This is a genomic window from Pseudomonas sp. DP-17, assembly GCF_022380625.1.
GTDB classification, from domain to species: Bacteria; Pseudomonadota; Gammaproteobacteria; order Pseudomonadales; family Pseudomonadaceae; genus Pseudomonas; species Pseudomonas nitroreducens_A.
The window spans coordinates 333,442-390,611 of the sequence record NZ_JAKSXG010000003.1; the positions used below are offsets into that span (position 1 = coordinate 333,442).

At 64.1% G+C, this 57,170-nt stretch carries 52 protein-coding genes (2 of these 52 only partly in view); 34 read left to right on the plus strand and 18 right to left on the minus strand.

Annotation, left to right across the window (positions count from 1 at the left end):
• The 5 genes in view from cysG to ftsK are tightly spaced (at most 46 nt apart) and all read right to left on the minus strand, a layout consistent with a single transcriptional unit that may run on beyond the window.
• Window positions 1-911, minus strand: partial view of a siroheme synthase CysG gene (gene cysG / locus MJ122_RS08920; RefSeq protein ID WP_239743808.1) — the 5' portion only. The gene continues 475 nt to the left of window position 1, outside the view; 911 of the gene's 1,386 nt are visible here — the first part of the coding sequence; its start codon is at window positions 909-911; its stop codon lies beyond the left edge, outside the window.
• 1 nt (window position 912) lies between these two features.
• Window positions 913-2,193, minus strand: a complete 1,281-nt coding sequence (serS, locus tag MJ122_RS08925) for a serine--tRNA ligase (RefSeq protein ID WP_239743809.1) — start codon at window positions 2,191-2,193, stop codon at window positions 913-915.
• Window positions 2,194-2,239: 46 nt separating this feature from the next.
• Window positions 2,240-3,565, minus strand: a complete 1,326-nt coding sequence (locus tag MJ122_RS08930) for a replication-associated recombination protein A (RefSeq protein ID WP_239743811.1) — start codon at window positions 3,563-3,565, stop codon at window positions 2,240-2,242.
• Window positions 3,566-3,601: 36 nt separating this feature from the next.
• Entirely contained in the window at window positions 3,602-4,225 is a 624-nt protein-coding gene (gene lolA, locus MJ122_RS08935; RefSeq protein ID WP_239743813.1) for an outer membrane lipoprotein chaperone LolA, read from the minus strand.
• A 19-nt stretch (window positions 4,226-4,244) separates the two neighbouring features.
• Complete coding sequence (gene ftsK, locus MJ122_RS08940; protein WP_017517089.1) at window positions 4,245-6,656, minus strand: DNA translocase FtsK; 2,412 nt, start codon at window positions 6,654-6,656, stop codon at window positions 4,245-4,247.
• A gap of 221 nt (window positions 6,657-6,877) precedes the next feature.
• On the opposite strand from ftsK, the gene trxB reads away from it, so the two are divergent.
• The 4 genes from trxB to infA all read left to right on the plus strand — a co-directional run bounded on the left by trxB (window position 6,878) and on the right by infA (window position 9,631).
• Entirely contained in the window at window positions 6,878-7,828 is a 951-nt protein-coding gene (gene trxB / locus MJ122_RS08945; RefSeq protein ID WP_088421506.1) for a thioredoxin-disulfide reductase, read from the plus strand.
• A 36-nt stretch (window positions 7,829-7,864) separates the two neighbouring features.
• A complete protein-coding gene (gene aat / locus MJ122_RS08950; protein WP_088421505.1) occupies window positions 7,865-8,569 on the plus strand; it encodes a leucyl/phenylalanyl-tRNA--protein transferase in 705 nt (234 codons plus the stop codon).
• A gap of 31 nt (window positions 8,570-8,600) precedes the next feature.
• Complete coding sequence (locus MJ122_RS08955) at window positions 8,601-9,308, plus strand: arginyltransferase (protein WP_026078806.1); 708 nt, start codon at window positions 8,601-8,603, stop codon at window positions 9,306-9,308.
• Between the two features lie 104 nt (window positions 9,309-9,412).
• On the plus strand, window positions 9,413-9,631 hold the full coding sequence (gene infA, locus MJ122_RS08960) for a translation initiation factor IF-1 (protein WP_002553999.1): 219 nt from the start codon (window positions 9,413-9,415) through the stop codon (window positions 9,629-9,631).
• 84 nt (window positions 9,632-9,715) lie between these two features.
• Here infA and clpA read toward each other — a convergent pair whose 3' ends face one another.
• Window positions 9,716-11,989: an ATP-dependent Clp protease ATP-binding subunit ClpA gene (gene clpA / locus MJ122_RS08965; RefSeq protein ID WP_088421504.1), complete on the minus strand. Its 2,274-nt coding sequence runs from the start codon at window positions 11,987-11,989 to the stop codon at window positions 9,716-9,718.
• 28 nt (window positions 11,990-12,017) lie between these two features.
• A complete protein-coding gene (clpS, locus tag MJ122_RS08970; RefSeq protein ID WP_026078807.1) occupies window positions 12,018-12,380 on the minus strand; it encodes an ATP-dependent Clp protease adapter ClpS in 363 nt (120 codons plus the stop codon).
• Between the two features lie 229 nt (window positions 12,381-12,609).
• Between clpS and cspD the strand changes: the two genes are divergently transcribed.
• Window positions 12,610-12,885 carry a cold shock domain-containing protein CspD gene (gene cspD / locus MJ122_RS08975; RefSeq protein WP_017517095.1) on the plus strand — a complete coding sequence of 92 codons (276 nt, stop codon included), beginning with the start codon at window positions 12,610-12,612 and terminating at the stop codon, window positions 12,883-12,885.
• A gap of 73 nt (window positions 12,886-12,958) precedes the next feature.
• Here the strand turns inward: cspD and icd are convergent, their stop codons facing one another.
• Window positions 12,959-14,212: an NADP-dependent isocitrate dehydrogenase gene (icd, locus tag MJ122_RS08980; RefSeq protein WP_088421503.1), complete on the minus strand. Its 1,254-nt coding sequence runs from the start codon at window positions 14,210-14,212 to the stop codon at window positions 12,959-12,961.
• A 358-nt stretch (window positions 14,213-14,570) separates the two neighbouring features.
• Between icd and MJ122_RS08985 the strand changes: the two genes are divergently transcribed.
• The 24 genes from MJ122_RS08985 (at window position 14,571) to nuoN (ending at window position 41,865) form a co-directional block, all read left to right on the plus strand.
• Window positions 14,571-16,793 carry an NADP-dependent isocitrate dehydrogenase gene (locus MJ122_RS08985; RefSeq protein WP_088421502.1) on the plus strand — a complete coding sequence of 741 codons (2,223 nt, stop codon included), beginning with the start codon at window positions 14,571-14,573 and terminating at the stop codon, window positions 16,791-16,793.
• Window positions 16,794-16,896: 103 nt separating this feature from the next.
• Complete coding sequence (locus MJ122_RS08990; RefSeq protein ID WP_239743815.1) at window positions 16,897-17,340, plus strand: NUDIX hydrolase; 444 nt, start codon at window positions 16,897-16,899, stop codon at window positions 17,338-17,340.
• Between the two features lie 83 nt (window positions 17,341-17,423).
• Window positions 17,424-18,551 carry a tRNA 2-thiouridine(34) synthase MnmA gene (gene mnmA, locus MJ122_RS08995; protein ID WP_088421500.1) on the plus strand — a complete coding sequence of 376 codons (1,128 nt, stop codon included), beginning with the start codon at window positions 17,424-17,426 and terminating at the stop codon, window positions 18,549-18,551.
• Window positions 18,548-19,168: a high frequency lysogenization protein HflD gene (hflD, locus tag MJ122_RS09000; protein ID WP_239743817.1), complete on the plus strand. Its 621-nt coding sequence runs from the start codon at window positions 18,548-18,550 to the stop codon at window positions 19,166-19,168. Before mnmA ends, hflD begins: the two co-directional genes overlap by 4 nt.
• A gap of 95 nt (window positions 19,169-19,263) precedes the next feature.
• Window positions 19,264-20,634 carry an adenylosuccinate lyase gene (purB, locus tag MJ122_RS09005; protein WP_239743819.1) on the plus strand — a complete coding sequence of 457 codons (1,371 nt, stop codon included), beginning with the start codon at window positions 19,264-19,266 and terminating at the stop codon, window positions 20,632-20,634.
• 60 nt (window positions 20,635-20,694) lie between these two features.
• Entirely contained in the window at window positions 20,695-21,870 is a 1,176-nt protein-coding gene (locus MJ122_RS09010) for a cupin domain-containing protein (protein WP_239743821.1), read from the plus strand.
• Window positions 21,863-22,291 (plus strand): GNAT family N-acetyltransferase, encoded by a 429-nt coding sequence (locus MJ122_RS09015; protein WP_017517103.1) that lies wholly within the window; start codon window positions 21,863-21,865, stop codon window positions 22,289-22,291. Before MJ122_RS09010 ends, MJ122_RS09015 begins: the two co-directional genes overlap by 8 nt.
• Before the next feature lie 22 nt (window positions 22,292-22,313).
• A complete protein-coding gene (locus MJ122_RS09020; RefSeq protein WP_239743823.1) occupies window positions 22,314-22,940 on the plus strand; it encodes a histone acetyltransferase HPA2 in 627 nt (208 codons plus the stop codon).
• 20 nt (window positions 22,941-22,960) lie between these two features.
• Window positions 22,961-23,752: a secretin N-terminal domain-containing protein gene (locus tag MJ122_RS09025; protein ID WP_239743915.1), complete on the plus strand. Its 792-nt coding sequence runs from the start codon at window positions 22,961-22,963 to the stop codon at window positions 23,750-23,752.
• A gap of 510 nt (window positions 23,753-24,262) precedes the next feature.
• Complete coding sequence (locus tag MJ122_RS09030) at window positions 24,263-25,858, plus strand: isocitrate lyase (protein WP_239743826.1); 1,596 nt, start codon at window positions 24,263-24,265, stop codon at window positions 25,856-25,858.
• Between the two features lie 177 nt (window positions 25,859-26,035).
• Window positions 26,036-26,428 carry a DUF4442 domain-containing protein gene (locus MJ122_RS09035; protein WP_239743828.1) on the plus strand — a complete coding sequence of 131 codons (393 nt, stop codon included), beginning with the start codon at window positions 26,036-26,038 and terminating at the stop codon, window positions 26,426-26,428.
• A 549-nt stretch (window positions 26,429-26,977) separates the two neighbouring features.
• Window positions 26,978-27,391, plus strand: a complete 414-nt coding sequence (locus MJ122_RS09040; RefSeq protein ID WP_017517108.1) for an NADH-quinone oxidoreductase subunit A — start codon at window positions 26,978-26,980, stop codon at window positions 27,389-27,391.
• A 10-nt stretch (window positions 27,392-27,401) separates the two neighbouring features.
• The gene (locus MJ122_RS09045; protein WP_017517109.1) at window positions 27,402-28,079 is read left to right on the plus strand and encodes an NADH-quinone oxidoreductase subunit B; all 678 of its coding nucleotides are present in this window, start codon (window positions 27,402-27,404) and stop codon (window positions 28,077-28,079) included.
• Between the two features lie 59 nt (window positions 28,080-28,138).
• Complete coding sequence (gene nuoC, locus MJ122_RS09050) at window positions 28,139-29,920, plus strand: NADH-quinone oxidoreductase subunit C/D (protein ID WP_088421493.1); 1,782 nt, start codon at window positions 28,139-28,141, stop codon at window positions 29,918-29,920.
• Complete coding sequence (nuoE, locus tag MJ122_RS09055; RefSeq protein WP_239743917.1) at window positions 29,917-30,417, plus strand: NADH-quinone oxidoreductase subunit NuoE; 501 nt, start codon at window positions 29,917-29,919, stop codon at window positions 30,415-30,417. The genes nuoC and nuoE overlap by 4 nt, the downstream gene beginning before the upstream one ends.
• Window positions 30,414-31,763 (plus strand): NADH-quinone oxidoreductase subunit NuoF, encoded by a 1,350-nt coding sequence (gene nuoF / locus MJ122_RS09060; protein WP_239743830.1) that lies wholly within the window; start codon window positions 30,414-30,416, stop codon window positions 31,761-31,763. Before nuoE ends, nuoF begins: the two co-directional genes overlap by 4 nt.
• 128 nt (window positions 31,764-31,891) lie before the next feature.
• Window positions 31,892-34,606: an NADH-quinone oxidoreductase subunit NuoG gene (gene nuoG, locus MJ122_RS09065; protein WP_239743832.1), complete on the plus strand. Its 2,715-nt coding sequence runs from the start codon at window positions 31,892-31,894 to the stop codon at window positions 34,604-34,606.
• An 11-nt stretch (window positions 34,607-34,617) separates the two neighbouring features.
• The gene (gene nuoH / locus MJ122_RS09070; RefSeq protein WP_088421580.1) at window positions 34,618-35,607 is read left to right on the plus strand and encodes an NADH-quinone oxidoreductase subunit NuoH; all 990 of its coding nucleotides are present in this window, start codon (window positions 34,618-34,620) and stop codon (window positions 35,605-35,607) included.
• Window positions 35,608-35,618: 11 nt separating this feature from the next.
• Window positions 35,619-36,167 carry an NADH-quinone oxidoreductase subunit NuoI gene (nuoI, locus tag MJ122_RS09075; protein ID WP_015477483.1) on the plus strand — a complete coding sequence of 183 codons (549 nt, stop codon included), beginning with the start codon at window positions 35,619-35,621 and terminating at the stop codon, window positions 36,165-36,167.
• An 11-nt stretch (window positions 36,168-36,178) separates the two neighbouring features.
• Window positions 36,179-36,679, plus strand: coding sequence for an NADH-quinone oxidoreductase subunit J (gene nuoJ, locus MJ122_RS09080; protein WP_239743835.1), 501 nt, complete (start codon window positions 36,179-36,181; stop codon window positions 36,677-36,679).
• A gap of 4 nt (window positions 36,680-36,683) precedes the next feature.
• A complete protein-coding gene (nuoK, locus tag MJ122_RS09085) occupies window positions 36,684-36,992 on the plus strand; it encodes an NADH-quinone oxidoreductase subunit NuoK (RefSeq protein ID WP_017517116.1) in 309 nt (102 codons plus the stop codon).
• The gene (gene nuoL, locus MJ122_RS09090) at window positions 36,989-38,836 is read left to right on the plus strand and encodes an NADH-quinone oxidoreductase subunit L (protein ID WP_239743837.1); all 1,848 of its coding nucleotides are present in this window, start codon (window positions 36,989-36,991) and stop codon (window positions 38,834-38,836) included. Before nuoK ends, nuoL begins: the two co-directional genes overlap by 4 nt.
• 28 nt (window positions 38,837-38,864) lie before the next feature.
• A complete protein-coding gene (gene nuoM / locus MJ122_RS09095) occupies window positions 38,865-40,394 on the plus strand; it encodes an NADH-quinone oxidoreductase subunit M (protein ID WP_088421490.1) in 1,530 nt (509 codons plus the stop codon).
• A 7-nt stretch (window positions 40,395-40,401) separates the two neighbouring features.
• The gene (gene nuoN, locus MJ122_RS09100) at window positions 40,402-41,865 is read left to right on the plus strand and encodes an NADH-quinone oxidoreductase subunit NuoN (protein WP_239743839.1); all 1,464 of its coding nucleotides are present in this window, start codon (window positions 40,402-40,404) and stop codon (window positions 41,863-41,865) included.
• A gap of 167 nt (window positions 41,866-42,032) precedes the next feature.
• On the opposite strand, the gene MJ122_RS09105 is transcribed toward nuoN, so the two are convergent.
• Together MJ122_RS09105 and MJ122_RS09110 are read right to left on the minus strand one after the other, a co-directional pair.
• Window positions 42,033-43,100, minus strand: a complete 1,068-nt coding sequence (locus tag MJ122_RS09105) for an AI-2E family transporter (RefSeq protein ID WP_088421488.1) — start codon at window positions 43,098-43,100, stop codon at window positions 42,033-42,035.
• 92 nt (window positions 43,101-43,192) lie between these two features.
• The gene (locus tag MJ122_RS09110; protein WP_239743841.1) at window positions 43,193-44,512 is read right to left on the minus strand and encodes a Na+/H+ antiporter NhaC family protein; all 1,320 of its coding nucleotides are present in this window, start codon (window positions 44,510-44,512) and stop codon (window positions 43,193-43,195) included.
• 291 nt (window positions 44,513-44,803) lie between these two features.
• Here MJ122_RS09110 and MJ122_RS09115 point away from each other — a divergent pair, with 291 nt between their 5' ends.
• On the plus strand, window positions 44,804-46,948 hold the full coding sequence (locus MJ122_RS09115) for a methyl-accepting chemotaxis protein (protein ID WP_239743843.1): 2,145 nt from the start codon (window positions 44,804-44,806) through the stop codon (window positions 46,946-46,948).
• Window positions 46,949-47,020: 72 nt separating this feature from the next.
• Here MJ122_RS09115 and MJ122_RS09120 read toward each other — a convergent pair whose 3' ends face one another.
• The 4 genes from MJ122_RS09120 to MJ122_RS09135 are packed head-to-tail and all read right to left on the minus strand — an operon-like array spanning window position 47,021 to window position 49,633.
• A complete protein-coding gene (locus MJ122_RS09120; RefSeq protein ID WP_172419297.1) occupies window positions 47,021-48,340 on the minus strand; it encodes a sensor histidine kinase in 1,320 nt (439 codons plus the stop codon).
• Window positions 48,337-49,011, minus strand: coding sequence for a response regulator transcription factor (locus MJ122_RS09125; protein WP_017516512.1), 675 nt, complete (start codon window positions 49,009-49,011; stop codon window positions 48,337-48,339). Before MJ122_RS09125 ends, MJ122_RS09120 begins: the two co-directional genes overlap by 4 nt.
• Window positions 49,011-49,325: a PepSY domain-containing protein gene (locus tag MJ122_RS09130; RefSeq protein WP_239743845.1), complete on the minus strand. Its 315-nt coding sequence runs from the start codon at window positions 49,323-49,325 to the stop codon at window positions 49,011-49,013. Before MJ122_RS09130 ends, MJ122_RS09125 begins: the two co-directional genes overlap by 1 nt.
• Entirely contained in the window at window positions 49,325-49,633 is a 309-nt protein-coding gene (locus MJ122_RS09135; protein ID WP_017516514.1) for a PepSY domain-containing protein, read from the minus strand. The genes MJ122_RS09130 and MJ122_RS09135 overlap by 1 nt, the downstream gene beginning before the upstream one ends.
• 147 nt (window positions 49,634-49,780) lie before the next feature.
• Between MJ122_RS09135 and MJ122_RS09140 the strand changes: the two genes are divergently transcribed.
• Window positions 49,781-50,863, plus strand: coding sequence for a patatin-like phospholipase family protein (locus MJ122_RS09140; protein ID WP_239743848.1), 1,083 nt, complete (start codon window positions 49,781-49,783; stop codon window positions 50,861-50,863).
• Between the two features lie 32 nt (window positions 50,864-50,895).
• On the plus strand, window positions 50,896-51,276 hold the full coding sequence (locus MJ122_RS09145) for a DUF5329 domain-containing protein (RefSeq protein WP_239743850.1): 381 nt from the start codon (window positions 50,896-50,898) through the stop codon (window positions 51,274-51,276).
• Window positions 51,277-51,436: 160 nt separating this feature from the next.
• Here the strand turns inward: MJ122_RS09145 and MJ122_RS09150 are convergent, their stop codons facing one another.
• From MJ122_RS09150 to hmpA, 3 genes are read right to left on the minus strand one after another with little or no spacing between them, the layout of a single operon-like run.
• Window positions 51,437-52,627, minus strand: coding sequence for an NnrS family protein (locus tag MJ122_RS09150; protein WP_239743852.1), 1,191 nt, complete (start codon window positions 52,625-52,627; stop codon window positions 51,437-51,439).
• On the minus strand, window positions 52,614-52,871 hold the full coding sequence (locus MJ122_RS09155; RefSeq protein ID WP_081520504.1) for a transmembrane sensor/regulator PpyR: 258 nt from the start codon (window positions 52,869-52,871) through the stop codon (window positions 52,614-52,616). Before MJ122_RS09155 ends, MJ122_RS09150 begins: the two co-directional genes overlap by 14 nt.
• A 50-nt stretch (window positions 52,872-52,921) precedes the next feature.
• A complete protein-coding gene (hmpA, locus tag MJ122_RS09160) occupies window positions 52,922-54,103 on the minus strand; it encodes an NO-inducible flavohemoprotein (RefSeq protein ID WP_239743854.1) in 1,182 nt (393 codons plus the stop codon).
• Between the two features lie 171 nt (window positions 54,104-54,274).
• On the opposite strand from hmpA, the gene norR reads away from it, so the two are divergent.
• Together norR and queD are read left to right on the plus strand one after the other, a co-directional pair.
• Entirely contained in the window at window positions 54,275-55,834 is a 1,560-nt protein-coding gene (norR, locus tag MJ122_RS09165; protein ID WP_088421478.1) for a nitric oxide reductase transcriptional regulator NorR, read from the plus strand.
• A gap of 107 nt (window positions 55,835-55,941) precedes the next feature.
• Window positions 55,942-56,298, plus strand: a complete 357-nt coding sequence (gene queD, locus MJ122_RS09170) for a 6-carboxytetrahydropterin synthase QueD (protein WP_017516521.1) — start codon at window positions 55,942-55,944, stop codon at window positions 56,296-56,298.
• Between the two features lie 44 nt (window positions 56,299-56,342).
• On the opposite strand, the gene MJ122_RS09175 is transcribed toward queD, so the two are convergent.
• Window positions 56,343-57,170: the end of a DNA polymerase II gene (locus MJ122_RS09175; protein WP_239743856.1), read on the minus strand. Its footprint extends 1,533 nt past the window's final position; only the last 828 of its 2,361 coding nucleotides appear in the window; the start codon falls outside the window, past its right edge — the gene reads right to left on this strand; its stop codon occupies window positions 56,343-56,345.

The following is a 57,170-nucleotide window of genomic DNA, read 5'->3' on the forward strand; positions in this document are numbered from 1 at the left end:
GGATCGCCGCCCTTCAGCCGCAGCACGCGCTTGCCCTGCCGGGCCAGCTCGACCAGCTGGCGATTGATCTCGTCCTGCGGTACGGCGTGGTCCGCGCGACGCTTGCCGACGTAGAGCCTGTCTGCATCACGTCGACATAGCTCGAGGATCACCGGGGCAACGAGGCGATCGTAAAGCACCACATCGGCCTGCTGCATCAGGCGCAGGGCGCGGAAGGTCAGCAGATCAGGGTCGCCCGGACCGGCGCCGACCAGATAGACCTCTCCGCGAGACTCGGCCTGCGGCGATTCCAGTTTGCCCGCCAGCAGACGCTCGGCCTCGCTCGGCTGGCCGGCAAGCATGCGCTCGGCGACCGGGCCCTGAAACACTTCCTCCCAGAACTTGCGACGTTGCTGCAGGTCCGGCAGGCGCTGCTTCACACGCTCGCGGAAGCGACTGGCGAGGCCGGCCAGTTGGCCATAGGTCGCCGGAATCCAGGTTTCCAGCTTGGCGCGCAGCAGGCGTGCCAGCACCGGCGCGTCGCCGCCGCTGGAAACCGCCACCACCAGCGGCGAACGATCGACGATGGCCGGGAAAATCACGCTGCACAGAGCCGGCGCGTCGACCACATTGACCGGCACGCCACGCTCGTTGGCGTCCCGGGACACCTGGGCGTTGAGCGGCTCATCATCGGTGGCGGCGATGACCAGCACGCAATCCTGCAGGTCGCCCCGGGCGTAGGGGCGCAGGAGCAGTTCGCCTGCGCCCTCCTCGATCAGCTCGCGCAGCTCCGAATGCACTTCAGGCGCCACGACCCGCAGCACCGCGCCGGCATCGCTCAACAGGCGCGCCTTGCGCAGTGCGACATCACCGCCGCCGACCAGTAGCGCGCGACGTCCGCGCAGGATGTGGAACAGCGGCAGGAAGTCCATCTCAGCCGATCACCTCGATGCCCGCCATGTACGGCTTGAGCACTTCCGGTACGCGGATCGAGCCGTCGGCCTGCTGGTAGTTCTCCAGCACGGCGACCAGGGTACGACCTACGGCCAGGCCCGAGCCGTTGAGGGTGTGGACCAGCTCCGGCTTGCCGGTTTCCGGGTTGCGGTAGCGCGCCTGCATGCGGCGGGCCTGGAAGTCACCGCAGTTGGAGCAGGACGAAATCTCGCGGTACTTGTCCTGGCTCGGCACCCAGACTTCGAGGTCATAGGTCTTGGCGGCACCGAAGCCCATGTCGCCGGTGCACAGCGCCAACGCGCGGTACGGCAGCTCCAGGGCCTGGAGAACCTTCTCGGCGTTGCCAACCAGGCTTTCCAGGGCTTCCCAGGATTTGGACGGCTCAACGATCTGCACCATCTCGACCTTGTCGAACTGGTGCTGGCGGATCATGCCGCGGGTGTCGCGGCCCGACGCGCCGGCTTCGCTGCGGAAGCAGGGAGTGTGGGCGACGAACTTCAGCGGCAGTTCCTTCGCATCGAGGATCTGCCCGGCAACGATGTTGGTCAGCGAGACTTCCGCAGTCGGGATCAGGTACAGATCAGCTTCGTCTTCGCGCTGGATCTTGAACAGGTCTTCCTCGAACTTCGGCAGCTGGCCGGTGCCCCGCAGCGCCGGAGCCTGCACCAGGTAAGGGGTGTAGGCCTCTTCGTAGCCGTGCTCGCGGGTATGCAGGTCGATCATGAACTGCGCCAGGGCGCGGTGCAGGCGGGCAATCGGGCCGCGCATCAGGGCAAAGCGCGCGCCAGACAGCCGCGCGGCGGTCTCGAAGTCCAGCCAGCCGTGCTGTTCGCCCAGAGCAACGTGGTCCTTGATCTCGAAATCGAAGGTGCGCGGGGTACCCCAGCGGCGGACTTCGACGTTGTCTTCTTCATCAGCTCCCACCGGCACGGATTCGTGCGGCAGGTTCGGGATGTTCAGCAGCAGGTTGTCCAGTTCGGCCTGGATGACGTCCAGTTCGCGCTTGCCCGCTTCCAGCTCCTCAGCCATGCGGTTGACCTCGGCCTTCAGCGGCGCGACATCCTCGCCGTTCTTCATGGCCTGGCCGATGGCCTTGGAGCGCGAATTGCGCTCGGCCTGCAGGGTCTCGGTGCGGGTCTGCACGGACTTGCGCTGGCTCTCCAGCGCTTCGATGCGCGCTACATCCAGGGTGAAGCCACGGGTGGCCAGGCGTTCGGCCACTTCCTGCGGCTGGGTACGGACCAGTTTGGAATCGAGCATGGTGTCTTCTCGTGTCTAGTGTCAGGCGGCGCTCGCGGGCGCCACTTCAGGATTTTCTGCGACGGCGGGAACTGGCCTTGTCGAGGCTGGCCAGGTGGCGCAGCTTTTCGCCGATCTTCAGTTCGAGCCCGCGCGGCACGGGTTGGTAATACTGGCGCGGTTCCATGGACTCGGGGAAGTAGTCTTCTCCGGCCGCATAGGCATCCGGCTCATCGTGGGCATAACGGTATTCGTCGCCATAACCCAGGTTCTTCATCAGCTTGGTCGGTGCATTGCGCAGATGCAGCGGCACTTCCAGCGAACCGCTCTCTGCCACGTCGCGGCGCGCCGTGTTGTAGGCGTTGTAGACGGCATTGCTCTTCGGCGCGCAGGCCAGGTAAACAATAGCCTGCGCAATCGCCAGCTCACCTTCCGGACTGCCGAGGCGCTCCTGCACATCCCAGGCGTGCAGGCACAGGGTCAGGGCGCGGGGATCGGCATTGCCGATGTCCTCGCTGGCCATGCGCACCACGCGGCGGGCGATATAGAGCGGATCGCAACCGCCATCGAGCATGCGCGCATACCAGTACAGCGCGCCATCGGGGCTGGAACCGCGCACCGACTTATGCAGCGCACTGATCTGGTCGTAGAAGGCCTCGCCACCCTTGTCGAAGCGACGACGCGAATCACCCAGCAGGTTCTGCAGCAGCTCGGCGCTGATCTTGCCGTTGTCCTCGGCCAGGTCCGAGGCATTCTCCAGCAGGTTGAGCAGGCGCCGGCCATCACCATCGGCGGCGGCCATGAGGATGGCGAAACTATCATCCGGCAGGCTCAGATTACGCTTGCCCAAGCCCTTCTCTTCGGTCAGCGCACGCTCCACCAACCGGCGCAGGGCGGCCTCGTCCAGGCTTTTCAGCACATAGACGCGGGCGCGGGAAAGTAGCGCGTTGTTCAGTTCGAACGAGGGGTTCTCGGTGGTCGCACCGATGAAGATCAGCGTGCCGTCTTCGACATAGGGCAGGAAGGCATCCTGCTGGCTCTTGTTGAAGCGGTGCACTTCGTCGACAAAGAGGATGGTGCGGCGGCCGTACTGCGCGGCGTGCTGCTTGGCCACTTCCACCGACTGGCGGATTTCCTTGACGCCCGAGAGCACCGCCGAGATGGTCTCGAAATGCGCGTCGGTGACCTGGGCCAGTAGCTTCGCCAGGGTGGTCTTGCCGACACCCGGCGGCCCCCAGAAGATCATCGAGTGCAGTGCCCCCTGCTCCAGCGCCTCGCGCAGCGGTTTACCGCGGGCAAGCAGATGCTCCTGGCCGACGTACTCGTCCAGGCTGCTCGCGCGCAGGCGCGCGGCCAGGGGCTGGGAAACGGGGGCGGAGCGGAACAGGTCCACGAGTCTTACCTATCGATCAAGCCGGCGCGAGGCCGGTCATTCCTGGATAACGTCGACGCCTTTGGGTACGTCGAAGACGAACTGCTTGGCATCCATGGCCTGGTTCATCTTCACGTCGAAGAACAGGATATTGGTGCGCTGGCCGACGCTGTCGATCAGTTGCATGTCATTCACCACGCCACTGCGGAAGGAAATCCGCAAGCTGTCGAACAGGGTGTCCTTGGACTTCGGCTTCAGGGTGAAGTCGACTACATTGCCACCGTCCTTGGCGGTGATGTCGAAGCTCTGGCCGATCTTCGACACATCGCCGGAGAGCAGCAGCGCCGGGGTCTGGGTCAGACGCTGGTCGAGCTTCTGAATGGTCACCTGCTCCAGGTCCGGGTCGTACAGCCAGATCTTCTCGCCATTGGAGATCAGCAGCTGCTCATTGGGCGCATCGGTGTGCCAGCGGAACAGGCCGGGGCGCTTGAGCCCCAGGTTGCCGGCCGTTTCCTGCAGGCGGGTTCCGCTGCCGTCCAGGGTCAGCTGGGAGAAGCGCGCGGTCATGGTCTGGGCTTGGGTGAGCATCCCGCTCAGGCGCTGCGCAGCGGCCTCGTCGGCATGGGCCTGAACGCCGGCGGCAGCCAGCGCAGCAACGAACAACAGGCGGATCAGACGCATCGAAATCCTCGAAGTCGAATCAATCACGGATCGGGGCCGGCGCGATGACTTCGCGCGAGCCATTGGTATTCATCGCGGTAACCACGCCGGCCATTTCCATCGCCTCGATCATCCGTGCGGCGCGGTTGTAGCCGATCTTCAGCTTGCGCTGCACGGCAGAGATGGAAGCCCGGCGGCTTTCGGTCACGAAGCGCACGGCCTCGTCGTAGAGCGGATCGTCCTCGCTGCCCTCGCCGCCTTCGCCGCCCCCGCCACCTTCGAACGAACCGCCACCACCTTCATCGGCACCGGCGAGAATGTCCTCGATGTAATTCGGCGCGCCGCGCAGCTTCCACGCCTCGACGACGCGGTGCACCTCGTCATCGGAGACGAAGGCGCCATGGACGCGGATCGGCAGGCCGGTGCCCGGCGGCAGGTAGAGCATGTCGCCGTGGCCCAGCAGCTGCTCGGCGCCGCCCTGGTCCAGGATGGTGCGCGAGTCGATCTTGCTCGAGACCTGGAACGCGATACGGGTCGGGATGTTCGCCTTGATCAGGCCGGTGATCACGTCCACCGACGGACGCTGGGTCGCCAGGATCAGGTGGATGCCCGCCGCGCGTGCCTTCTGGGCGATACGGGCGATCAGTTCTTCCACCTTCTTGCCGACGATCATCATCATGTCGGCGAATTCGTCGACCACTACCACGATGGTCGGCAGGGTCTGCAGCAGCGGCGCCTCGTCCTCCATGCTCTCGCGGCGGTACAGCGGGTCGGTCAGCGGCGTGCCGGCCTCTTCCGCGTCCTTGACCTTGCGGTTGAAGCCGGCGAGGTTACGCACGCCCATGGCCGCCATCAGCTTGTAGCGCCGCTCCATCTCGGCGACGCTCCAGCGCAGCGCGTTGGCGGCCTCCTTCATGTCGGTGACCACCGGGCAGAGCAGGTGCGGAATGCCTTCGTAGATCGACAGCTCCAGCATCTTCGGGTCAATCATGATCAAGCGCGCCTCTTCGGGCGTGGACTTGAACAGGATCGACAGCAGCATGGCGTTCACGCCCACCGACTTACCGGAACCGGTGGTACCGGCCACCAGCAGGTGCGGCATCTTCGCAAGGTCAGTGATGATCGGATTGCCGCCAATGTCGTGCCCCAGAGCCAGCGGCACGGTGGACTTGTGCTCGTCATACTCGGGCGTCATCAGCACTTCGGAGAAGCGCACCATCTGCCGGTCTTCGTTGGGAATCTCGATGCCGACGGTAGTCTTGCCGGGAATGACTTCCACCACGCGCACGCTGATCACCGCCAGCGAACGCGCCAGGTCCTTGGCCAGGTTGGAGATGCGGCTGACCTTCACGCCGGCGGCCGGCTGGATTTCGAATCGGGTGATCACCGGGCCCGGATGCACGGACTCGACTATGACTTCGACACCGAACTCCTTGAGCTTGATCTCCAGCAGACGCGACATCGCCTCCAGGGATTCCGGCGAGTAGCTCTGCTTCTTTTCCGACGCCGGGTCGAGGATCGACAGCGGCGGCAACGTACCTTCCACTGCGGTATCGACGAACAGCGGCGCCTGTTTCTCTTTCAGCACGCGCTTGCTCGGCTCGACCGGTTTGCTGGGCGGCGGCGGGACATCAATCTTCGGCGCCACACGCTTTTCGCGCTCCTGCACGCTCTTGACCAGCGCTTCCTCGCGCTCGATCAGGCGCTCCTTGACCTTGGCCTGCTCTCGGCGGTCCGCAACGATGGGCGCGGCAACTTCGGCCACGCGCTCGTCGACCTCGCGCAATTGGGCAACAAGTTGCTTGTGCTCGCTGCGGGCGCTCCACCAGCGATTGGTGGCGTTGTGGATCAGTTCGAAGAGGTCGAGGGTAATCTTGCCGGTGACGTCCATCACCTTGAACCAGGACAGATCGGCGAACACCGTCATGCCGAACAGGAACAACGCCAGGAACAGCAGCGTGCTGCCCTGCACGTTCAGCGCATTGACGCCCAGTTGCCCCAGGCTCTCGCCCAGCGCGCCGCCAGCCGTAGCCGGCATATGGGCACCGCTGGTATGGAAATGTATGTAGGCCAGCGCGGAGCCGGACAGCACCAGGAACACCAGGCCGATCAAGCGCCAGGAGAACAGCCAGCCGTTCCATTCCCAGGGCATGTGGCGCTTGCGGAAGACCTGGTAGGTCTTCACGGCCAGCAGCAGCGGGAACAGGTAGGCGAAATAGCCCAGCACCATGAACAGGATGTCAGCGCTCAGCGCGCCCAGGCGGCCGGCCGCATTCTGCACCTGTTCGACGTGACTGGAATGGCTCCAGCCCGGATCGGCGGAATCGTAGGTGAGCAGCGCCATCCACAGGTAAAGGCAGAGCGCGCCGAGCGCGATCAGGGCCCCTTCCTTCAGACGGTAATGCAGTTGCTGGCGCCAGGCGGCGGCGTGGCTTGCTGTGGTGTCCTTCAAAACGCTTCTATTCCTGCGCTATACGCGCGTCCGAGAGTCGTTGGACCGCGAAATGGGCCCATTGTACGGCTTTGGCCGGCCGATGCCAGCGACCCCAGGTGTGCCCGACTGCGCTTTTGCCGGCTTTCCGGGGTTCGGTGTAGCATAGCCCAACACCGTTTTTCGGCTGCTCAATTGGAGCATGCATTCTCTTACGTGACAAAGGCTTATGGAGTCTTTTTATGAGTGAAGTCAAGCATTCGCGCCTGATCATCCTGGGCTCCGGCCCCGCGGGCTACACCGCGGCCGTGTACGCCGCGCGCGCCAACCTCAAGCCTGTTGTCATCACCGGCATCCAGCCCGGCGGCCAGCTGACCACCACCACCGAGGTCGACAACTGGCCCGGCGACGTCGAGGGCCTGACCGGCCCCGCCCTGATGCAGCGCATGGAACAGCACGCCAAGCGTTTCGATACCGAGATCGTCTACGACCACATCCACACCGCCGAGTTGCAGCAGAAGCCCTTCACCCTCAAGGGCGACAGCGGCACCTACACCTGCGATGCGCTGATCATCGCCACCGGGGCCTCGGCCCAGTATCTGGGCATGTCTTCGGAAGAGGCCTTCATGGGCAAGGGCGTTTCCGCCTGCGCGACCTGCGATGGCTTCTTCTACCGCAACCAGGTGGTCTGCGTGGTCGGCGGCGGCAACACCGCCGTGGAAGAGGCACTTTACCTGTCCAACATCGCCAAGGAAGTCCACCTGATCCACCGCCGCGACAAACTGCGCTCGGAGAAGATCCTGCAGGACAAACTGTTCGAAAAAGCCAAGAACGGCAACGTACGCCTGCACTGGAATACCACCCTCGACGAAGTCCTGGGCGACAACATGGGTGTCGTCGGCGTCCGCCTGAAGGACGTCGACAGCGGCGAAACCCGCCAACTGGACCTGTCCGGCGTGTTCATCGCCATTGGCCACAAGCCCAACACCGACCTGTTCAAGGGCCAATTGGAAATGCATGACGGCTACCTGAAGGTCAAGGGCGGCGCTGAAGGCAATGCGACCCTGACCAGCATCGACGGCGTGTTCGCTGCCGGCGACGTGGCCGACCATGTCTACCGCCAGGCGATCACCTCAGCCGGCGCCGGCTGCATGGCCGCGCTGGATGCCGAAAAGTTCCTCGACGACAACTGATCGGCGCAAGGGGAGGTTCGCCCTCCCCTCCTCCCTATGCTCAAGTGGCTTTCCCGCAGCAATTTCGACTTCCCGCCCCTCGACAAGGCCCTGCATGAGCCCAACGGCCTGCTGGCGGCCGGCGGAGACCTTAACCCGCAGCGCCTGATCCAGGCCTACCGCCACGGGTGCTTCCCCTGGTACCAGGATGGCCAGCCAATACTCTGGTGGTCGCCTGATCCGCGCACCGTGCTGTTTCCCGAAGAACTGCATGTTTCTCGCAGCCTCGCCAAGTTCATCCGCCAGCAGCACTACCAGATCACCATCGACCAGGCCTTCGAGCAGGTCATCCACGGTTGCGCCGGGCCGCGCGATTATGCGGATGGCACCTGGATTACCACGCCGATGCAGGACGCCTATTGCCAACTGCACCGCCTGGGCGTCGCCCATTCGGCCGAAGCCTGGCAAGGCGATGTGCTGGTCGGCGGGCTTTACGGGCTGGCCATTGGTCGCCTGTTCTTTGGCGAATCCATGTTCAGCCGCGCCGACAATGCCTCCAAAGTTGCCTTCGTCACCCTGGTGCAGCGCCTGAAGGCCGCCGGTTTCGTGATGATCGACTGCCAGATGCCGACCCAGCACCTGCACAGCTTCGGCGCCCGCGCTATTTCCCGCGGCGAATTCGCCAGCTTCCTGCGCCGTCATCTCGACGAAACACCGTCAGAGGACTGGACTTCGCAGGCATACCCGCTCAGCCTGTCTTAAACTTGCCTGAGGGAACTCGCAGGGGTTGATGATGACCGAGCTCGCCCGCCTGAAGTTTTACGCCACACAACCGCATCCATGCAGCTATCTGCCCGAAGAGCAGGCGACCACGCTGTTCCTCGACCCCAGCCAGCCCATGGACGCGCAGTTGTATGCCTCGCTGTCAGAGGTCGGCTTCCGGCGCAGCGGCGAGCACCTTTACCGCCCCCATTGCCAGCATTGCACCGCGTGCATCCCGGCGCGCATTCCCGCTGCCGGCTTCCAGCCGAACCGCCAGCAGAAACGCATCATCAAGCGCAACGCTGACCTGGAAGTCATCCGCAAGCGCCCCGCCTTCACCGAGGAGTACTACGCCCTGTACATGCGCTACATCGAGCAGCGCCATGCCGACGGGGACATGTACCCGCCCAGCCGCGATCAGTTCGCCACCTTCCTGGTCCGCGACCTGCCGTTCAGCTGCTTCTTCGAGTTCCGCCTGCAAGGTCGTCTACTCGCCGTCGCTGTGACCGACGTCCTGCCCAACGGCCTTTCCGCGGTCTATACCTTCTACGATCCGGACGAGGAGCGCCGCAGCCTGGGACGCTTTGCCATTCTCTGGCAGATTGGCGAGACCGAGCGCCTGAGCCTCCACGCCGTCTACCTGGGCTACTGGATCAAGAATTGCCGGAAGATGAACTACAAGACCCAGTACCGCCCGATCGAGCTGTTCGTGAACCAGCGCTGGGTGGCGTTGAACTGACGCAAAAACACCCATTGGCGTTGTGGGGCGATTTCAGGCACAATGTGTGCCTTTTTTAATGCCCTGAAACTTCAGGCAACCATAGATACCGAGGGTTCTACTGCATGTCGAAAGAAGACAGCTTCGAAATGGAAGGCACTGTCGTCGACACCCTGCCCAACACCATGTTCCGCGTGGAGTTGGAGAACGGGCACGTCGTTACCGCGCACATCTCCGGGAAGATGCGCAAGAATTACATCCGCATCCTGACCGGCGACAAAGTTCGCGTTGAACTGACGCCCTACGACCTGTCCAAGGGTCGCATCACCTACCGCGCTCGCTGAGCGACGGCAGGTGCCGGCAAGAAGCCGGCACACAGAAAAACGCCCGGCATTGCCGGGCGTTTTCGTTTGCGCCTGATTGCAGCGTCAGGCCGGCTCTGCGGCAATTACCTCGAACTCGAAGGCCAGTTCGCCATCCTTCAGGTCCACATGGGCCACACCGCCGTGCTCGGCCAGTTCGCCGAACAGGATCTCCTCGGCCAACGGCCGCTTGATCTTGTCCTGGATCAGCCGCGCCATCGGGCGAGCCCCCATCTGCGGGTCGTAGCCCTTGTCCGCCAGCCAGCCGCGCGCCGCATCGCTGACCTCGACCTGCACGTGCTTGTCCTCCAACTGCGCCTGCAGCTCGGTGAGGAACTTGTCGACGATGCTCTTGATGGTCTCGTGACTCAGGCGGCCGAACTGGATGATGGTATCCAGGCGGTTACGGAACTCCGGCGTGAAGCTCTTCTTGATCACTTCCATCGCATCGGTGGAGTGGTCCTGCTGCGTGAAGCCGATGGAGGCCCGCGCCGCGGTTTCCGCGCCAGCGTTGGTGGTCATGATCAGGATGACGTTACGGAAGTCCGCCTTGCGCCCGTTGTTGTCGGTCAGGGTGCCGTGGTCCATCACCTGCAGCAGCAGGTTGAAGACTTCCGGGTGCGCCTTCTCGATCTCATCCAGCAGCAGCACGCAATGCGGCGTCTTGGTGATGGCTTCGGTGAGCAGGCCGCCCTGGTCGAAACCGACGTAGCCCGGAGGCGCACCGATCAGACGGGACACGGTATGCCGCTCCATGTACTCGGACATGTCGAAGCGCACCAGCTCCACGCCAAGCGCCTTGGCCAGCTGGCGAGCCACCTCGGTCTTACCCACCCCGGTCGGACCGGAGAACAGGAAGGAGCCGACAGGCTTGTCCGGCGACTTGAGACCGGCGCGTGACAGCTTGATGGCAGTGGACAGCGACTCGATGGCCGCCGCTTGGCCGAACACGGTCAGCTTCAGGTCGCGCTCGAGGTTGCGCAGAAGCTCCTTGTCAGAACTGGAGACGTGCTTGGGCGGAATCCGCGCGATCTTCGCGACGATATCCTCGACCTGCGGCACTTCAATGCGCTTGACGCGCTTCTCTTCCGGCTGCAGGCGCTGGTAGGCGCCCGCCTCGTCGATCACGTCGATGGCCTTGTCCGGCATGTGCCGGTCATTGATGTAGCGCGCAGCCAGCTCGGCGGCGGCGCGCAGCGCCTCATCGCTGTACTCGATGTGGTGATGCTGCTCGAAACGCGGCTTCAGGCCCTTCAGGATGCCGAAGGTGTCCTCGACGGACGGCTCGGTGACGTCGACCTTCTGGAAGCGACGAGCCAGCGCGCGATCCTTTTCGAAAATGCCGCGGAATTCCTGGAAGGTGGTCGAGCCGATGCAGCGGATCTCGCCGGACGACAGCAGCGGCTTCAGCAGGTTGGAAGCGTCCATCACGCCGCCCGATGCCGCGCCGGCGCCGATGATAGTGTGGATTTCGTCGATGAACAGCACCGCGTGCGGACGTTTGCGCAACTCGTTGAGCAGCGCCTTGAAGCGCTTCTCGAAGTCGCCACGGTACTTGGTGCCCGCCAGCAGCGCTCCCAGGTCAAGGGAGTAGACGACGCTGTCGGACAGCAAGTCCGGGACCTGACCGTCGACGATGCGCTTGGCCAGCCCTTCGGCGATGGCGGTCTTGCCAACACCAGCCTCACCCACCAGCAGCGGGTTGTTCTTGCGGCGACGGGCGAGAATCTGCGCGACGCGCTCGACTTCCGACTCACGGCCGACCAGCGGGTCGATTCTGCCCTGGCGCGCCAGGTCATTCAGGTTGCTGGCATAGGCATCCAGCGGATGGCTGGAAGTGGAAGACTCGCCGCCCTCCTCATCCTGCATTTCCTGATCGCTGTCCGTATGTTCGGCATGGCCCGGCACCTTGGAGATGCCATGGGCGATGTAATTGACCACGTCGATCCGCGCGACGCTCTGCTGCTTGAGCAGGAACACCGCCTGGCTTTCCTGCTCGCTGAAGATGGCGACCAGTACGTTGGCGCCGGTGACTTCGCGCTTGCCGGAACTCTGCACGTGGAACACCGCACGTTGCAGGACACGCTGGAAGCCCAGGGTTGGCTGGGTTTCGCGGTCCTCATCGTGCTGGGGAATCAGCGGCGTTGTGGAATCGATGAACTCCTGCAGGTCTCGCCGCAACTTGTCCAGATTCGCACCGCACGCCTTCAGAACCGTTGCGGCAGCCTCATTATCCAGAAGCGCCAACAGCAAGTGCTCAACGGTCATGAACTCATGCCGCTTCGCCCGCGCCTCCTTGAAGGCGAGATTGAGGGTGACTTCGAGCTCTCGATTCAACATGACTTCACCTCGCTCCCAAACATCCGCATCAACCTTCTATCTCAATTTCGCACAACAGTGGATGTTGGCTCTCCCTCGCATATTGATTGACCTGCATGGCTTTGGTTTCCGCAACATCTCGGGTAAAGGTCCCGCAGTGCGCCTTGCCCTGGGTATGCACGGTCAACATGACCTTGGTTGCCTGCTCGCGGTTCATGTTGAAGTACAACTCGAGCACCTCAACCACGAAATCCATCGGGGTGTAATCATCGTTGAACATGATGACCCGATACATCGATGGCGCCTTCAGGGCAGGCTTGGCTTCTTCAACCGCCAGCCCCGCCCCGTCGTCTTCCAATGGATCCGGGCGGTCCTGATTGAATGTTAGTCGAATCTGGCTACTTGCATGCATGCTGGAATAAAAGCTTTGCGAGTGGGTGAATGAGTGGGCCGGCCGGAGGTTGAAACGCTTCTCAGGCCCAGACGACGCCGCCTTGACTAACGGCAAAAGGGTGTTACAACCAAAGGATACCCCCCCGGAGGGTATCAGGAGTTCCGGACGCCAGTCTTCAGGAAAAGGCATAGCGGAATAGTAGTGGATGATACTCCAGCGATGGAGTCCTTTGCAGAGGGATATCAGCATGCTCAGCGGTAAGGTCAAGTGGTTCAACAACGCCAAGGGCTACGGTTTCATCCTGGCTGATGGCCGAGATGAGGACCTGTTTGCTCACTACTCGGCAATCCAGATGGATGGCTACAAGACTCTCAAGGCCGGCCAACCCGTCAGTTTCGAGATCCTGCAAGGTCCGAAGGGGTTGCATGCGGTGAACATCCAGCCCGTCAACGCCAATGCATCCACCCCGCCCGCACAAGCTGCCCCGAGCAGCGAGGTGGAGAACCTCACGGCGGAAGCCTGATTCGTCACGGATCAGACGAAACGAAAAAGGCCGGCAGCAAGCCGGCCTTTTTCATCGGTGACGAATCACCCGGTTACATCTTGGCGATGATTGCGTCGCCGAATTCCGAGCAGGACAGCAGTTTGGCACCGTCCATCAGTCGCTCGAAGTCATAAGTGACGGTCTTGGCCGCGATGGCGCCGTTCACGCCAGCAATGATCAAGTCGGCCGCTTCCGGCCAGCCCATATGGCGCAGCATCATCTCGGCCGACAGGATCACCGACCCCGGATTGACCTTGTCCAGCCCGGCGTACTTGGGTGCGGTGCCGTGGGTCGCCTCGAACATGGCGACGGAATCGGAAAGGTTGGCGCCCGGCGCGATGCCGATGCCGCCTACCTCTGCTGCGAGTGCGTCAGACAGGTAATCGCCGTTCAGGTTGAGGGTGGCGATCACATCGTACTCGGCCGGGCGCAGCAGGATCTGCTGCAGCATGGCATCGGCGATTACGTCCTTCACCACGATATTCTTGCCGGTAGCCGGGTTCTTGAATTGCATCCACGGGCCGCCGTCGAGCAGCTGGGCGCCGAACTCGTCACGGGCCACTTCGTAACCCCAGTCCTTGAACGCACCCTCGGTGAATTTCATGATGTTGCCCTTGTGGACTATGGTGACCGAGCTGCGGTCATTGTCCACGGCGTATTGCAGGGCCTTGCGCACCAGGCGCTTGGTGCCCTCCTGGGAAACCGGCTTGATGCCGATGCCACAGTCGTTGGTGAAACGGATCTTCTTGACGCCCATTTCCTCGGTGAGGAACTTGATGATCTTCTGCGCCTCGGGGGAACCGGCCTTCCACTCGACGCCGGCATAGATGTCTTCCGAGTTCTCGCGGAAGATCACCATGTCCACGTCTCCCGGCTTCTTCACCGGGCTCGGGACACCCTCGAACCAGCGTACAGGACGCAGGCAGACATACAGGTCGAGCTGCTGGCGAAGGGCCACGTTCAGGGAGCGGATACCACCGCCCACCGGAGTGGTCAGCGGGCCCTTGATCGAAACGACATAATCGCGGACAGCATCCAGGGTTTCCTGGGGCAGCCAGGTATCCTGGTCATAGACCTGGGTGGCTTTCTCGCCGGCATAGACTTCCATCCATGCGATCTTTCGGTCGCCCTTGTAGGCTTTCTCGACGGCAGCGTCGACGACCTTGATCATGACCGGGCTGATATCCACACCAATGCCATCCCCCTCGATGAAGGGGATGATCGGGTTCTTCGGTACATTCAAGGACATATCGGCGTTGACGGTGATTTTGTCACCGGCCGGCACCTGGATCTTTTGGTATCCCATGCTGAACTCCGCTTTTTTGGTTGAAACCCTCTTGCAGCCACTGAGGGTAGCTCACAAGTCGATGATCGAACCACATCATTCCTTAGTCTAAAAAAGGGACGCGCTTCACCCTGCCTTTAGGGTGGTATACTGGCCGGCATGACTTAATGGTCATCGAGGTCCGAGCAGTCTGGGACCAGACTCTCTCCTCGCAGCGGCGCACGTCCCCACCAGGATCCCGCCGTACAACGCTCTACTGGCGCCCCAATATCCCCGCGGCAAATCTCGAAGGTCGGTCAACCACCTCGTTGAACGCAAGCGTGTACCAACGCGATTCGAGACTCTGTGCGCGCCCAGCAAAGAAGAGAGTTAGAACGAGATGTCCATCCGCTCGAAGATCACCTACACCTTCACCGACGAAGCACCCGCCCTCGCGACCTATTCGCTTCTCCCCATCGTAAAAGCATTTGCCGCCTCCGCTGGCATCGACGTCGAGACCCGCGACATCTCTCTTTCGGGCCGTATCCTGGCCTCCTTCGCTGACAAGCTCGGCGACAAGGCGATCGAAGACGATCTGGCCTACCTGGCACAACTGGCCACCGATCCAAAAGCCAACATCATCAAGCTGCCGAACATCTCCGCCTCGGTACCGCAACTCAAGGGCGCCATTGCCGAGCTGCAGAAGCTGGGCTACGCCGTTCCGGACTTCCCGGAAGACCCGCAGACCGACGAAGAGAAAGACACCCGCGCCCGCTACGCCAAGGTCCTGGGCAGCGCCGTGAACCCGGTCCTGCGTGAAGGCAACTCCGACCGCCGCGCTCCGGCCGCCGTGAAAGCCTACGCCCGCAAGCACCCGCACAGCATGGGCAAGTGGAGCATGGCTTCGCGCTCCCACGCCGACTACATGCGTGGCGGCGACTTCTTCTCCAGCGAGCAGTCGGTCACCATCGGCAAGGCCGGTGAAGTCCGCATCGAGTTCGTCGGCAAGGACGGCAAGGTCGAGACCAAGAAGACCCTGAAGATGCAGGACGGCGAAGTCCTCGACAGCATGTTCATGAGCTGCAGCAAACTGCGCGCCTTCTTCGAGAAGACCCTGCAGGACTGCAAGGAAACCGGCGTCATGTGGTCCCTGCACGTCAAGGCCACCATGATGAAGATCTCCCACCCGATCGTCTTCGGCCACGCCGTCACCGTCTACTACAAGGACGTGTTCGAGAAGTACGGCCAGCTGTTCGAAGAGCTGGGCGTGAACCCGAACAACGGCATCTCCAGCGTCTACGACAAGATCAAGTCGCTGCCGGCCTCGCAGCAGGAAGAAATCCTCCACGACATCCACGAGGTGTACAGCCACCGCCCGGAAATGGCGATGGTCGACTCGGTCAAGGGCATCACCAACCTGCACATCCCCAGCGACGTGATCGTCGACGCCTCCATGCCGGCCATGATCCGCAACTCGGGTCAGATGTGGGGCAAGGACGGCAAGCAGAAAGACACCAAAGCGGTAATGCCGGAAAGCACCTACGCCCGCATCTACCAGGAAATGATCAACTTCTGCAAAACCAACGGCGCGTTCGACCCGACCACCATGGGCAGCGTACCGAACGTCGGCCTGATGGCGCAGAAGGCCGAGGAATACGGCTCCCACGACAAGACCTTCGAAATGGAAGCCGACGGCACCATGCGCGTGGTCGATGCCGACGGCAAGGTGCTGATGCAGCATGAAGTGCAGGCCGGCGACATCTGGCGCGCCTGCCAGACCAAGGACGCCCCGATCCGCGACTGGGTCAAGCTGGCCGTTACCCGCGCCCGCGCCTCCAACACTCCCGCGATCTTCTGGCTGGACCCGGAGCGTGCCCACGACAACGAGCTGCGCAAGAAGGTCGAACTGTACCTGAAGGACCACGACCTGACCGGCCTGGACATCAGCATCAAGGGCTACAACGAAGCCATCCGCACCAGCATGGAGCGCCAGATGCGCGGCCTGGACACCATCTCGGTGACCGGCAACGTCCTGCGCGACTACCTGACCGACCTGTTCCCGATCATGGAACTGGGCACCTCGGCCAAGATGCTCTCCATCGTTCCGCTGATGGCGGGCGGCGGCATGTACGAAACCGGCGCCGGCGGCTCGGCTCCGAAACACGTACAGCAGCTGGTGGAAGAGAACTACCTGCGCTGGGATTCCCTGGGCGAGTTCCTGGCCCTGGCCGTCTCCTTCGAAGAAGAAGGCATCAAGACCGACAATGCCAAGGCCAAGGTACTGGGCAAGACCCTGGACATCGCCACCGGCAAGCTGCTCGACAACAACAAGTCGCCATCGCGCAGGATCGGTGAGATCGACAACCGCGGCAGCCACTTCTACTTGGCCATGTACTGGGCTCAGGCCCTGGCCGAGCAGAACGACGACGCCGAGCTGAAGGCCCACTTCGCCGGCCTGGCCAAGACCCTGACCGAGAAGGAAGCGGCCATCGTCGCCGAACTGAACGGTGTTCAGGGCAAGCCGGCGGACATCGGCGGCTACTACCGTTCCAACCCGGAGCTGACCAGCCAGGTCATGCGTCCGAGCGCGACCTTCAACGCCGCGATCGACGCACTGGCGTAAGCCACTTCGCGTGACACCAGAACCCCCGGGCCTTCCCGGGGGTTCTGCTTTCTGCGCCCCGCCACGTTAAACTCGCGCCTTTTGAGTATCGAGATACAGACCCATGCGCTGGCTAGCACACGTCACCGTCGCCACTATCGTCGAAGACCAGGGCCACTTCCTGCTGGTGGAAGAAATGTCCGCTGACAAAAAACAGGTCTTCAACCAGCCCGCTGGCCACCTGGAGGCCAATGAAACCCTGCTCGAAGCCGCCGTGCGCGAAACCCTCGAGGAAACCGGCTGGGATGTCGAGCTGACCGCCGTCACCGGCATCTACCTCTACACCGCGCCAAGCAACGGCGTGACCTACCAGCGCGTCTGCTTCGCCGCCCGGCCGCTGCGCCAGCATCCCGAACGCCCGCTGGACGACGGCATCCTCGGCGCCCGCTGGATGACCCGCGATGAACTCGCCGCCCAGCCCGAGCGCTGGCGCAGCCACCTGGTACTGCGCTGCATCGACGACTACCTGAAAGGCGAACGCTTCCCGCTGGCCCTGATCCGCGACTGAACCAAGCCCCTGCCGGCAGCCGAGCCTCTACAGCTCGGCTCTGGTAGAATCGCCCTCTTTACCTGTGTTCGTGACCCACTGCCATGTCTGACTCACTCAAAGCTCCCCAGAACACCCGCGTCATCGTCGGCATGTCCGGCGGCGTGGATTCTTCCGTCTCCGCCCTCCTCCTCAAGGAACAGGGCTATCAGGTGGAAGGCCTGTTCATGAAGAACTGGGAAGAGGACGACGGCACCGAGTACTGCACCGCCATGACCGACCTCGCCGACGCCCAGGCCGTCTGCGACCGCATCGGTATCAAGCTGCACACCGCCAACTTTGCTGCGGAATACTGGGACAACGTCTTCGAGCACTTCCTTGAAGAGTACAAGGCCGGCCGCACGCCGAACCCGGACATCCTCTGCAACCGCGAGATCAAGTTCAAAGCCTTCCTCGACTACGCCGTCGCCCTTGGCGCTGACCTGATCGCCACCGGCCACTATGTGCGCCGCCGCGACATCGACGGCCGTAGCGAACTGCTCAAGGGCCTGGACCCGAACAAGGACCAGAGCTACTTCCTCCACGCAGTGGGCGGCGAACAGATCGGCAAGACCCTGTTCCCCGTCGGCGAACTGGAAAAGCCCGAGGTCCGCGCTATCGCCGAGAAACACGGTCTGGCCACCGCGAAGAAGAAGGACTCCACCGGCATCTGCTTCATCGGCGAGCGCCGCTTCAGCGACTTCCTCAAGCAGTACCTGCCGGCACAACCGGGCAACATCGAGACCACCGACGGCACGGTGATCGGCCAGCACGTCGGCCTGATGTACCACACCATCGGCCAGCGCCAGGGCCTGGGCATCGGCGGCTTGAAGAATGCCGACGACAGCCCCTGGTATGTGCTCGAGAAGGATCTGCTGCGCAACGTCCTGGTCGTCGGCCAGGGCAACGATCACCCCTGGCTGTTCTCCCGCGCCCTGCACGCCTCGCACATCTACTGGGTCAACCCCATCGACCTGGACCAGCCCAAGGCCCTGCGCGCCAAGGTGCGTTACCGCCAGGCCGACCAGGATTGCGTGCTGGAGCGCACCGAGAACGGCTATCGCGCCGTCTTCGACGAGCCGCAGCGCGCCGTCACCCCAGGCCAGTCCGTCGTCTTCTATGACGGCGAAATCTGCCTCGGCGGCGGTGTCATCGAATCCGCAGAACCCGCGTTCGCTAAGGACCGTACATGAGCGATCTGCACGACCAGATCATCGCCCTTTCCGGCGTTTTCGAAGCCGCCTCCCTGGTAGACCGCCTCGCCCGCACCGGGCAGATCCCCGAAGCCCCATTGGGCTGCATGCTCGGCAGCCTGCTGGTGCGCGACCCGGAGACCACCCTCGAGGTCTACGGCGGAGACACCGCCAACCTGCGTGAAGGCTTCCGCGCCCTGGCCAGCGCCCTGGAACGCGACCCCAACAGCCTGCAGCGCGAGCCGCTGCGCTACGCCCTGTCGCTGATCGGCCTGGAACGCCAGCTGAACAAGCGCGACGACATGCTCGACATCATGGGTAGCCGTCTGGACCAGATCCAGCAGCAGGTGCAGCACTTCGGCCTGGTCCACGAGAACGTCATCGCCTCCTGCGCCGGTCTCTACCAGGACACCCTGAGCACCTTCCGCCAGCGCATCCAGGTGCACGGCGACATGCGCCACCTGCAGATCAACGCCAACGCCGCGCGCATCCGCGCCCTGCTGCTGGCCGGCATCCGCTCCGCGCGCCTGTGGCGACAGCTCGGCGGCAACCGCTGGCAGATGCTGTTCAGCCGGAAGAAAATGCTCAACGAACTGCGCCCCCTGCTGCGCGGCTGAAACACTTCCTTGCGGTCGCCGCAAGGGCGACCGGTTCGCGCCATTCGTGTATGATGTGCGCCCTTTTCGTTGACCGACAGCTACGAGAACGCCCCATGCAGCTTTCCTCCCTTACCGCGGTATCCCCCGTTGACGGCCGTTACGGCAGCAAGACCAGCGCCCTGCGTCCGATTTTCAGCGAATACGGCCTGATCCGTTTCCGCGTCCTGGTGGAGGTTCGCTGGCTGCAGCGTCTCGCCGCCCACGCCGGCATCCCTGAAGTCGCGCCCTTCTCCACCGAAGCCAACGCCCTGCTGAACCAGCTGGCCGAGGACTTCCAACTGGAGCACGCGCAGCGCATCAAGGACATCGAGCGCACCACCAACCACGACGTCAAGGCCGTGGAGTACCTGCTCAAGGAACAAGCCGCCAAGCTGCCGGAACTGGCCAAGGTCAGCGAGTTCATCCACTTCGCCTGCACCTCCGAGGACATCAACAACCTGTCCCACGCCCTGATGCTGCGCGAAGGCCGTGACAGCGTGCTGCTGCCGCTGATGCGCCAGATCGCCGACGCCATCCGCGAACTCGCGGTGAAGTTCGCCGACATGCCGATGCTCTCGCGCACCCACGGCCAGCCGGCCTCCCCGACCACCCTGGGCAAGGAACTGGCCAACGTCGTCTACCGCCTGGAGCGCCAGATCAAGCAAGTCGCTTCGGTCGAGCTGCTGGGCAAGATCAACGGCGCCGTGGGCAACTACAACGCCCACCTGTCGGCTTACCCGCAGGTGGACTGGGAAGCCAACGCCCGCGAGTTCATCGAAGGCGACCTGGGCCTGAACTGGAACCCCTACACCACCCAGATCGAGCCGCACGACTACATCGCCGAGCTGTTCGACGCCGTCGCGCGCTTCAACACCATCCTCATCGACTTCGACCGCGACGTCTGGGGCTACATCTCCCTGGGCTACTTCAAGCAGAAGACCGTCGCTGGCGAGATCGGCTCCTCGACCATGCCGCACAAGGTCAACCCGATCGACTTCGAAAACTCCGAAGGCAATCTGGGCATCGCCAACGCACTGCTGCAGCATCTGGCCAGCAAGCTGCCGATCTCCCGCTGGCAGCGCGACCTGACCGACTCCACCGTGCTGCGCAACCTGGGCGTCGGCTTCGCCCACAGCGTCATCGCCTACGAAGCCAGCCTCAAGGGCATCGGCAAGCTGGAGCTGAATGCCGCACGCATCGCCGAAGACCTGGACGCCTGCTGGGAAGTCCTGGCCGAACCGGTACAGACCGTGATGCGCCGCTACGGCATCGAGAACCCCTACGAGAAGCTCAAGGAACTGACCCGCGGCAAAGGCATCAGCGCCGAAGCCCTGCAGGTGTTCATCGAAGGCCTCGACATGCCGGCAGAAGCCAAGGCCGAGCTGAAGCAACTGACCCCCGCGAACTACATCGGTAACGCTGCCGCCCAGGCCAAGCGCATCTGAGATTCGCCCTGACTTTGCACGCCCGGCTGTGCCGGGCGTTTTTGTTTCAAGGACTTACACATGAATCCTGCTATTCCTCTTCAGCTTTTGGGCGGCATCAGCGCCGAAGAATTCCTCCGCGATTACTGGCAGAAGAAGCCCCTACTGGTGCGCCAGGCCATCCCCGATTTCAAGAGCCCGCTGGACCCTGACGAGCTGGCCGGCCTCGCCCTGGAAGAGATGATCGAATCGCGCATTGTCCTCGAGCACGGCGACAGCCCCTGGGAGCTGCGCCGCGGTCCCTTCCAGGAAGACACCTTCAGCCAGATGCCCGAGCGCGACTGGACCCTGCTGGTCCAGGCCGTCGACCAGTTCATCCCGGAAGTCGCCGAACTGCTGGAACACTTCAAGTTCCTCCCCAGCTGGCGTATCGATGACGTAATGATCAGCTACGCCGCGCCGGGCGGCGGCGTCGGCCCGCACTTCGACAACTACGACGTGTTCCTGCTGCAGGGCCATGGCCGCCGCCGCTGGAAAGTCGGCCAGACCTGCGACGCGAGCAGCCCGATGCTGCCCCACGCCGACCTGCGCATCCTCGCCGAATTCGAAGAATGCGCCGACTGGGTCCTGGAACCCGGCGACATGCTCTACCTGCCGCCGCGCGTGGCCCACTATGGCATCGCCGAAGACGACTGCATGACCTACTCGGTCGGCTTCCGCGCACCCAGCGCCGCCGAAGTGCTGACCCACTTCACCGACTTCCTCGCCCAGTTCCTCTCCGACGAGGAGCGCTACAGCGACGCCGGCATGGCCGCAATGAAAGGCGACTCCGACCAGCACCAGATCCAGCGCGACGCCCTCGATCGCCTGAAGAACCTGCTGCAGGAGCACATGAGCGACGAACGCCTGCTGCTCACCTGGTTCGGCCAGTTCATGACCGAGCCACGCTACCCGGAACTCGTGGCTGGCGAAGAGATCGAGGAAGAAGACCTGACAGCTGCCATCGAAGACGGCGAAGTACTGATCCGCAACCCCAGCGCCCGCATGGCCTGGAGCGAAGTGGACGTCGGCCTGCTGCTGTTCGCCAGCGGCCAGACCGTGGTGCTGCCGGAAAAACTGCGCGACCTGCTCAAGCTCGTGTGCTCGGCAGAGTCGCTGCACGAAGGGAATCTCGGCCAATGGCTGGCCGACGACGATGGGCGTAAGCTCATCGGAGAACTGATCAAACAGGGCAGTCTGGAGTTTGCCGATGAGTAGCAAGATCAGGGTTCGTGTCGCGGACTGGCAGAAGGATAATGCCGATCTGCGGCGCATTCGCGAGGCGGTTTTCATCGCCGAGCAATCGGTCCCGCCGGAACTCGAATGGGACGCCGAGGATGTCGAAGCCGTGCACTTCCTGGCCTTCGAAGGCGACTACGCCATCGGCACCGCCCGCCTCCTGCCGGACGGGCACATTGGCCGGGTGTCGGTCCTCAAGGACTGGCGCGGCCTGAAGGTCGGCGACCTGCTGATGCGTGCCGCCATCGAACAGGCGGAAAGCCAGGGCCTGCAGCGCCAGTTGCTGACAGCCCAGGTCTACGCCATTCCGTTCTACGAACGACTAGGCTTCCAGGTAGCCAGCGGCGAATTCCTCGACGCCGGCCTTCCCCACGTGGACATGGTGCGCGAGAGCGCCTGAGCAGCGACGAGCAAGGAGCGACATGGATAACGCCCCGGACCAAGACGACCTCCCGGTAGAACTGCCGGACATCGAGTTTCAGTCACCGGGGCGTTTTGCCGTCCATAACCCGCCCAGCGAAGCGCTGCAGCCCGAAGTTCTTGAGCCTGCGCCCTTCCGCCTCGGCGAAGGCGAGGAATTGCACCGCTTCAACAAGCCGGACGACGCCCGCGCCCACGCACTGGCGCTGATCCAGCAAGCGCGCCGCACACTCTATCTCTACACGCCCGACCTCGAGCCGTGGCTGTATCACCACAGCAGCATCCAGGAAGCCTGCACCCAGCTGCTGCTGGGCAATCCGCGCAATCGCCTGATGATCCTGGTCCGCGACAGCAGCCGCGCGGTCAAGGAAGGCCATCGCCTGCTCAACCTCAGTCGCCGGTTGTCCAGCTACTGCCAGATCCGCCGGATCAACCCCGACTATCCGAGCGACGATCATGCCTATCTCCTTGCCGACGATTGCGGCCTGCTGCTGCGGCCCGAGCCCGGCGAATATGCCGGCTACGCGCATTACAACAACGCTGGCCGCGTCCGCCAGCTGATTGCGCAATTCGAACAGACCTGGAACACCAGTGTCCTCGACCCGAACCTGCGGAGTTTCCTGATTTGAGCCGACACCCTCTCGCCCTGATGCTCGCCTGCACGATCAGCCTCACTGCCACAGCCGCGCCGCGCACCGAGATCATCCCGCTCAACTACCGCACCGCCGAAGACGTGCTGCCGGTGGCGCAGCAGGTGCTGGGCAACGAAGGACGCGTCACTGCCTACGGCAATCAACTGGTGGTGAACGCCGAACTGGCGAAGATTCGCGAACTGCAACAGGTAATCGAACAACTGGATACTCGCCCCCATCAGCTACTGATCAGTATCGATACAGTGGACGGCAGCCAGGGCAGCCAGAGCGGCTATTCGGTGAACGGCTCCGTCAGCGCCGGCAACGTCGAGATACAGTCCGGCCGCGGCGAAGTGAACGGCCGCGACCAGGTGCGCATCATCAACCGCTCCACCAGCAGCCGAGGCGGCGGCACCCAGCAGGTACGCGCCACCGAAGGCTCGCCCGCCTTCATCCAGGTGGGCCAGAGCCAGCCGGTGACCAGTGGCGGCATCGGCCCCTACGGCCAGATCTACAGCCAGACCGAGTACCGCGACGCCAACCAGGGCATGTACGTGACCGCGAGCCTCTCCGGCAACCTCGTGCACATCTCCCTGAGCACGCGCAATGACCGCTTCAACAACCACTATCAGGGGTCGATGAACACCAGCGCGGCGGATACCCGGGTCAGTGGGCCGATCGGCCAGTGGATCGAGATCGGCGGCGTCAGCGAGAGCAATCAGAGCACCCAGGGTGGCTACACCCGCCAGTACAGCACCCAGGGACGCAGCGACAGCAGCCTGCGAGTCAAGGTCGACGTGCTCGACTAATCCTTCCGTAGGTGACTTGGCAGTCCCCCTTAGACCTTCGTGTAGTAGTCCAAAAAAAACACTACAAAACGTTTGACGAACGCTCGTTTGAACGTGCATGATGGCTTCGCTCCCGCTAACCAGAGGGTCTCAAAGCCCTCCGGACCGAGCCTGTGGCCCACCCGCCGCGCTGGTCCGTGTTGTTAAGCCCACAAGGCGGATCGACGAGGTTGCGACTGGCAAGAGGTTGTCCTGAGGGACGGGGAAGCAAGCCTTAGCAACAGTACGAAGTGACGGATTCAGCCGTCCACCATTGCCCAACGGCTGCCACGAGCCGGCAAGCGATTCTGGATGTCACCGCTGCAGTCACCCGTCTGTACGCCGCTCTACCCCACTCCTCCAGCGTCACTCCTTCTTTCGGTCGCACTTTCGCCATCCCGCGGCGAGCAACCCGCAGTCAATTCCGTCCAGATACGGGGTTTGAGTGGGTAAGTCGGTGCTCAACCACACACATACTTTGAAGGATTGACCATGTCCGCTTATCAAAACGACATCAAGGCCGTTGCCGCTCTGAAAGAGAAAGCCGGTAACAGCTGGAGCGCTATCAACCCCGAGTCGGTTGCCCGCATGCGCGCTCAGAACCGCTTCAAGACTGGTCTGGACATCGCCAAGTACACTGCGGCCATCATGCGCAAGGACATGGCCGAGTATGACGCCGACAACTCCGTCTACACCCAGTCCCTGGGCTGCTGGCACGGCTTCATCGGCCAGCAGAAGCTGATCTCGATCAAGAAGCACCTGAAGACCACCAACAAGCGCTACCTCTACCTGTCCGGCTGGATGGTTGCCGCGCTGCGTTCCGACTTCGGCCCGCTGCCCGACCAGTCCATGCACGAGAAAACTGCCGTTTCCGGCCTGATCGAAGAGCTGTACACCTTCCTGCGCCAGGCTGACGCCCGCGAACTTGACCTGCTCTTCACCGCCCTGGACAGCGCTCGCGCTGCCGGCGACAAGGCCAAGCAGGACGAAATCCAGGCCCAGATCGACGGCTACGAAACCCACGTAGTACCGATCATCGCCGACATCGACGCCGGCTTCGGCAACCCGGAAGCGACCTACCTGCTGGCCAAGAAAATGATCGAAGCCGGTGCCTGCTGCATCCAGATCGAAAACCAGGTTTCCGATGAGAAGCAGTGCGGCCACCAGGACGGCAAAGTGACCGTTCCGCACGAAGACTTCCTCGCCAAGATCAACGCCGTTCGCTACGCGTTCCTCGAGCTGGGTGTTGACGACGGCGTGATCGTTGCTCGTACCGACTCCCTGGGTGCCGGCCTGACCAAGCAGATCGCCGTGACCAAAGAGCCGGGCGACCTGGGCGACCAGTACAACTCCTTCCTGGACTGCGAAGAAGTTTCCGCTGCCGAGCTGCAGAACGGCGACGTGGTGATCAACCGCGGCGGCAAGCTGCTGCGTCCCAAGCGCCTGGCTTCCAACCTGTTCCAATTCCGCAAGGGCACCGGCGAAGACCGCTGCGTCCTGGACTGCATCACCTCGCTGCAGAACGGCGCCGACCTGCTGTGGATCGAAACCGAGAAGCCGCACGTGGGCCAGATCAAGGGCATGGTTGACCGCATCCGTCAGGTCATCCCGAACGCCAAGCTGGTTTACAACAACAGCCCGTCGTTCAACTGGACCCTGAACTTCCGCCAGCAGGTGTTCGACGCGTTCGTTGCCGAAGGCAAGGACGTTTCCGCCTACGACCGCGCCAAGCTGATGAGCGTCGAGTACGACGAGACCGAACTGGCCCAGGTTGCCGACGAGAAGATCCGCACCTTCCAGCGCGACGGTTCCGCTCATGCCGGCATCTTCCACCACCTGATCACCCTGCCGACCTACCACACCGCCGCGCTGTCCACCGACAACCTGGCCAAGGGCTACTTCGCCGACGAGGGCATGCTGGCCTACGTGAAGGGTGTACAACGTCAGGAGCTGCGTCAGGGTATCGCCTGCGTCAAGCACCAGAACATGGCTGGCTCGGACATCGGCGACAACCACAAAGAGTACTTCGCTGGCGAAGCCGCTCTGAAAGCCTCGGGTAAAGACAACACCATGAACCAGTTCCACTAAGAACTGGCTCACCAGCCCTTCGGGGCTGGCAGGCTCCACGAAACCCCGGCCTCGGCCGGGGTTTCGCTTTTTTGTGCTTGGCCGAACCGCCAGACGTCTTCTCCCCGCCCGCCAAGGGCAGGTTCGCTTCGACCTGCCAGCCTCGCGCTTCCTTTATATGAATGGAAACGCCCCTCCATGAAAGGTATGCCCAAGCGCAACCGCCTCGCACTCGCCGCCCATCTCATCCAGCGTCTGCCGCACCGTCTTCATGAGCCGTTGCTCAGCCGACTGTTCTGCTCCCAGGTGCGCTTCGCCGGTACCGCCAGCGTGCGCATACAGAAGCTCTCCGACAGCGAGGTGCGCATGAGCCTGGCCAACCATCGCCGCGCTCGCAACCACATCGGCGGCGTCCATGCCGCCGCCATGGCGCTGCTCGCCGAATCTGCCAGCGGCTGCATGGTCGGAATGAACCTGCCCGACCACAAGCTGCCGCTGATCAAGACCCTCAAGGTGGACTATCTGCGTAGGGCCAGCGGCAGCCTGCGCGCCATCGCCACGCTGACGCCGGAACAGCGCCGCGCAATGTAGGAAGACGATCGAGGCGAGGCGCTCATACAGGTGACTCTCCTGGATGACGCCGGGGCCGAACCGGTGCGCTGCGAGATGCGCTGGGCATGGATTCGGAAGGGAAATTGAACCACCCGAATGCCACGGCGACCAACGAGTTCACAGAGGAGTAGTTCGAAGTCGGATACCAGGCGAAATAAAACCCGCGGCGCTTATATGTAGTAAAGTTACGGATATACGACACTGCAAATGATAATATTTATCATTCATGAAGTGTCGATTTATTGCGCCCGAATACCTCGAAAGTACTATTCGACCAAAGCCGAAGTGCCGTCACACTAAGCATCCAGAGCCGCGCAAACAGGGCGCTACGGAAAATGCAAAAGCCTTTTGCCCGAAATAGAAGCATCTGTTTGTGTTGGAAAAATTTACTTGCTGAAGGCTTTGGGCATAAAATTGGAAAGATGACCTGAACCCTTAGCTCGCTATGCTTGAGTTGTCGGGTTCGCAGTAGTCGGGCCTTGCGCCCGAAACCCAAGACAATCGTTATTTGTAGGAAGGAGTATCGGCATGCCCAATCCAGCTGAACTTGCAGCTCAACACTGGGGACTCGCCGCCTTCCTTTTAGGAGTGCTGGGCCTGCTCGCCTTCATGCTAGGGGTTTCCAGCCTGCTTGGCAGTAAGGCATTTGGTCGCAGCAAGAACGAACCGTTCGAATCGGGGATCGTTCCTACCGGCAGCGCACGCCTGCGTCTGTCGGCAAAATTCTATCTGGTCGCGATGCTCTTCGTGATCTTCGACGTCGAAGCCCTCTTCCTCTTCGCCTGGTCCGTGTCCGTCCGTGAAAGCGGTTGGGCCGGCCTGATCGAGGCAACCATTTTCATAGCAATTCTGTTGGCAGGTCTTGTCTACCTGTGGCGTATCGGCGCGCTCGATTGGGCGCCGGCGGCACGTCGCGCACGGCAGGCGAAGCTAAAACAATGAGGCTTTGGCGATGCAATACAAACTTACCCGGATCGATCCGGATGCGCCCAATGATCAATACCCGATCGGCCAGCGCGAAACGGTAGAAGACCCGCTCATCGAAGGGCAGGTCCACAAGAACATCTTCATGGGCAAGCTCGAGGATGTTCTCAACGGTGCGGTGAACTGGGGTCGCAAGAACTCCCTTTGGCCGTACAACTTCGGGCTGTCCTGCTGCTACGTGGAGATGACCACGGCGTTCACCGCGCCGCACGACATCGCCCGTTTCGGCGCCGAAGTGATCCGTGCATCGCCGCGCCAGGCTGACTTCATGGTCATCGCTGGCACCTGCTTCATCAAGATGGCTCCGGTCATCCAGCGCCTGTACGAGCAGATGCTGGAACCCAAGTGGGTGATCTCGATGGGGTCGTGCGCCAACTCCGGCGGCATGTACGACATCTACTCGGTCGTTCAGGGGGTCGACAAGTTCCTCCCCGTGGACGTGTACATCCCCGGCTGCCCGCCCCGCCCGGAGGCGTTCCTGCAAGGCCTGATGCTGCTGCAGGAATCCATCGGCCAGGAGCGTCGCCCGTTGTCCTGGGTCGTAGGCGATCAAGGCGTCTATCGCGCCGACATGCCTGCCCAGAAGGATCTCAAGCGCGAACAGCGCATTGCGGTCACCAACCTGCGCAGCCCCGACGAAGTGTGATCCGGCCCTCCGCCAGAGGCCCGTTTTCACTCCACCGTTGACCGAGTGACTTAAAGACTATGAATGCAGACTCCGCTCTGTACATCCCGCCTTACAAGGCAGACGACCAAGATATCGTCGTCGAACTGAATTCCCGCTTTGGCGCCGAGACCTTCACCGTCCAGGCCACCCGCACCGGCATGCCGGTGCTCTGGGTTGCCCGTGAGCGCCTGATCGACGTCCTCACCTTCCTGCGCAATGTGCCCAAGCCGTACGTCATGCTCTATGACCTGCACGGTGTCGACGAGCGCCTGCGCACCCACCGTCGCGGCCTGCCGGGCGCCGACTTCAGCGTGTTCTACCACCTGATGTCGCTCGAACGTAATAGTGACGTGATGATCAAGGTGGCCTTGTCCGAGGGCGACCTCAACCTGCCCACCGCCACCCGTATCTGGCCGAACGCCAACTGGTACGAGCGGGAGGTCTGGGACATGTACGGGATCACCTTCAATGGTCACCCGCACCTGACCCGCATGCTGATGCCGCCGACCTGGGAAGGTCACCCGCTGCGCAAGGACTACCCGGCGCGCGCCACCGAGTTCGATCCCTACGCGCTGTCCGCCGCCAAGCAGGACCTCGAGCAGGAAGCCCTGCGCTTCAAGCCCGAAGACTGGGGCATGAAGCGCCACGGCGAGAACGAGGACTTCATGTTCCTCAACCTCGGCCCGAACCACCCGTCCGCCCACGGTGCGTTCCGCATCATCCTGCAGTTGGATGGCGAAGAGATCCTCGATTGCGTTCCGGAGATCGGCTACCACCACCGTGGCGCCGAGAAGATGGCCGAGCGTCAGTCCTGGCACAGCTTCATCCCCTACACCGACCGCATCGACTACCTCGGCGGCGTGATGAACAACCTACCGTACGTGCTCTCGGTCGAGAAGCTCGCCGGCATCAAGGTGCCGCAACGCGTCGACGTCATCCGCATCATGATGTCGGAGTTCTTCCGCATCCTGAACCACCTCCTCTACCTGGGTACCTACATCCAGGACGTGGGTGCGATGACCCCGGTGTTCTTCACCTTCACCGACCGCCAGCGCGCCTACAAGGTCGTCGAAGCCATCACCGGCTTCCGCCTGCACCCGGCCTGGTACCGCATCGGCGGCGTAGCCCACGATCTGCCGCGGGGCTGGGACAAGCTGGTCCGCGAGTTCCTCGACTGGATGCCCAAGCGCCTGGACGAATACGAAACCGCCGCCCTGAAGAACAGCATCCTGCGTGGCCGTACCATCGGCGTTGCCGCGTACAACACCAAGGAAGCGCTGGAATGGGGCACTACCGGTGCCGGCCTGCGCGCCACCGGCTGTGATTTCGACCTGCGCAAGGCCCGCCCCTACTCCGGCTACGAGAATTTCGAGTTCGAAGTACCGCTGGCGGCAAACGGCGACGCCTACGACCGCTGCATGGTCAAGATGGGCGAGATGCGCCAGAGCCTGCGTATCATCGAGCAGTGCCTGAAGAACATGCCCGAAGGCCCGTACAAGGCCGACCACCCGCTGACCACGCCGCCGCCCAAAGAGCGCACGCTGCAGCACATCGAAACCCTGATCACCCACTTCCTGCAGGTTTCCTGGGGCCCGGTCATGCCGGCCAACGAAGCCTTCCAGATGGTGGAAGCGACCAAGGGCATCAACAGCTACTACCTGACGAGCGATGGCAGCACCATGAGCTACCGGACCCGCATCAGGACGCCCAGCTTCGCGCACCTGCAGCAGATTCCGTCGGTGATCAACGGCAGCATGATTGCCGACCTGATCGCCTATCTGGGCAGTATCGACTTCGTTATGGCCGACGTGGACCGCTGATCATGAGTACCCTTATCCAGACTGATCGTTTCGAACTCAGCGAAACCGAGCGCTCGGCCATCGAGCACGAGATGCATCACTACGAGGACTCCCGCGCGGCGTCCATCGAAGCCCTGAAGATCGTCCAGAAGCAGCGCGGCTGGGTGCCGGACGGCGCCATCCCGGCCATCGCCGACATCCTCGGCATTCCGGACAGCGACGTCGAAGGTGTGGCTACCTTCTATAGCCAGATCTTCCGCCAGCCGGTCGGCCGCCACATCATCCGCGTCTGCGACAGCATGGTCTGCTACATCGGCGGCCACGAGTCCGTGGTCGGCGAGATCCAGAAGCAGCTGGGCATCGGCCTCGGCCAGACCACCGCCGACGGCCGCTTCACCCTGCTGCCGGTGTGCTGCCTGGGTAACTGCGACAAGGCCCCGGCGATGATGATCGACGACGACACCTTCGGCGACCTGCGTCCCGACGGCATCGCCAAACTGCTGGAGGCCTACGCATGAGCCGCCTCACCTCCTACGGCACGCCCAACCGCACCGCGCGCGCGGCCGAAACCCATCCGCTGACCTGGCGCCTGCGTGACGACGGCGCCCCGGTCTGGCTGGAGGAGTACCAGTCGAAGAACGGCTACGCCGCCGCGCGCAAGGCGCTGGCGCAGATGGCCGCCGACGACATCGTCCAGACCGTCAAGGACTCCGGCCTAAAGGGCCGCGGCGGTGCGGGCTTCCCCACCGGCGTGAAGTGGGGCCTGATGCCCAAGGACGAATCCCTCAACATCCGCTACCTGCTGTGCAACGCGGACGAGATGGAGCCCAATACCTGGAAGGACCGCATGCTCATGGAGCAGCTGCCGCACCTGCTGGTGGAAGGCATGCTGATCTCTGCGCGCGCGCTCAAGGCCTACCGCGGCTACATCTTCCTGCGTGGCGAGTACGTCGACGCCGCCCGCAACCTGAACCGCGCCATCGATGAAGCCAAGGCCGCAGGTCTCTTGGGCAAGAACATTCTCGGCAGCGGCTTCGATTTCGAGCTGTTCGTCCACACCGGCGCCGGTCGCTACATCTGTGGCGAAGAGACCGCGCTGATCAACTCGCTGGAAGGCCGCCGGGCCAACCCGCGCTCCAAGCCGCCCTTCCCCGCCGCCGTTGGCGTCTGGGGCAAGCCGACCTGCGTGAACAACGTCGAGACCCTGTGCAACGTGCCGGCGATCGTCGAGCACGGAGTCGACTGGTACAAGGGCCTCGCCCGCACGGGCAGCGAAGACATGGGCACCAAGCTCATGGGTTTCTCCGGCAAGGTGAAGAACCCCGGCATCTGGGAACTGCCCTTCGGCCTCCCCGCCCGCGAGCTGTTCGAGGACTACGCCGGCGGCATGCGCGACGGCTACAAGCTCAAGGCCTGGCAACCGGGCGGCGCCGGTACCGGCTTCCTCCTGCCGGAGCACCTGGACGCCCTGTTCTACGCCGGCGGCGTCGCCAAGGTCGGCACCCGCATGGGTACCGGTCTGGCCATGGCGGTGGACGACAGCGTCAACATGGTTTCCCTGCTGCGCAATATGGAAGAGTTCTTCGCCCGCGAATCCTGCGGCTGGTGCACGCCGTGCCGTGACGGCCTGCCGTGGAGTGTGAAGGTGCTGCGCGCGCTGGAGAAAGGCGAAGGCGCCCAGGGCGACCTGGAAACCCTAGAGCAGCTCGTCAACTTCCTCGGCCCCGGCAAGACCTTCTGTGCCCACGCACCGGGTGCCGTCGAGCCGCTGGGCAGCGCACTGAAGTATTTCCGTCCGGAGTTCGAAGCGGGCATTTCCCGCCAGGCTCAGGCCGTACAAGCACCGCAGACCGTCGGCGCTTGATGCTTTGATCGCCGGGCACTGCGCCCGGCGTTGTTTCGTTGTTGTGCCGCGGCGTGCCGCCGGCCCGATGAAACCGTGATTTCTATTAGCCACGCCCGCTGACAACGGGCCAACGAAGACTTAGACCCATGGCCACGATCCACGTAGACGGCAAGACGTTAGAAGTCGACGGAGCGGACAACCTGTTGCAGGCCTGTCTCTCCCTCGGTCTCGACATCCCCTACTTCTGCTGGCACCCGGCGCTCGGAAGCGTCGGCGCATGCCGCCAGTGCGCGGTCAAGCAGTACACCGACGAGAACGACAAACGCGGTCGTCTCGTCATGTCCTGCATGACTCCCGCCACCGACAACACCTGGATTTCCATCGAGGACGAAGAGGCCAAGCAGTTCCGCGCCAGCGTCGTCGAATGGCTGATGACCAACCACCCGCACGACTGTCCGGTCTGCGAGGAAGGCGGTCACTGCCACCTTCAGGACATGACGGTGATGACCGGCCACAACCAGCGCCGGTACCGCTTCACCAAACGCACCCACCAGAACCAGGAGCTCGGCCCGTTCATCGCCCACGAGATGAACCGCTGCATCGCCTGCTACCGTTGCGTCCGTTACTACAAGGACTATGCCGGCGGCACCGACCTGGGCGTCTACGGCGCGCACGACAACGTCTACTTTGGCCGTATCGAGGACGGTGTACTGGAGAGCGAATTCTCCGGCAACCTGACCGAGGTCTGCCCGACCGGCGTGTTCACCGACAAGACCCACTCCGAGCGCTACAACCGCAAGTGGGACATGCAGTTCGCCCCGAGCATCTGCCATGGCTGCTCCAGCGGCTGCAACATCAGCCCCGGCGAGCGTTACGGTGAAATCCGCCGCATCGAGAACCGCTACAACGGCTCGGTGAACCACTACTTCCTGTGCGACCGCGGCCGTTTCGGCTACGGCTACGTCAACCGCGAAGACCGTCCGCGCCAGCCGCAACTGATGCTGAGCAAGCAGAAGCTCTCGCTGGACGGCGCCCTGGACCAGACCGCTGCCCTGCTCAAGGGCCGCAAGGTCATCGGTATCGGCTCGCCGCGCGCCAGCCTGGAAAGCAACTACGCCCTGGCTGAACTGGTCGGCGCGCAGAACTTCTACAGCGGCGTCTCCGCCGACGAACTTCAGCGTCTGCAGCTCGTCCTGAAAGTCATGCAGGACGGCCCGCTGCCGGTGCCGACCATCCGTGACATCGAAGACCACGACGCCGTGTTCGTCCTCGGCGAAGACCTGACCCAGACCGCTGCCCGTATCGCCCTGGCCCTGCGCCAGTCGGTGAAAGGCAAGGGCGAGGACATGGCCGCCGCGATGAAGATCCAGCCGTGGCTCGACGCCGCGGTGAAGACCATCGCCCAGCACGAGATGAACCCGCTGTTCATCGCCAGCCTCGATGAAACCCGCCTCGACGACGTGGCCGCCGAGTGCGTCCACGCCGCTACCGAAGACCTGGCCCGCCTGGGCTTCGCTGTGGCCCACGCCATCGACCCGAGCGCCCCGGCCGTGGCCGGCCTCGATGCCGAAGCCGCCGCCCTGGCCCAGCGCATTGCCGATGCGCTCGTCGCTGCCAAGCGTCCGCTGGTCATCTCCGGCACCTCGCTGGGCAGCAACGCCCTGATCGAAGCCGCGGCCAACATCGCCAGCGCGCTGAAGAACCGCGAGAAGAACGGCTCCCTGAGCCTGGTGGTTCCCGAAGCCAACAGCCTGGGCCTGGCCCTCTTCGGCGGTGACTCCGTGGAAGCCGCCCTGGAGCAACTGACCTCCGGTGCCGCCGATGCCGTGGTGATCCTGGAGAACGACCTGTACCGCCGCGCCGACGCTGCCGCTGTCGATGCTGCATTGGCCGCTGCGAAGATCGTCGTCGTCGCCGATCACCAGCAGACCGCTACCAGCGCCAAGGCCACCGTCCTGCTGCCAGCCGCCAGCTTCGCCGAGGGCGACGGCACCCTGGTCAGCCAGGAAGGCCGCGCCCAGCGCTTCTTCCAGGTCTACGATCCGACCTACTACAACGCCGACAACCTGGTACGCGAAGGCTGGCGGTGGCTGCACGCCCTGCACAGCACCCTCGAAGGCAAGCGTGTCGACTGGACCCAGCTGGACCACGTGATCGACGCCGTCGTCGCCGCCAAGCCGCAACTGGCCGGCATCCGCGAAGCCGCGCCGAACGCCGCGTTCCGCATCAAGGGCCTGAAACTGGCGCGCGAGCCGCACCGCTACTCCGGCCGTACCGCCATGCGCGCCAACATCAATGTCAGCGAGCCGCGCCAGCCGCAGGACATTGACTCCGCGTTCGCCTTCTCCATGGAAGGCTACGCCGGCAGCGCCGAACCGCGTCAGCAGATTCCGTTCGCCTGGTCCCCGGGCTGGAACTCCCCGCAGGCCTGGAACAAGTTCCAGGACGAAGTCGGTGGTCACCTGCGTGCCGGCGATCCGGGCGTGCGCCTGATCGAGGCCAAGGGCGAAGCCCTGTGGTTCAGCGAGATTCCCGCGCCGTTCCACACCGCTGCCAGCCAGTTCAAGGTGGTGCCCTTCTATCACCTGTTCGGCAGCGAAGAGAATTCCGCCAAGGCCGCCCCGGTGCAGGAGCGCATCCCGCAGACCTACGTCACCCTGGCGAAAGCCGAGGCTGACCGCCTGGGCGTCAACCAAGGCGCGATCATCCGCCTGACCGTCAAGGGCCAGGAACTGCGCCTGCCGCTGCGTGTGAGCGAAGAGCTCGGCGCCGGCCTGGTCGCCCTGCCGATCGGTCTGCAAGGCATTCCCGCCGGTGTCATCGGCGCCGTGGCTGAAGGTCTGCAGGAGGCTGCGCAATGAGCTTGATGAGCATGAGCTGGCTGACCCCCGCCGTCGTCGACATCATCATCGAAGTCATCAAGGCTATCGTCATCCTGCTCGCCGTGGTCGTCTGCGGCGCGCTGCTCAGCTGGGTCGAGCGTCGTCTGCTCGGCCTCTGGCAGGACCGCTACGGTCCGAACCGGGTCGGCCCCTTCGGCGCCTTCCAGCTCGGCGCCGACATGCTGAAGATGTTCTTCAAGGAAGACTGGACCCCGCCGTTCGCCGACAAGATGATCTTCACCCTCGCGCCCATGATCGCCATGGGTGCGCTGCTGGTGGCGTTCGCGATCATCCCGATCACCCCGACCTGGGGCGTGGCAGACCTGAACATCGGCATCCTGTTCTTCTTCGCCATGGCCGGCCTGACCGTGTACGCGGTGCTATTCGCCGGCTGGTCGAGCAACAACAAGTTCGCCCTCCTCGGCAGCCTGCGCGCCTCGGCCCAGACCATCTCCTACGAGGTGTTCCTGGCCCTGTCGCTGATGGGCATCGTGGCCCAGGTCGGTTCGTTCAGCCTGCGCGACATCGTCGATTACCAGGCCGAGCACATGTGGTTCATCATTCCGCAGTTCTTCGGCTTCATGACCTTCTTCGTTGCCGGCGTCGCCGTGACTCACCGTCACCCGTTCGACCAGCCCGAAGCCGAGCAGGAACTGGCCGACGGTTACCACATCGAGTACGCCGGCATGAAATGGGGCATGTTCTTCGTCGGCGAGTACATCGGCATCGTGCTGGTGTCCGCACTGCTGGCAACCCTGTTCTTCGGCGGCTGGCACGGCCCCTTCGGCATCCTGCCGCAGATTCCGTTCATCTGGTTCGCCCTGAAAACCGGCTTCTTCATCATGATGTTCATTTTGCTGCGGGCCTCCATCCCACGCCCGCGCTATGACCAGGTGATGGCCTTCAGCTGGAAGTTCTGCCTCCCGCTGACCCTGATCAACCTGCTGGTGACCGGCGCTGTCGTGCTGGCCAGCCAGTAAGGAGTAGGACCATGATCAAGTACATTTTCGACGTGGTGCACGGCACCTACACCCAACTGCGCAGCCTGGTGATGATCTTCGGTCACGCCTTCCGCAAGCGCGACACCCTGCAGTACCCGGAAGAGCCCGTGTACCTGCCGCCGCGCTACCGCGGGCGCATCGTGCTCACCCGCGACCCCGACGGCGAGGAGCGCTGCGTAGCGTGCAACCTGTGCGCCGTGGCCTGCCCGGTCGGCTGCATTTCCCTGCAGAAGGCCGAGACCGATGACGGTCGCTGGTACCCGGAGTTCTTCCGCATCAACTTCTCCCGCTGCATCTTCTGCGGCCTGTGCGAAGAAGCCTGCCCCACCACCGCGATCCAGCTGACCCCGGATTTCGAGATGGGCGAGTTCAAGCGCCAGGACCTGGTCTACGAGAAGGAAGACCTGCTGATCTCCGGCCCCGGCAAGAACCCGGACTACAACTTCTACCGCGTGGCCGGCATGGCGATTGCCGGCAAGCCGAAAGGCGCCGCGCAGAACGAAGCCGAACCGATCAACGTCAAGAGCCTGCTGCCGTAAGGAGACGTCGCGTGGAATTCGCTTTCTACTTCGCCGCCGGCGTCGCCGTGCTGGCAACCTTCCGGGTCATCACCAACAGCAACCCGGTGCATGCCCTGCTCTACCTCATCATTTCGCTGCTCGCGGTATCGATGACCTTCTTCAGCCTCGGCGCCCCGTTCGCCGGTGCCCTGGAAATCATCGTCTACGCCGGCGCGATCATGGTGCTGTTCGTCTTCGTGGTCATGATGCTCAACCTCGGCCCGGCGATTGCCGAGCAGGAGCGCAAGTGGCTCAAGCCCGGCGTCTGGGTCGGCCCAGGCGCCCTGGCGGCTGTGCTGCTGGTCGAGCTGCTGTGGATGCTCTCGCGCACCCCGAGCGGAATCGGCATCGGTCACACCACCGTGGACGCCAAGGCCGTGGGCATCAGCCTGTTCGGCCCGTACCTGCTGGTTGTCGAACTGGCCTCGATGCTGCTGCTGGCGGCACTGGTCGCCGCCTACCACCTCGGCCGCCACGAAGCGAAGGACTAACACCATGAATGCAATCCCTCTCGAACACGGACTGGCGCTTGCCGGTGTGCTGTTCTGCTTCGGCCTGGTGGGCCTGATGGTACGACGCAACATCCTGTTCGTACTGATGAGCCTGGAAGTGATGATGAACGCTGCCGCGCTGGCCTTCGTGGTCGGTGGCGCCCGCTGGGGCCAGCCTGACGGCCAGGTGATGTTCATCCTGGTGCTCAGCCTGGCTGCGGCCGAGGCCAGCATTGGCCTGGCGATCCTGCTCCAGCTGTATCGCCGCTTCCATACCCTCGATATCGACGCTGCCAGCGAGATGCGCGGATGAACCTGCTGCCCCTTACTTTCCTGTTCCCCCTGGTCGGCTTCCTGCTGCTCTCGTTCTCCCGCGGCAAGTGGTCGGAAAATCTCTCGGCACTGGTGGGTGTCGGCTCCGTGGGCCTGGCGGCCCTCTCCGCCTTCTGGGCGATCTGGAGCTTCCACAGCAACCCGCCCGAAGGTGGCGCCTACAGCCTGGTGCTGTGGCAATGGATGAGCGTTGGCGACTTCAAGACCAACTTCACCCTGTACCTGGACGGCCTGTCGGTCACCATGCTCGGTGTGGTCACCGGCGTCGGTTTCCTGATCCACCTGTTCGCCTCCTGGTACATGCGCGGTGAAACCGGCTACTCGCGGTTCTTCGCCTACACCAACCTGTTCATCGCCAGCATGCTGTTCCTGGTGCTGGGCGATAACCTGCTGTTCATGTACTTCGGCTGGGAAGGCGTGGGCCTCTGCTCCTACCTGCTGATCGGTTTCTATTACAACCACGTACCCAACGGCAACGCAGCGCTCAAGGCCTTCATCGTGACCCGCGTGGGTGACGTGTTCTTCGCCATCGGCATGTTCATCCTGTTCCAGCACCTGGGCACGCTGAACATCCAGGAACTGCTGGTCCTGGCTCCGCAGCACTTCGCCAAGGGCGACCTGTGGATCAACCTGGCAACCCTGATGCTGCTCGGCGGCGCCGTCGGCAAGTCCGCCCAGCTGCCGCTGCAGACCTGGCTGGCCGACGCGATGGCCGGTCCGACTCCGGTCTCCGCGCTGATCCACGCCGCCACCATGGTCACCGCGGGCGTCTACCTGATCGCCCGCTGCCACGGCCTGTTCGAGCTGGCTCCGAACGTCCTGGAGCTGGTCGGCATCATCGGTGCCGTGACCCTGGTGCTGGCCGGCTTCGCCGCGCTGGTGCAGACCGATATCAAGCGCATCCTCGCCTACTCGACCATGAGCCAGATCGGCTACATGTTCCTGGCCCTGGGCGTTGGCGCCTGGGGTGGCGCGATCTTCCACCTGATGACCCACGCCTTCTTCAAGGCCCTGCTGTTCCTTGCTTCGGGTGCGGTGATCGTCGCCTGCCACCATGAGCAGAACATCTTCAAGATGGGTGGCCTGTGGAAGAAGCTGCCGCTGGCCTACGCGAGCTTCGTGGTCGGTGGCGCGGCCCTGGCCGCCCTGCCCTTCCTGACCGCCGGCTTCTACTCCAAGGACGAGATCCTCTGGGAAGCCTTCGCCAGTGGTCACCCGAACCTGCTGATCGCAGGGCTCGTCGGTGCCTTCATGACCTCGCTGTACACCTTCCGCCTGATCTTCATCGCCTTCCACGGCGAAGCGAAGACCGAAGCGCACGCCGGCCATGGCATCAGCCACTGGCTGCCGCTGGGTGTCCTGATCGTGCTCTCCACCTTCGTCGGCGCGCTGATCACCCCGCCGCTGGCCGGCGTCCTGCCGGAAAGCGCCGGTCACGCTGGTGGTGAAGCCAAGCACAGCCTGGAGATCGCCTCGGGCGCCATCGCCATCGCCGGTATCCTGCTGGCGGGCCTGCTGTTCCTCGGCAAGCGCCGCTTCGTCAGCGCCGTCGCCCAGAGCGCACCGGGCCGCTTCCTCGGCACCTGGTGGTTCCACGCCTGGGGCTTCGACTGGCTGTACGACAAGCTGTTCGTGAAACCCTACCTGCTGATCTGCCGCCTGCTGGCCGCGGACCCGATCGACAAGACCCTGGTCCTGGTCCCGCTCACCGCCCGCGGTGGCAACAAACTCCTCAGCCTCACCGAGAACGGCCGCCTGCGTTGGTATGCCGCTTCCCTGGTGGGCGGCGCCGCGCTGCTCCTCGGCGCGCTGCTGCTGGCTTAATGAATTCACGAAAGAGATTGAGCCCGACATGATTCTGCCCTGGCTAATCCTGATCCCCTTCATCGGCGGCTTCCTTTGCTGGATCGCCGAGTACACCAGCAAGACCCTGCCCCGCTGGGTCGCCCTGGGATCGATGGTCCTCACCCTGGCGCTGAGCCTGTGGGTGTGGCACACCGGCGACTTCCAGCTGGCCCCGGCGCCGGGTGGCGAGCCGCAGTGGACCCTGCAGTTCCAGGTACCCTGGATCGAGCGTTTCGGTATCAGCGTGCACCTGGCAATGGACGGCCTGTCCCTGCTGATGGTCGCGCTGACCGGCCTGCTCGGCGTGCTGTCCGTCCTCTGCTCGTGGAACGAGATCCAGCGCCGCATCGGCTTCTTCCACCTGAACCTGCTGTGGATCCTGGGCGGCGTGATCGGCGTGTTCCTCGCCGTCGACCTGTTCCTGTTCTTCTTCTTCTGGGAAATGATGCTGGTGCCGATGTACTTCCTCATCGCGCTCTGGGGTCACAGCTCGGACGATGGCAAGAAGACCCGCATCTATGCCGCCACCAAGTTCTTCATCTTCACCCAGGCCAGCGGCCTGGTGATGCTGGTGGCGATCCTGGGCCTGGTGTTCGTGCACTACAACAGCACCGGCGTACTGACCTTCAACTACGCCGACCTGCTCAAGACCCAGCTGCCACCGCACACCGAGTGGATCCTGATGCTCGGCTTCTTCGTCGCCTTCGCGGTGAAGATGCCGGTGGTACCGGTGCACTCCTGGCTGCCGGACGCCCACGCCCAGGCGCCGACCGCCGGTTCCGTGGACCTGGCCGGCATCCTGCTGAAGACTGCCGCCTATGGCCTGATCCGCTTCGCCCTGCCGCTGTTCCCCAATGCCTCGGCCGAGTTCGCCCCGATCGCCATGACCCTGGGTCTGATCGGTATCTTCTACGGCGCCTTCCTGTCGTTCGCCCAGACCGACATCAAGCGCCTGGTGGCCTACTCCTCCGTGTCGCACATGGGTTTCGTGATGATCGGCATCTACTCCGGCAGCCCGCAGGCGCTGCAGGGCGTGGTCGTGCAGATGATCGCCCACGGCCTCTCCGCCGCCGCGCTGTTCATCCTGTGTGGCCAGCTGTACGAGCGCCTGCACACCCGTGACATGCGCAAGATGGGCGGCCTGTGGTCGCGCATCCCGTACCTGCCGGCCGTGGCCCTGTTCTTCGCCACTGCGTCGCTGGGTCTGCCGGGCACCGGCAACTTCGTCGGTGAATTCCTGATCCTGCTGGGCAGTTTCAAGGTCGTTCCGGTGATCACCGTGATCGCCACCTTCGGCCTGGTGTTCGGCTCGGTCTACTCGCTGATCATGATCCACCGTGCCTATTTCGGCCCGGCCAAGTCCGACACTGCCATCGCCGGCCTGAACGCCCGCGAACTGCTCATGGTGCTCGGCCTGGCGGTGCTGCTGATCGTGCTCGGCGTCTACCCGCAGCCGGTCCTCGACACCTCCGCGGCAACCATGCACGGCGTCCAGCAATGGCTGGGTGCCGCCCTCTCCACTCTGGCAGCACGGTAAGCGCGAAATGACCTTCACGATTCAACACTTCATCGCGCTCCTGCCACTGCTCATCACCAGCGCCACCCTGGTGGTGGTGATGCTCGCGGTAGCCTGGAAGCGTAACCACTCGATGACCGCCACCCTTTCGGTGATCGGTCTGAACCTGGCCCTGCTGTCGATCATCCCGGTGCTGAAAGTCACCCCGATCGAAGTCACCCCGCTGCTGGTGATCGACAACTTCGCCTGCTTCTACATGGCCCTGATCCTGATCGGCGCCCTGGCCTGCACCACCCTCGCCCATGCCTACATGGAAAGCTTCCCGGGCAACCGCGAGGAACTGTACCTGCTGCTCCTGCTCTCCACCGCAGGCGGCCTGGTACTGGTCAGCGCGCAGAACCTGGCCGGCCTGTTCATCGGCCTGGAACTGCTGTCGGTGCCGGTCTACGGCATGGTGGCGTACGCCTTCTTCAACAAGCGCACCCTGGAAGCGGGCATCAAGTACACCGTTCTGTCCGCCGCCGGCTCCGCGTTCCTGCTGTTCGGCATGGCCCTGCTCTACGCCGAGTCCGGCAACCTGGGCTTCGCTGCCATCGGAGCCTCGCTGGCCGAAGGCACCAGCCATGGCCCGCTGCTGGCCATCGGCGTCGGCATGATGGTCGTCGGCCTGGGCTTCAAGCTGTCCCTGGCACCGTTCCACCTGTGGACCCCGGACGTCTATGAAGGCGCGCCGGCGCCGGTCGCCACCTTCCTGGCCACCACTGCCAAAGTCGCTGTGTTCGCCGTGCTGCTGCGCCTGTTCCAGATCGCTCCGGCGGCCCTGAACAACGGCCTGCTGCATGACGCCATCGCGGTCATCGCCATCGCCTCGATCCTGATCGGTAACCTGCTGGCGCTGACCCAGAGCAACATCAAGCGCCTGCTGGGCTACTCGTCCATCGCCCACTTCGGCTACCTGCTGATCGCCCTGGTGGCGAGCAAGGGCCTGGCCGTGGAAGCGGTCGGCGTGTACCTGACCACCTACGTCGTCACCACCCTGGGCGCCTTCGGCGTGGTCACCCTGATGTCCACCCCGTACAGCGGCCGCGACGCCGACGCGCTGTTCGAGTACCGCGGCCTGTTCTGGCGCCGTCCGGTGCTGACCGCAGTGATGACCGTGATGATGCTGTCCCTGGCCGGCATTCCGCTGACCGCCGGCTTCATCGGCAAGTTCTACATCGTCGCCACCGGCGTCGAGTCCCAGCACTGGTGGCTGGTCGGCGCCCTGGTCCTGGGCAGCGCCATCGGCCTGTTCTACTACCTGCGCGTGATGGTGACCATGTTCCTGGTCGAGCCGAACATGAAGCGCCACGACGCGCCCCTGGACTGGGCTCAGCGCGCCGGCGGCATCATGCTGGTGGCCATCGCCCTGCTCGCCTTCTTCCTCGGTGTCTACCCGCAACCGCTGCTGGACCTCCTCCAGCACAGCGGCCTGGTAGCCGTCGCCGGCTAAGGTCGACAGGCAATGAAAAACCCCGCTTCGGCGGGGTTTTTTGTTGGGCGGGAATCAGGAGATACCGGCTTTTCGTAGGATGGGTGGAGCGCAGCGATACCCATGCTGCTGGCGCACGTCATTGATGGGTATCGCTTCGCTCCACGCCATCCTACAAGGCTCGCGCCCTACTCCGCCGCCTTGGGCGTCTCCCCTTCGCGGCCGGTGAACAAGTCCCAGGAGGCCATGAACAGCGCCGCGATCAGCGGGCCGATGACGAAGCCGTTGAGACCGAACAGCGACATGCCGCCGAGGGTTGAGATCAGCACCACGTAGTCGGGCATCTTGGTGTCCTTGCCCACCAGGATCGGGCGCAGGATGTTGTCCACCAGGCCGATCACCACCACGCAGAACAGTGTCAGCACCACGCCCTGCCAGATCGCTCCGGTGAGCAGGAAATAAGCCGCCACCGGCACCCAGATCAGCCCCGCGCCGATCGCTGGCAGCAGCGAAAGGAAGGCCATCAGCGTGCCCCACAACAACGAACCCTGGATGCCGAGGAACCAGAAGATCAGCCCGCCGAGTGCGCCCTGGGTCGCGGCGACGGCGATGTTGCCCTTCACCGTGGCGCGGATCACCGTGGTGAACTTGGTGAACAGGTGCTGCTTGTGCTCCGCACTCAGCGGCACCGCCTGCTTGATTCGGCGCCCCAGCGCCGGGCCGTCGCGCAGGAGGAAGAACAACAGGTAAAGCATGATGCCGAAGCTGATGACGAACTCGAAAGTATTCTGGCCGATGCTGAAGGCCTTGGTCGCCACGAGTTGGCTGGCCTGCATCGCCCCCGTCGAGAGCTTTTCCTGCAGGCTGGAAAGGTCCGCCAGGTCGAAGCGCTCCAGCAGCTGATGCGCCCACGCCGGGAGCGCAGCGACGGCCTGCTGGTAGTACACGATGAAATTCAGCTCACCCGACTTCAGTCGCTGGTAGACCGTCGCTCCCTCCTGCACCAGCGCCCCGGCGATGAAGGTCACCGGCAGGATCACGATCAGGAAGCACACGCCGAGGGAAATCAGCGCGGCGAGGTTGTTGCGCCCGTTGAGCTTCGTCCTCAGGCGGCGTTGCAGCGGAGCGAAGATGATCGCCAGGATGGTGCCCCAGAAGACCGCCCCATAGAACGGCAGCAGGATCCAGCCGAAGGCGAGCGTCACCACCAGCAGCAGGGCGAGGAATGTCCGGTATTCCAGTTTCGATTCGAACATGAGCGGGTCCGTGAAAGGTTAAACCAGCTCATTAGTCAGCAGTTGGCCTGCCGAGTGCAACTTTCGCAGCGCGCTCCCTGCGCTCATGTGCGCTAAAGCACCATGGCCGCCACCCAGCCGAACGCCAGCAGCGGCAGGTTGTAGTGCAGGAAGGTGGGCACTACGGTGTCCCAGATGTGGTTGTGCTGGCCGTCCACGTTCAGCCCGGAGGTCGGACCGAGGGTGGAGTCCGATGCCGGCGAGCCGGCGTCACCCAATGCTCCGGCTGTGCCGACGATGCTGACAATGGCCAGTGGACTGAAGCCCAGGTGCGCCGCCAGCGGCACGAAGATCGCCGCGATGATCGGCACCGTGGAGAAGGACGAGCCGATGCCCATGGTCACCAGCAGACCCACCAGCAGCATCATGAAGGCGCCCAGCGCCTTGCTGCTGCCGATCCAGCCGGCGGCGCTGTCCACCAGGCTCGCGACCTGCCCGGTGGCGGTCATCACCGCGGCGAACCCCTGGGCGGCGATCATGATGAAGCCGATCATGGCCATCATCTTCATGCCTTCGGTGAACAGGTCGTCCGCTTCCTTCCAGCGCACCACGCCGGACAGCGAGAACACCAGGAAACCCACCAGCGCACCGAGGATCATCGAGTCCAGCAGCAGTTGCACGGCAAAGGCCGACGCGACCGCGACGCCTGCCACCACCAGGCTCATCCTGCTGTAGGGCGTATCGACCCGCTCGACCTGTTCGATGCGCTCCAGATCGTAGACACGCTTGCGACGGTAACTGAACAGCACCGCCATCAGCAGGCCGCAGACCATCCCCAGCGCTGGAATCAGCATGGCGTGAGTGACATTGATGCCTTGCACGCTCACACCCGCCCGCTCGACGTTGGCCAGCAGGATCTGGTTCAGGAAAATGTTGCCGAAGCCAACCGGCAGGAACATGTAGGGCGTGATCAGGCCGAAGGTGATGACGCAGGCGATCAGCCGGCGGTCGATCTGCAGGCGGGTCAGCACGTAGAGCAGCGGTGGCACCAGCAACGGAATGAAGGCGATGTGGATGGGCAGGATGTTCTGCGAAGAGATTGCCACCACCAGCAGCAGGCCGACCATCATCCACTTGAAGGCGCCGGAGCCATTGGCCTCGTGGTGGCCGAGCATTGCCAGGGCACGATCGGCAAGGGCGTGCGCCATTCCGGAGCGCGCGATGGCCACGGCAAAGGCGCCCAGCATGGCGTAGGACAGCGCCACCGTCGCACCGGCCCCCAGTCCTTCGTTGAATGCCTTGAGCGTGCCGTCCATGCCCAGGCCACCCAGCAAACCACCGGCCACCGCGCCGGCGATCAGTGCGACCACCACATGCACGCGACACAGGCTCAGCACCAGCATCAGGCCAATGGCGATCAACACCGCATTCATCTCTATCACTCCTCTCACGGATCGCCGCGCAGGGCGCGGACAAAAGGCGCGCACTCTGCCAAACACTCGGCGAGGTGTCAAAACCCGTGTCGAATCAGGACGTTTCGGCAATTGGCGGCGGGATTTTCACCGAAGTGCGCACGCTTTTTGCCTGAAAGTCGCCGGCCGTCATAACAGCACGCCAGAATCGCCTGTTTTCTGGCGATTCGCCCCGTCACGGGTCAAGAAGATGCGGGAAAAGCCGATATACCGGGCATTCCCGAGGTTTCGTTAAAACAAGGACCCCTCTCCATGTTGCTGCGCCGTCTCTCCATCCAGTGGAAGATCACGTTGCTCGCCGGGCTCTGCCTGCTCGGCGTCGTCTCGCTGCTTTCCGGTCTGTCCGTCTACCGCACCCAACACAGCACCGCGCTGGTCAAGCAATCGAGCACCGAAATGCTCGATGAAGCGGCCAAGGCGCGACTGCAATCGCGCGGTGAAGTCCAGGCCATGCGCATCCAGCGCTACATCATGGACGCCTACCAGTATGGCAAGGGCTTCTCGCGGCAGGTGCTCTTCCTGCGCGATCAGGCGCAGAAGCGCTTCCTCGACGCCTATGACCTGCGCGAAGACCTGACCCGCCAGGTGAAGACGGCGCTGGAAGGCAACCCGGAACTGCTGGGCCTCTACGTCGCCTTCGAACCCGATGCGCTGGATGGCAAGGACAAGCTCTTCGCCGGCCAGGGCGAGCTGGGCAGCAACGACGCGGGGCGCTTCTCCATCTACTGGTCCCAGGCCACGCCGGGCCACCTGGAATCCGAAGCCATGGCCGAGTCGCTGCTGCAGGACACCAGCCCCGGCCCGAGCGGCAGCGCTTACAACGCCTGGTTCACCTGCCCCAAGACCACCGGCCAGCCCTGCGTGCTCGACCCGTACTTCGACGAAGTGGGCAAGAAGAAGATGCTCATGACCAGCATCGCCTTCCCGCTGGAGCTGGACGGCAAGGTCATCGGCGTCATGGGCCTGGACATCAGCATGGAGAAGCTGCAGGAGATCAGCATCGAGGGCAGCCGGGAGCTGTACGACGGCCAGGGCCGCGTGAGCATCGTCAGCGCCGCGGGCCTGCTCGCCGGCCACAGCGCAGACGCCAGCAAGCTGAGCAGGAAGCTGCAGGAGGTCTATCCCAACCAGGGCACTGAGCTGCTGCAGGCCATCGCCGCCAACCATGAGCAGGTGTTCCGCCAGGACGACCAGTTGCGGGTGGTCGAGCCGTTGCAACCGATCCCCGGCTCCAAGCCCTGGGGCGTGCTGCTGGAAGTCCCGCAGAATGTCCTGCTCGGCCCGGCCATCGAGCTGCAGAACGAACTGGACGACCAGCGCACGCAGGGCACCGCCTACCAGCTCGGCTTCGGTCTGATCGCCATCCTGATCGGCCTGTTCGCCATGTGGCTTACCGCCCGTGGCGTGACCCGGCCGATCCTCAACGTCGCCGCCATGCTGCGCAACATCGCCAGTGGCGAAGGCGACCTGACCAAGCGCCTGGACTACAGCGGCAAGGACGAGCTGGGCGAACTGGCCGGCTGGTTCAACCGCTTCCTCGACAAGCTGCAGCCGATCATCCGCGACGTGAAATCCTCGGTGCAGGATGCCCGTGCCACCGCAGACCAGTCCTCGGAAATCGCCAGCCAGACCAGCGCCGGCATGCAGCAGCAGTTCCGCGAAGTCGACCAGGTCGCCACCGCCTCCCAGGAAATGAGCGCCACCGCCCACGACGTCGCCAACAGCGCCGCCATGGCCGCCGACGCTGCCCGTGGCGCCGACGGCGCGACCCGCGATGGCCTGAGCGTGATCGATAACACCACCCGCCTGATCGACGAACTGGCCAGCGACATGAGCAGCGCCATGAGCCAAGTGGAAGGCCTTGCAGCCAGCAGCGAGCAGATCGGCTCGGTGCTGGAAGTGATCCGTGGCATCGCCGAGCAGACCAACCTGCTGGCCCTCAACGCCGCCATCGAAGCGGCCCGCGCCGGTGAAGCCGGCCGCGGCTTCGCGGTGGTCGCCGACGAGGTGCGCAACCTCGCCAGGCGCACCCAGGATTCGGTGGAGGAAATTCGCCAGGTCATCGAGGGCCTGCAGAACGGCACCCGTGATGTGGTCGGCGCGATGAGCAACAGCCATCGCCAGGCGCAGGACAGCGTGTCCCAGGTCGAGCAGGCCGTGGCTGCGCTCAAGCGCATCGGCGACGCGGTGGGGGTGATCACCGACATGAACCTGCAGATCGCCAGCGCCGCCGAAGAGCAGAGCGCGGTGGCCGAGGAGATCAACCGCAACGTCGCTGGCATCCGTGACGTGACCGAATCGCTGTCGAGCCAGGCGCAGGAATCGGCGCAGGTCAGCCAGTCGCTGAACAAGCTGGCGAACCATCAGCAGGGGTTGATGGATCAGTTCCGCGTCTGATGCCCGGAAGATGAGGCCCGCTCCCGCCGGAGCGGGCCATGCCCGCGTTACGCCGGCAAGGTCGGCACGCGATCAGACCGCACGGCGCGGCAACTCGACCACCACACGCAACCCGCCCAGCTCGCTGCCTTCAAGCCGCAGACCACCGCCACAGGCCGCCGCAATATCCCGCGCGATCCCCAGGCCCAGGCCATGACCGGCCACCTGTTCATCCAGCCGCGTGCCACGCTCCAGCACACTGTCACGCTGGTCTTCGGCAATGCCGGGACCATCGTCCTCCACGCTCAACCAGTAGGCCTCAGCGCCCTTCTCCACCGTCAACCGCACCTGGCCGTCGGCCCATTTGCAGGCGTTGTCCAGCAGGTTGCCGAGCATTTCCAGCAGGTCCTCCCGGTCATATGGCAGACGGGTTGCGGGTGGCGCCTGCCAGTCGATGGCGAGATGGTCACCATGGATGAGCTTGAGCATGTCGCACAGGCTCGGCAGCTCCGCATCGCAATCGAAGTGGGCGCCGGGCAGCGCTTCGCCCACCAACCGCGCCCGCCCCAATTCACGCGCCAGACGCTGTTCGATCTGCTCCAATTGTTCCTGCAGCACGCGCCGCAGCTCGGGGTGGTCGCGCAGTTCCTCGCGGTCAGCAAGGCTGATCAGCACGGCCAGGGGCGTCTTCAGCGCGTGGCCGAGATTGCCCAGCGCATTGCGCGAGCGGCGCAGGGTGTCCTCGGTGTGCTGCAGCAAGTGGTTGATCTGCTCCACCAGTGGCTCCAGCTCGCGCGGCGCCTGGCTGTCCAGCTGGCTGCGCTGGCCTTCCTGCAACTGGGCGATCTGCTGGCGCACGCGCTCCAGCGGGCGCAGCGAGCGGCGCACGGTGAACCCCTGGAACACCAGGATCAGCAGTAACGCCAGCGCGCCGGCGCCCAGGCCGATGTTGCGCAAACGATTGAAGCTCTTGAGGACGGGCGTGTAGTCCTGCGCGACGACAATGCTCAAGTGCTTGCCGTAACGCTTGTAGTCGCCGCGATAGACCAGCAGGCGCTGGCCATCCGGACCTTTTTCCAGCTTGCTGGCCAGCCCCTTGTGCGACGGCAGCTTCAGCTCGTTGTCCCATAGCGAGCGCGAACGCCAGGTCTGGTCGTCGAAGCGGATGACGAAGTAGCGCCCCGAGAACAACCGCTCATAGGCCGCATCGACACGCTGGCCGTCCAGTTGCAGCCCCGCCGGGCCACGGGTGATGCCCACCAGCAGGCTTTCCGCCTCGTCCTGCAGCCCATTCACCAGATAGCGGCGCAGGCCCTGGTCGAACAGCCAGATGCCCGCCTGAGCCAAGGCCAGGCCGACCACCACCAGCACCACGCCGAGCCCGAGACCGAGCCGGCGCTGGATCGACATCAACGGCCGACTCCGTTGCCGGTGAAGCGATAACCCTGGCCGCGGCGGGTCTCGATGACCTCGCGGCCAAGCTTGCGGCGCAGGTGGTTGATATGGACCTCGATGACGTTGGAATCGCGCTCGGTTTCGCCGTCATACAGGTGCTCGGCCAGGTGCGATTTCGACAGAAGCTGGCCGGGGTGAAGCATGAAGTAACGCAGCAGGCGGAACTCGGCGGACGTCAGGTCGACCTCCTTGCCGCCCTGTTGCACGCACTGGCGCGACTCGTCCAGGCTCAGGCCGGCCACTTCCAGCTGGCTCTGGTTGGCCAGCCCGCGGGCACGGCGCAGCAGCGCCTGGATGCGCAGCAGCAGCTCCTCGGGATGGAACGGCTTGGTTAGGTAATCGTCGGCACCGGCCTTCAGGCCATCGATGCGCTCGGCCCAGGAGCCGCGCGCGGTGAGGATCAGTACCGGTATCGAAAGTCCCATGCCACGCCACTCCTGCAACACTTCCAGGCCGGGGCGGCCCGGCAGGCCGAGGTCGAGGATCACCAGGTCGTAAGGTTCGCTGGCACCCTGCACGGCGGCATCGCGGCCGTCGGCCAGCCAGTCCACCGCATAACCCTGGCGGGTCAGGGTTGCCAGCAGCTCATCGGCCAGGGGTACGTGGTCTTCCACCAGCAGCAGGCGCATCAGTCGTCTTCCTTATCCTTGAGGATGCGACCGTCGCGGGCATCCAGTTCCAGTTCGCGCACCACGCCTTCGGTGGTCAGCAGCTCCACCTCGTAGATGTAGGTGTTGTGCTCCTTCTCCAGCTCGGCTTCGAGCAGGCGCGAGCCGGGATAACGGCCCAGCGCGGCGGGGAGGATTTCCTCGAAGGGGCGGATCACCCCTTCCTTGCTCAGGCGCAGGGCTTCGTCCTGGCTCAGGTCATGGGCCTGCGCGACGCCAGCCATGGCGACGAGCGCCAGGCCAAGCAGCACCACGCGGGGCAGAACGGTCTTCATCAGTCATCCTGGTGATCGGTGAGGACTTCGCCGGTGACCGCATCCAGCTCGACATCCCACTTCACGCCCTGGGCGTCCTTGATGTCGACCTTGTAGAGATAGCGGCCATGCTCCAGCTCGAGCTCGCTATCGTACACCGAACCGCCGGCATGCTTGGCCAGCGCGGTGCGGTTCAGCTCCTCGAAGTTGCGGATGGTGCCGGCATCGCGCAGGCGCAAAGCCTCGTCCGGGCCAATGTCGTGGGCCGTGGCAACGCCTGCGCCCAGCAGCAGGGCGGAAAGCGCGGTCAGGATCAGCAGCCATTTCATGAGCGTACCTCGTCAGAATTTCACGGCTGTCAGACTACGGAGAAGGACTTAATTCAAGCTGAATCGACAAGGGACATTCACTCCGTGAAGTATCCTTGCTCCTGGCCCACAGGCTCTATAATCGCGGCCTGCCACAGCGAGGCCCGCATGACCGCCATCCAGATCAAGACCCCTGCCCTCACCCTCAAGGCCGGAAGCCGAGCGCTCCAGCGCATCCGCGAACAAGGGCTGGCCCCCGCCGATGTCGGCATTCTTCCCGGCGCCGCCGGCGGCCCGAAGGCGCTGGGCATCCAGGGCCTGGACCTCGCGCTGTTCGGTGAATGGCTGCCGCGCGCACCGCGCGAGCGTTCGCTGATCGGCGCCTCCATCGGCTCCTGGCGCTTCGCCAGCGCCTGCCTGCCAGACCCGGCCGAGGGCATTCGCCGCCTGGGCGAGCTGTACACGCAGCAGCGTTTTGCCCGTAATGCGAGCATCAGCGACGTGTCGAAAAGCTGTGCGACGATGCTCGACGACCTGCTCGATGGCCATGACGCCAAGGTGCTGGATAACCCCTGGTACCGCCTCAACGTGGTCGTGGTGAAGAGCCACGGACGACTTGCGCAGGACGGCAAGGCCAACCTGGGGCTGGGCCTGGGCGCGGTGATCCGCGACAACCTGGTGGGCCGCCGCCACCTGCACCGGCACTTCGAGCGGCTGATCATTCATGACGCCCGCCGCGCGCCGCCGCTGGAGGCGCTGTCGGACTTCCCCTCGCGCTATCTGCACCTGGACCTCGCCAACCTGCGCCACGCCCTGCTCGCATCGGGCTCCATCCCCATGGTCATGGAAGGCGTGCGCGACATCCCCGGCGCCGGCCCTGGCACCTACCGCGACGGAGGACTGCTGGACTACCACCTGGACCTGCCCTACCAACCCGACGGCGTGGTGCTCTACCCGCACTTTACCGACAAGGTCATCCCCGGCTGGTTCGACAAGGGCCTTCCCTGGCGCCGTGGCGACGCCGGCCGCCTGCAGGATGTACTGTTGCTGGCACCGTCAAGGGATTACCTGGCGCGCCTGCCCCACAACAAGCTGCCCGACCGCAAGGACTTCCACCGCTACCTTGGCGACGACGCCGGTCGCGAGCGCTACTGGCGCAAGGCAATGGACGAGAGCCAGCGGATGGGGGACGAGTTCCTTGAACTGGTAGACAGCGGTCGCCTCGGCGAACGCCTGCAGCCGCTGACATAATTGGCGGCTTCACCCTCCGGCAAGGAACCGCCATGACTCACTCTCCAATGCTTCGCTCGCTCCTGATCTCTCTCCTGCTCGTCGGCACGGGCACGCAGGCCGCCGTCGATGCAAAGGCGCAGCAGGAAATCACCCAACTGCTGGACTTCGTCGAGCACAGCGCTTGCCAGTTCATCCGTAACGGCAGCGAGTACCCGGCCGCCGAGGCGCGCGCGCACCTGCAGAAGAAGCTGGATTATCTGGAAAACAGGGACATGGTGAGCAGCGCGGAAGACTTCATCGAGCGCGCCGCGACCAAGAGCAGCATGAGCGGCCAGCGCTACCAGGTCGATTGCCCGGCGGGCAAACAGGACGCCAGCGCCTGGCTGAATGACGAACTCAAGCGGCTGCGCCAGGCCCCGCCAGGCAACTGAGCATTACCGTCGGAGCGGACTCCGTCCGAGATTGGCCCGAGGCCGCTCAGCGGGCGGAAAATCATCGCGGACAGCGTCCGCTCCTACCCTAGCCGGTTCATCCAGGAGCGGGCCATGCCCGCGAACCGCCGTCGAAGACAGCGTTACCGCATCACTCCGATCAGCCCGGCTGCCCATCCAGCCGCGGCTTCCAGAACATCGGGCCGTAGTACCAGGCAAACATCAGGAAGGCCGCCACCCAGCACACCGCCGCGATGCTCAGACCTCCCAGCGGCCACCAGATGACCAGCAGCACCCGTGCAACGCCCCCCAGGTTAAGCAACCCAAAGGCAAGCGACATCGACTTCGGCGGTTGCAGCGGGCGGCCGGTATGGCCAAGGCTGACCCGCGCGATCATCGCCAGAATCAGCCCGCCCACACCGCCCACCGTGAGCATGTGGATCGCCAGGCTCGGATTGAAGGTCGGCGAGAAGTGCCACAGCGCCATGCCCGCCGGGGCCAGCATCATCCACAGGTAGGCCAGGTGCAGCGACCAGAGCAGCGGCACGCCCCAATAGTCGTTGTCGTACCAGCGCCACAGGCGGATCAGGTGCCCGACCGCCAGCGCGGCGAACAGCAGGCCGACCAGCGGGTGCGGAGCCAGGCCGATGCCGATTGCGCTCAGCACCGCCACCAGCATCGTGCCGCCCAGCAGTGCGTTATCCAGCCAGTTCCAGGCCGGCACCTGAGTCGTGCGGCCCAGCCCACGCTGGGTGAAGAAGGGAATCACGCGGCCGCCGATCAGGCCCATCAGCGCCGCCACCAGCCACAACGCACCCAGCGCACCGCCACGTTGCCAGGCATCGTTGCCGGCCCAGATGCCGGCCATCACCAGCGCGTCAGCGAGTGTCATCAGGCCCAGCACGGCGATGACCGGATAATTGCGCTTCTGGCGGACCTGCCACAGGCTGCGACCGATGAAGAACGCCAGCGCCGGCATGAACGCCAGCTCCAGAACGGTGACCAGCCACAGCGGCGCTCCCACGAGCCAGCCCACCCGCGCTGCCAGCCAGACCAGCGATAACACCATCAGCGGCTTGCCGCTGATGCCGGGGCGACCGGTCCAGGTCTGCACCGCGGTGAGCAGGAAACCGGCGATGATCGCCGCCGCAAAGCCGAAGAGCATTTCATGGCGGTGCCAGGCCAGCCAGCCCCCCAGTGGTTGCCAGGCCGGCAGCACATCGAGCAGCACGGCCGCCCAGGCGGCGATGCCGATCAGCGCGAACACCGCGCCGCCGAGGAAGAACGGGCGAAAGCCCAGGCGCCACAGGGGCGGTATGGTCAGCAGAGCCTTTCGATCAACCAGTAACACAGCAAGCCTCCCAGCCTTCCTTGCGCATCTGATGTTGAGCCACCAGCCGCAGCACGTAGCCCAGCTTCAATAATGTCGGGCCGAGGATGGTGAAGGCATGCGCTGCGACAATGCTCTGCAGGTTCAGATGGCCATCGACGAAATAGGCTCCCACGATCCCCAGCAGCAGCAGGACGAGCCCGCCGGTCAGCAGCGACCAGGACATCGACAGATTGCGTTGTGGGCAGGCGAAAAGACTTTCCATCACACACCTCCTCGGGTTGCGCCGGCCCGCCATCGGGCCGGCGCTCAGGTTCAGGCCTCCAGCGCGCTGGCCGGGCCGAAGAACTCGTAGTGGGACTGTTGCTCGGGCACGCCGATCTCGCGCAGGTGACGCTTCACCTGGGCCATGAACGGCTTGGGACCGAGGAAATAGGCGTCCAGGTCGCGGTCTTCCGGCAGCCAGTCGGCCAGCAGTTCGCGGCTGAGGAAGCCTTCGGCATGGGATGCGTCCTGCGAACGCGGCTCGCTGTAGCAGAAGTAATGCTTGAGCTGCGGATGCGCGTCGGACTGCGCCTCGACCCACTCGCGGAATGCATGCGCGCCGCCGTGGCGGGCGCAGTGGATGAAGTGCACTTCGCGACCGGACGCCAGGGCCGGCTTGAGCATCGCCAGTGCCGGAGTGATGCCGACCCCGGCAGTGATCAGGGCCAGCGGTTTGTCGCCGTCCCGCAGGACGAAATCGCCCGCCGGCGGGAACAGGTCGAGCTCGTCACCCACGTTCAGGCGATCGTGCAGGTAGTTGGAAACCTTACCTTCGGGCTCGCGCTTCACGCTGATACGGTACTCACGGCCGTTGGGCGCGTCGGACAGCGAGTAGGTGCGGCGGACCTCCTCCCCGCCGATTTCCAGGGACAGGCCGATGTACTGGCCGGGCTGGAAGTCCAGTAGCGACTCGCCATCCAGCGGTTGGAAGTAGAAGGAGGTGATCTCCTCGCTCTCGACTTCCTTGCGCACGATGCGGAAGCGCCGGGCGCCACGCCAGCCGCCAGGTTGCTCGGCATTCTGCTGGTACACCGATTCCTCGGCGCCGATCAGGATATCGGCCAGTTGGCCATAGGCGGCGGCCCAGGCGTCGATCACCTCCTGGGTGGCAATCTCCTCGCCGAGGACCTCGCGAATCGCGCGCAGCAGGCAGCTGCCGACGATCGGGTAGTGTTCCGGCTGGATCTGCAAGGCAACGTGCTTGTTGACGATCTTCGCCACCAGCGGGCCGAGCTGCTCCAGCTCATCGATATGGCGGGCATACATCAGCACGCCGTTGGCCAGCGCGCGCGGCTGATCGCCGGAAACCTGGTGCGCCTGGTTGAACAGCGGACGAACTTCCGGGTACTCGCTGAGCATCATCTTGTAGAAGTGCTGGGTCAGGGTTTCTCCGCCGGTCTCCAGCAGCGGGACGGTAGCCTTGACCAGGGTACGGTGTTCGTTGGACAGCATGTGGATCTCCTCGGGTTGGCCAGGCGGTGAGTGGGGTCGCCTGTGCTCTCTGCCTCAGGTATTTCAGGAAGCGTGCCAACCCCGCAGCCCAGTAATCACGGGACCTTTAATGGAAATAGAGTCATAATGACCCCTACTGACCAGCGTCAGAATGACTGCATAGAGGTCAAAATGACTCGAAACCCGCTACTGGCCACCCTCCTCCCCCTGGTGGCCGACCTGTCCCGCGAACTGCCGGAAAGCGAACGTTATCGCCGTCTGCTGGAAGCGCTGCGCGACCTGCTGCCGTGCGATGCCACCGCCCTGCTGCGACTGGAAGGCGACCAACTGGTGCCGCTGGCCGTCGATGGCCTGAGCCAGGACACTCTCGGCCGCCGCTTCAAGATCAGCGAACATCCACGCCTGCGCGCCCTCATCGAGCATCCCGGCCCGACGCATTTCGCTGCCGACTGCGGCCTGCCCGACCCCTACGACGGGCTGGTGGAGGGGTTGCACGGCCATCTTGAAGTCCACGACTGCCTCGGTTGCCCGTTGCTGGTCGACGAACAGCCCTGGGGCCTGCTGACGCTCGATGCGCTGGACCCCGAGCGCTTTTCCACCGCAGACCTGGACAACCTGCAAGCCTTTGCCAGCCTCGCCGCTGCCACGGTCAAGGCCAGCCAGCGCATGACCGACCTGGCCCAGCGCGCCGAGCACGAGCAGCAGCGCGCCGACGCCTACCAGCGCGCCTCCGGCGATCAGCCCAGGGAACTGATCGGCCAGAGCAAGTCGCACCAGGCGCTGATGAAGGAAATCCAGGTAGTGGCCGGCAGTGACCTGAGCGTGCTGATCACCGGCGAAACCGGCGTCGGCAAGGAACTGGTCGCCCAATCCATCCACGCCAATTCGCTGCGACGCGCCCAGCCGCTGATCAGCCTGAACTGCGCGGCGCTGCCGGAAACCCTGGTGGAAAGCGAACTCTTCGGCCACGTCCGTGGCGCCTTCTCCGGCGCAGTCGGCGAGCGACGCGGCAAGTTCGAGCTGGCCGACGGCGGCACCCTGTTTCTCGATGAAGTGGGCGAGCTGCCGCTGGCGATCCAGGCCAAGCTGCTGCGCGTGCTGCAGAGCGGCCAGTTGCAGCGCCTGGGCTCGGACCGCGAACATCACGTGGATGTGCGCCTGATCGCCGCCACCAACCGCGACCTTGCCGAGGAAGTCCGTGCCGGCCGCTTCCGCGCCGATCTCTACCACCGCCTGAGCGTCTACCCGTTGCGCGTTCCGCCGCTGCGCGAACGCGGCAATGACGTCTTGCTCCTGGCCGGCTATTTCCTCGAACAGAACCGCCCACGCCTGGGGCTGCGCAGCCTGCGCCTGACCCGCGAAGCCCAGGCCGCGCTGTTCGATTACCCCTGGCCGGGCAACGTGCGCGAACTGGAACACCTGATCGGCCGCGCTTCCCTCAAGGCACTGGCAAACCACTCGCAGCGCTCGCGCATCCTCAGCCTGGGCGTCGACGATCTCACCCTGAATGCCCTGCACAAGGGCGTTCCGAATGTGGAGGCGAGCCAAGGCGACGACACCTCCGGTGTGGGCATGGTCGGCGAGCTGCGCCCGGCGGTGGACGCATTCCAGCGCCGGATGATCAGCCAGAGCCTGGAGCGCCACGAAGGCAACTGGGCAGCCGTCGCCCGTGAGATGGGCCTGGACCGCGCCAACCTCAACCGCCTGGCAAGACGCCTGGCGATCAAGTGAGCCGCTGGCCGGATCGGCCGGCCCGAAGGGCGCGATAGTGATAGACTATGCGCCCATTTTCCGGCCGGCCCGTTCCAGGGCCGGCGATCGTCACAGAGCACGCTACTTTGGAATTGTTCAAGGAATTCACCTTCGAGTCCGCCCACCGCCTGCCCCACGTTCCAGCAGGGCACCAGTGCGGACGCCTGCATGGTCACTCCTTCCGGGCCGCCATCTATATCGAAGGCGAGGTCGATCCGCATACCGGCTGGATTCGTGATTTCGCCGAGATCAAGCAGATCTTCAAGCCGATCTACGACCAGCTCGACCACAACTACCTGAACGACATTCCCGGCCTGGAGAACCCGACCAGCGAGAACCTCTGCCGCTGGATCTGGCAACAGCTCAAGCCGCTGCTGCCGGAGCTGTCCAAGGTGCGCGTGCATGAGACCTGCACCAGCGGTTGCGAATACCGCGGCGACTGAGTCGCGATAAATGGAAAAGCCGGCTTGCGCCGGCTTTTTTGTGCCTAGAAAAGGCCCAGCTGCCGGTCGACCAGCGCGCTGAAGTCATCGTCCACGAACGGCAGGATGGCATCGGCGATGGGCTGTAGCTGCCGGCTGACGTAGTGGTCGTAATCGATCGGCGAGCTGAGCGTCTCCATCGGTTCCGGGCCATTGACCGTGATGACGTAGCTGATCCAGCCGCCGCGCTGGTACTGACGCGGGCGCCCCTGGCGCTCGTTGTAATCATCGGCGATGCGCGCGGCACGCACGTGGGGCGGCACGTTGCGCTCGTAGTCGCCGAGCTGGCGGCGCAGGCGCTTGCGGAAGATCAGCAGCTCATCCTGCTCGCCCGCCAGCGTGCGGTTCACGTAATCGCGGACGAACTCGCGGTACGGCTGGCGCTGGAAGATGCGCAGGTACAGCTCCTGCTGGAACTGCTGGGCCAGCGGCGACCAGTCGGTGCGCACGGTTTCCAGGCCCTTGAAGACCATCTCGTCGCTGCCGTCGGCGCGCCGCACAAGGCCCGCGTAACGCTTCTTGCTGCCCTCTTCCGCGCCACGGATGGTCGGCATGAGGAAGCGCCGGAAGTGCCGCTCGAACTGGATCTCCAGCGCGCTCTCAAGTCCGTATTCCTCGCGCAGGTGTTCGACCCACCACTGGTTGACGTGGTTGACCAGCGCACGACCGATACCGGCCGCCTCTTCCTCGTCGTGGGCGCGGCCGAGCCAGACGAAGGTGGAATCGGTGTCGCCGTAGATCACCCGGTGTCCCTGCCCCTCGATAAGCTCGCGGGTGCGCCGCATGATCTCGTGGCCGCGCATGGTGATGGACGAGGCCAGGCGCGGATCGAA

What these genes read in the sequence shown, in the direction of transcription:
- aat (WP_088421505.1), top strand. Translation starts at nt 7,865, where the DNA reads ATGCTCAAGTGGCTTTCCCGCAGCAATTTCGACTTCCCGCCCCTCGAC.
- MJ122_RS09110 (WP_239743841.1), bottom strand. Translation starts at nt 44,512, where the DNA reads ATGAATGCGGTGTTGATCGCCATTGGCCTGATGCTGGTGCTGAGCCTG.
- nuoI (WP_015477483.1), top strand. Translation starts at nt 35,619, where the DNA reads ATGATCAAGTACATTTTCGACGTGGTGCACGGCACCTACACCCAACTG.
- MJ122_RS09035 (WP_239743828.1), top strand. Translation starts at nt 26,036, where the DNA reads ATGAAAGGTATGCCCAAGCGCAACCGCCTCGCACTCGCCGCCCATCTC.
- clpS (WP_026078807.1), bottom strand. Translation starts at nt 12,380, where the DNA reads ATGCATGCAAGTAGCCAGATTCGACTAACATTCAATCAGGACCGCCCG.
- nuoL (WP_239743837.1), top strand. Translation starts at nt 36,989, where the DNA reads ATGAACCTGCTGCCCCTTACTTTCCTGTTCCCCCTGGTCGGCTTCCTG.
- infA (WP_002553999.1), top strand. Translation starts at nt 9,413, where the DNA reads ATGTCGAAAGAAGACAGCTTCGAAATGGAAGGCACTGTCGTCGACACC.
- nuoF (WP_239743830.1), top strand. Translation starts at nt 30,414, where the DNA reads ATGAGCCGCCTCACCTCCTACGGCACGCCCAACCGCACCGCGCGCGCG.
- norR (WP_088421478.1), top strand. Translation starts at nt 54,275, where the DNA reads ATGACTCGAAACCCGCTACTGGCCACCCTCCTCCCCCTGGTGGCCGAC.
- MJ122_RS09040 (WP_017517108.1), top strand. Translation starts at nt 26,978, where the DNA reads ATGCCCAATCCAGCTGAACTTGCAGCTCAACACTGGGGACTCGCCGCC.
- MJ122_RS08985 (WP_088421502.1), top strand. Translation starts at nt 14,571, where the DNA reads ATGTCCATCCGCTCGAAGATCACCTACACCTTCACCGACGAAGCACCC.
- MJ122_RS09015 (WP_017517103.1), top strand. Translation starts at nt 21,863, where the DNA reads ATGAGTAGCAAGATCAGGGTTCGTGTCGCGGACTGGCAGAAGGATAAT.
- nuoM (WP_088421490.1), top strand. Translation starts at nt 38,865, where the DNA reads ATGATTCTGCCCTGGCTAATCCTGATCCCCTTCATCGGCGGCTTCCTT.
- mnmA (WP_088421500.1), top strand. Translation starts at nt 17,424, where the DNA reads ATGTCTGACTCACTCAAAGCTCCCCAGAACACCCGCGTCATCGTCGGC.
- MJ122_RS09115 (WP_239743843.1), top strand. Translation starts at nt 44,804, where the DNA reads ATGTTGCTGCGCCGTCTCTCCATCCAGTGGAAGATCACGTTGCTCGCC.
- clpA (WP_088421504.1), bottom strand. Translation starts at nt 11,989, where the DNA reads ATGTTGAATCGAGAGCTCGAAGTCACCCTCAATCTCGCCTTCAAGGAG.
- hflD (WP_239743817.1), top strand. Translation starts at nt 18,548, where the DNA reads ATGAGCGATCTGCACGACCAGATCATCGCCCTTTCCGGCGTTTTCGAA.
- MJ122_RS09135 (WP_017516514.1), bottom strand. Translation starts at nt 49,633, where the DNA reads ATGAAATGGCTGCTGATCCTGACCGCGCTTTCCGCCCTGCTGCTGGGC.
- cspD (WP_017517095.1), top strand. Translation starts at nt 12,610, where the DNA reads ATGCTCAGCGGTAAGGTCAAGTGGTTCAACAACGCCAAGGGCTACGGT.
- MJ122_RS09155 (WP_081520504.1), bottom strand. Translation starts at nt 52,871, where the DNA reads ATGGAAAGTCTTTTCGCCTGCCCACAACGCAATCTGTCGATGTCCTGG.
- MJ122_RS09030 (WP_239743826.1), top strand. Translation starts at nt 24,263, where the DNA reads ATGTCCGCTTATCAAAACGACATCAAGGCCGTTGCCGCTCTGAAAGAG.
- MJ122_RS09140 (WP_239743848.1), top strand. Translation starts at nt 49,781, where the DNA reads ATGACCGCCATCCAGATCAAGACCCCTGCCCTCACCCTCAAGGCCGGA.
- hmpA (WP_239743854.1), bottom strand. Translation starts at nt 54,103, where the DNA reads ATGCTGTCCAACGAACACCGTACCCTGGTCAAGGCTACCGTCCCGCTG.
- nuoH (WP_088421580.1), top strand. Translation starts at nt 34,618, where the DNA reads ATGAGCTGGCTGACCCCCGCCGTCGTCGACATCATCATCGAAGTCATC.
- MJ122_RS09025 (WP_239743915.1), top strand. Translation starts at nt 22,961, where the DNA reads ATGCTCGCCTGCACGATCAGCCTCACTGCCACAGCCGCGCCGCGCACC.
- MJ122_RS09045 (WP_017517109.1), top strand. Translation starts at nt 27,402, where the DNA reads ATGCAATACAAACTTACCCGGATCGATCCGGATGCGCCCAATGATCAA.
- trxB (WP_088421506.1), top strand. Translation starts at nt 6,878, where the DNA reads ATGAGTGAAGTCAAGCATTCGCGCCTGATCATCCTGGGCTCCGGCCCC.
- MJ122_RS09020 (WP_239743823.1), top strand. Translation starts at nt 22,314, where the DNA reads ATGGATAACGCCCCGGACCAAGACGACCTCCCGGTAGAACTGCCGGAC.
- nuoK (WP_017517116.1), top strand. Translation starts at nt 36,684, where the DNA reads ATGAATGCAATCCCTCTCGAACACGGACTGGCGCTTGCCGGTGTGCTG.
- serS (WP_239743809.1), bottom strand. Translation starts at nt 2,193, where the DNA reads ATGCTCGATTCCAAACTGGTCCGTACCCAGCCGCAGGAAGTGGCCGAA.
- nuoG (WP_239743832.1), top strand. Translation starts at nt 31,892, where the DNA reads ATGGCCACGATCCACGTAGACGGCAAGACGTTAGAAGTCGACGGAGCG.
- MJ122_RS09125 (WP_017516512.1), bottom strand. Translation starts at nt 49,011, where the DNA reads ATGCGCCTGCTGCTGGTGGAAGACCACGTACCCCTGGCCGATGAGCTG.
- MJ122_RS09130 (WP_239743845.1), bottom strand. Translation starts at nt 49,325, where the DNA reads ATGAAGACCGTTCTGCCCCGCGTGGTGCTGCTTGGCCTGGCGCTCGTC.
- lolA (WP_239743813.1), bottom strand. Translation starts at nt 4,225, where the DNA reads ATGCGTCTGATCCGCCTGTTGTTCGTTGCTGCGCTGGCTGCCGCCGGC.
- MJ122_RS09145 (WP_239743850.1), top strand. Translation starts at nt 50,896, where the DNA reads ATGACTCACTCTCCAATGCTTCGCTCGCTCCTGATCTCTCTCCTGCTC.
- nuoC (WP_088421493.1), top strand. Translation starts at nt 28,139, where the DNA reads ATGAATGCAGACTCCGCTCTGTACATCCCGCCTTACAAGGCAGACGAC.
- purB (WP_239743819.1), top strand. Translation starts at nt 19,264, where the DNA reads ATGCAGCTTTCCTCCCTTACCGCGGTATCCCCCGTTGACGGCCGTTAC.
- MJ122_RS08955 (WP_026078806.1), top strand. Translation starts at nt 8,601, where the DNA reads ATGACCGAGCTCGCCCGCCTGAAGTTTTACGCCACACAACCGCATCCA.
- MJ122_RS09105 (WP_088421488.1), bottom strand. Translation starts at nt 43,100, where the DNA reads ATGTTCGAATCGAAACTGGAATACCGGACATTCCTCGCCCTGCTGCTG.
- nuoN (WP_239743839.1), top strand. Translation starts at nt 40,402, where the DNA reads ATGACCTTCACGATTCAACACTTCATCGCGCTCCTGCCACTGCTCATC.
- icd (WP_088421503.1), bottom strand. Translation starts at nt 14,212, where the DNA reads ATGGGATACCAAAAGATCCAGGTGCCGGCCGGTGACAAAATCACCGTC.
- MJ122_RS09010 (WP_239743821.1), top strand. Translation starts at nt 20,695, where the DNA reads ATGAATCCTGCTATTCCTCTTCAGCTTTTGGGCGGCATCAGCGCCGAA.
- MJ122_RS08990 (WP_239743815.1), top strand. Translation starts at nt 16,897, where the DNA reads ATGCGCTGGCTAGCACACGTCACCGTCGCCACTATCGTCGAAGACCAG.